This is a genomic window from Kocuria sp. ChxB, assembly GCF_044359605.1.
In the GTDB taxonomy this organism is placed as follows: domain Bacteria; phylum Actinomycetota; class Actinomycetes; order Actinomycetales; family Micrococcaceae; genus Kocuria; species Kocuria rhizophila.
Map to the genome: position 1 here is coordinate 115,344 of NZ_CP121123.1, position 56,707 is coordinate 172,050.

The 56,707-nt window shown below is 71.9% G+C and carries 52 protein-coding genes (2 of these 52 only partly in view); 36 read left to right on the forward strand and 16 right to left on the reverse strand.

Annotated elements, in window-relative coordinates:
- Nucleotides 1-1,407, forward strand: partial view of a type IIA DNA topoisomerase subunit B gene (locus tag P8S73_RS00520; protein ID WP_059281052.1) — the 3' portion only. Its footprint begins 702 nt before the window's first position; only the last 1,407 of its 2,109 coding nucleotides appear in the window; the start codon falls outside the window, past its left edge; the stop codon is at nt 1,405-1,407.
- A gap of 140 nt (nt 1,408-1,547) precedes the next feature.
- Here P8S73_RS00520 and P8S73_RS00525 read toward each other — a convergent pair whose 3' ends face one another.
- Nucleotides 1,548-4,103: a DNA topoisomerase (ATP-hydrolyzing) subunit A gene (locus P8S73_RS00525; protein WP_059281051.1), complete on the reverse strand. Its 2,556-nt coding sequence runs from the start codon at nt 4,101-4,103 to the stop codon at nt 1,548-1,550.
- 70 nt (nt 4,104-4,173) lie between these two features.
- On the opposite strand from P8S73_RS00525, the gene P8S73_RS00530 reads away from it, so the two are divergent.
- The 4 genes from P8S73_RS00530 to P8S73_RS00545 all read left to right on the forward strand — a co-directional run bounded on the left by P8S73_RS00530 (nt 4,174) and on the right by P8S73_RS00545 (nt 10,405).
- On the forward strand, nt 4,174-6,864 hold the full coding sequence (locus tag P8S73_RS00530; RefSeq protein ID WP_059281050.1) for a GNAT family N-acetyltransferase: 2,691 nt from the start codon (nt 4,174-4,176) through the stop codon (nt 6,862-6,864).
- A 13-nt stretch (nt 6,865-6,877) separates the two neighbouring features.
- Nucleotides 6,878-8,485 carry a serine/threonine-protein kinase gene (locus P8S73_RS00535; RefSeq protein ID WP_059281049.1) on the forward strand — a complete coding sequence of 536 codons (1,608 nt, stop codon included), beginning with the start codon at nt 6,878-6,880 and terminating at the stop codon, nt 8,483-8,485.
- Nucleotides 8,486-8,573: 88 nt separating this feature from the next.
- Nucleotides 8,574-9,278 (forward strand): DUF5998 family protein, encoded by a 705-nt coding sequence (locus P8S73_RS00540; RefSeq protein WP_164481636.1) that lies wholly within the window; start codon nt 8,574-8,576, stop codon nt 9,276-9,278.
- On the forward strand, nt 9,275-10,405 hold the full coding sequence (locus P8S73_RS00545) for an alkaline phosphatase family protein (RefSeq protein ID WP_124109617.1): 1,131 nt from the start codon (nt 9,275-9,277) through the stop codon (nt 10,403-10,405). Before P8S73_RS00540 ends, P8S73_RS00545 begins: the two co-directional genes overlap by 4 nt.
- Nucleotides 10,406-10,469: 64 nt before the next feature.
- Here P8S73_RS00545 and P8S73_RS00550 read toward each other — a convergent pair whose 3' ends face one another.
- Complete coding sequence (locus P8S73_RS00550; RefSeq protein ID WP_144802876.1) at nt 10,470-11,096, reverse strand: hypothetical protein; 627 nt, start codon at nt 11,094-11,096, stop codon at nt 10,470-10,472.
- A 132-nt stretch (nt 11,097-11,228) separates the two neighbouring features.
- Nucleotides 11,229-12,602, reverse strand: coding sequence for a septation protein SepH (gene sepH / locus P8S73_RS00555; RefSeq protein ID WP_396350433.1), 1,374 nt, complete (start codon nt 12,600-12,602; stop codon nt 11,229-11,231).
- 316 nt (nt 12,603-12,918) lie between these two features.
- On the opposite strand from sepH, the gene P8S73_RS00560 reads away from it, so the two are divergent.
- Nucleotides 12,919-13,218, forward strand: coding sequence for a DUF4193 domain-containing protein (locus P8S73_RS00560; protein ID WP_019310681.1), 300 nt, complete (start codon nt 12,919-12,921; stop codon nt 13,216-13,218).
- A gap of 110 nt (nt 13,219-13,328) precedes the next feature.
- Here the strand turns inward: P8S73_RS00560 and P8S73_RS00565 are convergent, their stop codons facing one another.
- Nucleotides 13,329-13,991, reverse strand: a complete 663-nt coding sequence (locus P8S73_RS00565; protein WP_224764938.1) for a DUF3093 domain-containing protein — start codon at nt 13,989-13,991, stop codon at nt 13,329-13,331.
- 307 nt (nt 13,992-14,298) lie between these two features.
- Between P8S73_RS00565 and dut the strand changes: the two genes are divergently transcribed.
- The 4 genes from dut to P8S73_RS00585 are packed head-to-tail and all read left to right on the forward strand — an operon-like array spanning nt 14,299 to nt 16,631.
- Nucleotides 14,299-14,715, forward strand: coding sequence for a dUTP diphosphatase (gene dut, locus P8S73_RS00570; RefSeq protein WP_047978641.1), 417 nt, complete (start codon nt 14,299-14,301; stop codon nt 14,713-14,715).
- 58 nt (nt 14,716-14,773) lie between these two features.
- Nucleotides 14,774-15,547, forward strand: coding sequence for a DUF3710 domain-containing protein (locus P8S73_RS00575; RefSeq protein WP_124109739.1), 774 nt, complete (start codon nt 14,774-14,776; stop codon nt 15,545-15,547).
- Between the two features lie 2 nt (nt 15,548-15,549).
- Nucleotides 15,550-15,918, forward strand: coding sequence for a hypothetical protein (locus P8S73_RS00580; RefSeq protein ID WP_019310676.1), 369 nt, complete (start codon nt 15,550-15,552; stop codon nt 15,916-15,918).
- A complete protein-coding gene (locus tag P8S73_RS00585) occupies nt 15,915-16,631 on the forward strand; it encodes a DUF3159 domain-containing protein (RefSeq protein WP_081477468.1) in 717 nt (238 codons plus the stop codon). Before P8S73_RS00580 ends, P8S73_RS00585 begins: the two co-directional genes overlap by 4 nt.
- Here P8S73_RS00585 and P8S73_RS00590 read toward each other — a convergent pair.
- Nucleotides 16,537-17,295 carry a TrkA family potassium uptake protein gene (locus P8S73_RS00590; protein ID WP_019310674.1) on the reverse strand — a complete coding sequence of 253 codons (759 nt, stop codon included), beginning with the start codon at nt 17,293-17,295 and terminating at the stop codon, nt 16,537-16,539. The genes P8S73_RS00585 and P8S73_RS00590 overlap by 95 nt on opposite strands.
- The gene (locus tag P8S73_RS00595; RefSeq protein ID WP_035885339.1) at nt 17,295-18,014 is read right to left on the reverse strand and encodes a TrkA family potassium uptake protein; all 720 of its coding nucleotides are present in this window, start codon (nt 18,012-18,014) and stop codon (nt 17,295-17,297) included. Before P8S73_RS00595 ends, P8S73_RS00590 begins: the two co-directional genes overlap by 1 nt.
- Before the next feature lie 64 nt (nt 18,015-18,078).
- On the opposite strand from P8S73_RS00595, the gene P8S73_RS00600 reads away from it, so the two are divergent.
- From P8S73_RS00600 to dxs, 4 genes are all read left to right on the forward strand, one after another.
- Nucleotides 18,079-20,052, forward strand: a complete 1,974-nt coding sequence (locus P8S73_RS00600) for an APC family permease (protein WP_019310672.1) — start codon at nt 18,079-18,081, stop codon at nt 20,050-20,052.
- Nucleotides 20,049-21,485: a class I SAM-dependent RNA methyltransferase gene (locus P8S73_RS00605; RefSeq protein ID WP_124109737.1), complete on the forward strand. Its 1,437-nt coding sequence runs from the start codon at nt 20,049-20,051 to the stop codon at nt 21,483-21,485. Before P8S73_RS00600 ends, P8S73_RS00605 begins: the two co-directional genes overlap by 4 nt.
- Before the next feature lie 166 nt (nt 21,486-21,651).
- On the forward strand, nt 21,652-24,459 hold the full coding sequence (acnA, locus tag P8S73_RS00610; RefSeq protein WP_396350434.1) for an aconitate hydratase AcnA: 2,808 nt from the start codon (nt 21,652-21,654) through the stop codon (nt 24,457-24,459).
- A 204-nt stretch (nt 24,460-24,663) separates the two neighbouring features.
- Nucleotides 24,664-26,700 carry a 1-deoxy-D-xylulose-5-phosphate synthase gene (gene dxs, locus P8S73_RS00615; protein ID WP_039102190.1) on the forward strand — a complete coding sequence of 679 codons (2,037 nt, stop codon included), beginning with the start codon at nt 24,664-24,666 and terminating at the stop codon, nt 26,698-26,700.
- A 10-nt stretch (nt 26,701-26,710) separates the two neighbouring features.
- Here the strand turns inward: dxs and P8S73_RS00620 are convergent, their stop codons facing one another.
- On the reverse strand, nt 26,711-27,217 hold the full coding sequence (locus tag P8S73_RS00620; RefSeq protein WP_052239381.1) for a Rieske (2Fe-2S) protein: 507 nt from the start codon (nt 27,215-27,217) through the stop codon (nt 26,711-26,713).
- Between the two features lie 157 nt (nt 27,218-27,374).
- Between P8S73_RS00620 and P8S73_RS00625 the strand changes: the two genes are divergently transcribed.
- Nucleotides 27,375-27,794: a hypothetical protein gene (locus tag P8S73_RS00625; protein ID WP_039102189.1), complete on the forward strand. Its 420-nt coding sequence runs from the start codon at nt 27,375-27,377 to the stop codon at nt 27,792-27,794.
- Between the two features lie 102 nt (nt 27,795-27,896).
- Here P8S73_RS00625 and P8S73_RS00630 read toward each other — a convergent pair whose 3' ends face one another.
- The 3 genes from P8S73_RS00630 to msrB form a co-directional block, all read right to left on the reverse strand.
- Nucleotides 27,897-29,171, reverse strand: coding sequence for an HRDC domain-containing protein (locus P8S73_RS00630; RefSeq protein WP_271073981.1), 1,275 nt, complete (start codon nt 29,169-29,171; stop codon nt 27,897-27,899).
- Between the two features lie 146 nt (nt 29,172-29,317).
- On the reverse strand, nt 29,318-29,908 hold the full coding sequence (locus P8S73_RS00635; RefSeq protein WP_121566625.1) for a DUF3000 domain-containing protein: 591 nt from the start codon (nt 29,906-29,908) through the stop codon (nt 29,318-29,320).
- Between the two features lie 118 nt (nt 29,909-30,026).
- The gene (gene msrB / locus P8S73_RS00640) at nt 30,027-30,482 is read right to left on the reverse strand and encodes a peptide-methionine (R)-S-oxide reductase MsrB (RefSeq protein ID WP_019310664.1); all 456 of its coding nucleotides are present in this window, start codon (nt 30,480-30,482) and stop codon (nt 30,027-30,029) included.
- Nucleotides 30,483-30,598: 116 nt separating this feature from the next.
- On the opposite strand from msrB, the gene P8S73_RS00645 reads away from it, so the two are divergent.
- On the forward strand, nt 30,599-31,837 hold the full coding sequence (locus P8S73_RS00645; protein WP_019310663.1) for a S9 family peptidase: 1,239 nt from the start codon (nt 30,599-30,601) through the stop codon (nt 31,835-31,837).
- A gap of 99 nt (nt 31,838-31,936) precedes the next feature.
- Here the strand turns inward: P8S73_RS00645 and P8S73_RS00650 are convergent, their stop codons facing one another.
- Nucleotides 31,937-32,386 carry a SufE family protein gene (locus tag P8S73_RS00650; RefSeq protein ID WP_019310662.1) on the reverse strand — a complete coding sequence of 150 codons (450 nt, stop codon included), beginning with the start codon at nt 32,384-32,386 and terminating at the stop codon, nt 31,937-31,939.
- Complete coding sequence (locus tag P8S73_RS00655; protein ID WP_019310661.1) at nt 32,383-33,291, reverse strand: sulfurtransferase; 909 nt, start codon at nt 33,289-33,291, stop codon at nt 32,383-32,385. The genes P8S73_RS00650 and P8S73_RS00655 overlap by 4 nt, the downstream gene beginning before the upstream one ends.
- Nucleotides 33,292-33,568: 277 nt before the next feature.
- Between P8S73_RS00655 and zapE the strand changes: the two genes are divergently transcribed.
- Nucleotides 33,569-34,618 (forward strand): cell division protein ZapE, encoded by a 1,050-nt coding sequence (zapE, locus tag P8S73_RS00660; protein WP_029603432.1) that lies wholly within the window; start codon nt 33,569-33,571, stop codon nt 34,616-34,618.
- Between the two features lie 78 nt (nt 34,619-34,696).
- Here the strand turns inward: zapE and P8S73_RS00665 are convergent, their stop codons facing one another.
- A complete protein-coding gene (locus tag P8S73_RS00665; protein ID WP_019310659.1) occupies nt 34,697-34,879 on the reverse strand; it encodes an antitoxin in 183 nt (60 codons plus the stop codon).
- A 284-nt stretch (nt 34,880-35,163) separates the two neighbouring features.
- Between P8S73_RS00665 and nrdF the strand changes: the two genes are divergently transcribed.
- From nrdF to P8S73_RS00690, 5 genes are all read left to right on the forward strand, one after another.
- Nucleotides 35,164-36,144, forward strand: a complete 981-nt coding sequence (gene nrdF, locus P8S73_RS00670) for a class 1b ribonucleoside-diphosphate reductase subunit beta (protein ID WP_019310658.1) — start codon at nt 35,164-35,166, stop codon at nt 36,142-36,144.
- A gap of 424 nt (nt 36,145-36,568) precedes the next feature.
- Entirely contained in the window at nt 36,569-37,003 is a 435-nt protein-coding gene (locus P8S73_RS00675; RefSeq protein ID WP_019310657.1) for a hypothetical protein, read from the forward strand.
- Nucleotides 37,004-37,060: 57 nt separating this feature from the next.
- Complete coding sequence (locus tag P8S73_RS00680; RefSeq protein ID WP_019310656.1) at nt 37,061-37,792, forward strand: lipoyl protein ligase domain-containing protein; 732 nt, start codon at nt 37,061-37,063, stop codon at nt 37,790-37,792.
- A 22-nt stretch (nt 37,793-37,814) separates the two neighbouring features.
- The gene (locus P8S73_RS00685; RefSeq protein WP_019310655.1) at nt 37,815-38,633 is read left to right on the forward strand and encodes an SOS response-associated peptidase; all 819 of its coding nucleotides are present in this window, start codon (nt 37,815-37,817) and stop codon (nt 38,631-38,633) included.
- Nucleotides 38,634-38,875: 242 nt separating this feature from the next.
- A complete protein-coding gene (locus P8S73_RS00690; protein ID WP_019310654.1) occupies nt 38,876-39,322 on the forward strand; it encodes a pyridoxamine 5'-phosphate oxidase family protein in 447 nt (148 codons plus the stop codon).
- 226 nt (nt 39,323-39,548) lie between these two features.
- On the opposite strand, the gene P8S73_RS00695 is transcribed toward P8S73_RS00690, so the two are convergent.
- Nucleotides 39,549-40,052 (reverse strand): GNAT family N-acetyltransferase, encoded by a 504-nt coding sequence (locus P8S73_RS00695; protein ID WP_029603429.1) that lies wholly within the window; start codon nt 40,050-40,052, stop codon nt 39,549-39,551.
- Between the two features lie 184 nt (nt 40,053-40,236).
- Here P8S73_RS00695 and P8S73_RS00700 point away from each other — a divergent pair, with 184 nt between their 5' ends.
- Both P8S73_RS00700 and P8S73_RS00705 read left to right on the forward strand, forming a co-directional pair.
- Nucleotides 40,237-41,556: a M20/M25/M40 family metallo-hydrolase gene (locus tag P8S73_RS00700; RefSeq protein ID WP_019310652.1), complete on the forward strand. Its 1,320-nt coding sequence runs from the start codon at nt 40,237-40,239 to the stop codon at nt 41,554-41,556.
- A gap of 195 nt (nt 41,557-41,751) precedes the next feature.
- Nucleotides 41,752-42,978, forward strand: a complete 1,227-nt coding sequence (locus P8S73_RS00705) for an acyl-CoA dehydrogenase family protein (RefSeq protein WP_019310651.1) — start codon at nt 41,752-41,754, stop codon at nt 42,976-42,978.
- A gap of 16 nt (nt 42,979-42,994) precedes the next feature.
- On the opposite strand, the gene P8S73_RS00710 is transcribed toward P8S73_RS00705, so the two are convergent.
- The gene (locus P8S73_RS00710; RefSeq protein WP_029603427.1) at nt 42,995-43,240 is read right to left on the reverse strand and encodes a DUF5703 family protein; all 246 of its coding nucleotides are present in this window, start codon (nt 43,238-43,240) and stop codon (nt 42,995-42,997) included.
- 39 nt (nt 43,241-43,279) lie between these two features.
- Here P8S73_RS00710 and P8S73_RS00715 point away from each other — a divergent pair, with 39 nt between their 5' ends.
- From P8S73_RS00715 to mshC, 3 genes are all read left to right on the forward strand, one after another.
- Complete coding sequence (locus P8S73_RS00715; RefSeq protein ID WP_019310649.1) at nt 43,280-43,630, forward strand: hypothetical protein; 351 nt, start codon at nt 43,280-43,282, stop codon at nt 43,628-43,630.
- Nucleotides 43,631-43,750: 120 nt separating this feature from the next.
- Nucleotides 43,751-44,584 (forward strand): undecaprenyl-diphosphate phosphatase, encoded by an 834-nt coding sequence (locus P8S73_RS00720; protein WP_019310648.1) that lies wholly within the window; start codon nt 43,751-43,753, stop codon nt 44,582-44,584.
- 136 nt (nt 44,585-44,720) lie between these two features.
- Complete coding sequence (gene mshC, locus P8S73_RS00725; RefSeq protein ID WP_019310647.1) at nt 44,721-46,037, forward strand: cysteine--1-D-myo-inosityl 2-amino-2-deoxy-alpha-D-glucopyranoside ligase; 1,317 nt, start codon at nt 44,721-44,723, stop codon at nt 46,035-46,037.
- A 19-nt stretch (nt 46,038-46,056) separates the two neighbouring features.
- Here the strand turns inward: mshC and P8S73_RS00730 are convergent, their stop codons facing one another.
- Nucleotides 46,057-46,953: a PAC2 family protein gene (locus tag P8S73_RS00730; RefSeq protein WP_019310646.1), complete on the reverse strand. Its 897-nt coding sequence runs from the start codon at nt 46,951-46,953 to the stop codon at nt 46,057-46,059.
- Between the two features lie 86 nt (nt 46,954-47,039).
- On the opposite strand from P8S73_RS00730, the gene P8S73_RS00735 reads away from it, so the two are divergent.
- From P8S73_RS00735 to P8S73_RS00775, 9 genes are all read left to right on the forward strand, one after another.
- Nucleotides 47,040-48,230, forward strand: a complete 1,191-nt coding sequence (locus P8S73_RS00735) for a site-2 protease family protein (protein ID WP_019310645.1) — start codon at nt 47,040-47,042, stop codon at nt 48,228-48,230.
- A gap of 165 nt (nt 48,231-48,395) precedes the next feature.
- The gene (locus P8S73_RS00740; RefSeq protein WP_019310644.1) at nt 48,396-49,607 is read left to right on the forward strand and encodes a tRNA (adenine-N1)-methyltransferase; all 1,212 of its coding nucleotides are present in this window, start codon (nt 48,396-48,398) and stop codon (nt 49,605-49,607) included.
- Nucleotides 49,600-51,306 (forward strand): proteasome ATPase, encoded by a 1,707-nt coding sequence (arc, locus tag P8S73_RS00745; protein WP_019310643.1) that lies wholly within the window; start codon nt 49,600-49,602, stop codon nt 51,304-51,306. Before P8S73_RS00740 ends, arc begins: the two co-directional genes overlap by 8 nt.
- Complete coding sequence (gene dop, locus P8S73_RS00750; protein ID WP_029603425.1) at nt 51,303-52,997, forward strand: depupylase/deamidase Dop; 1,695 nt, start codon at nt 51,303-51,305, stop codon at nt 52,995-52,997. The genes arc and dop overlap by 4 nt, the downstream gene beginning before the upstream one ends.
- 167 nt (nt 52,998-53,164) lie before the next feature.
- Complete coding sequence (locus tag P8S73_RS00755) at nt 53,165-53,371, forward strand: ubiquitin-like protein Pup (protein WP_029603423.1); 207 nt, start codon at nt 53,165-53,167, stop codon at nt 53,369-53,371.
- Between the two features lie 4 nt (nt 53,372-53,375).
- The gene (gene pafA, locus P8S73_RS00760; protein WP_019310758.1) at nt 53,376-54,785 is read left to right on the forward strand and encodes a Pup--protein ligase; all 1,410 of its coding nucleotides are present in this window, start codon (nt 53,376-53,378) and stop codon (nt 54,783-54,785) included.
- A gap of 112 nt (nt 54,786-54,897) precedes the next feature.
- A complete protein-coding gene (locus P8S73_RS00765) occupies nt 54,898-55,884 on the forward strand; it encodes an FKBP-type peptidyl-prolyl cis-trans isomerase (protein ID WP_019310642.1) in 987 nt (328 codons plus the stop codon).
- A 66-nt stretch (nt 55,885-55,950) separates the two neighbouring features.
- The gene (locus P8S73_RS00770) at nt 55,951-56,346 is read left to right on the forward strand and encodes an FKBP-type peptidyl-prolyl cis-trans isomerase (protein WP_019310641.1); all 396 of its coding nucleotides are present in this window, start codon (nt 55,951-55,953) and stop codon (nt 56,344-56,346) included.
- Nucleotides 56,347-56,707, forward strand: partial view of a WYL domain-containing protein gene (locus P8S73_RS00775; RefSeq protein ID WP_019310640.1) — the beginning only. The gene runs 1,859 nt beyond the window's last position; the window shows 361 of its 2,220 coding nt (coding positions 1-361); the start codon lies at nt 56,347-56,349; the stop codon falls past the right edge of the window. It begins immediately after the preceding gene.

Sequence of the window (56,707 nt, forward strand, 5' to 3'; positions counted from 1 at the left end):
CTGCCGGGCACCCCGGCTGCGGACGGCCCGGTGGAGGAGGTCTTCCAGTACGACGGCGGGATCTCGGAGTTCGCCGAGTTCCTCGCGCCGGACGCCCCCGTGACGGACGTGTGGCGGCTGCAGGGCCAGGGCTCGTTCACCGAGCGCGTGCCGGTGCTGGACGACTCCGGGCACGCGCAGCTGCAGGACGTGGAGCGCACGTGCGAGGTGGACGTCGCCCTGCGCTGGGGCGTGGGGTACGACACCACGGTGCGCTCGTTCGTCAACATCATCGCGACCCCCAAGGGCGGCACGCACCTGAGCGGCTTCGAGAACGCCCTGCTCAAGACGCTGCGCAAGCAGGTGGACGCGAACTCCCGCAAGCTCAAGGCCGGCAACGACAAGCTCGAGAAGGACGACGTCCTCGCCGGGCTCACCGCCGTCCTGACCGTGCGCCTGGCCGAGCCGCAGTTCGAGGGCCAGACCAAGGAGGTGCTGGGCACCCCCGCCGTGCGCCAGATCGTCGCCAAGGTCGTGGAAGCGGAGCTCACCAGGCAGCTGACGTCGAAGAAGCGCGACGACAAGGCCCAGGCGGGCCAGCTGCTCGAGAAGGTCGTGGCGGAGATGAAGTCCCGCATCTCGGCGCGGGTGCACAAGGAGACCCAGCGGCGCAAGAACGCCCTGGAGACCTCGTCCATGCCCACCAAGCTCGTGGAGTGCCGCTCCGCGGACGTGGCCCGCTCCGAGCTGTTCATCGTGGAGGGCGACTCCGCGCTGGGCACGGCCCGGCTGGCGCGCAACTCGAACCACCAGGCGCTGCTGCCCATCCGCGGCAAGATCCTCAACGTGCAGAAGGCTTCCATCACGGACATGCTGGCCAACGCCGAGTGCGCCGCGCTGATCCAGGTGATCGGCGCGGGCTCGGGGCGCAGCTTCGACCTGGACGCCGCGCGCTACGGCAAGGTCATCATGATGACGGACGCGGACGTGGACGGCGCCCACATCCGCACGCTGCTGCTCACCCTGTTCTACCGCTACATGCGCCCCCTCGTGGAGGCCGGCCGCGTCTACGCCGCAGTGCCGCCGCTGCACCGGGTGCAGATCGTGAACCCCGGCTCCAAGGCCAACGAGATGGTCTACACGTACTCGGAGCGCGAGCTGGACACCCTGCTGGGCAGCCTCGAGGAGCAGGGGCGGCGCTACAAGGAGCCCATCCAGCGCTACAAGGGTCTGGGTGAGATGGACGCGGACCAGCTCGCGGAGACCACCATGGACATCCGCCACCGCGTGCTGCGCCGGGTGCGGGTGTCGGACGCGGAGGCCGCGGAGCGCGCGTTCTCACTGCTCATGGGCTCGCAGGTGGCGCCCCGCAAGGACTTCATCGTGGCCGGCGCCTCGCACCTGAACCAGGAGCAGATCGACGCCTGACCGGCCGCTCGCCGCAGGTGGACGACCACGGGATGCGTCAGCGCGGCGGGGAGCACGACGCCGCCAGGTTGCGTCAGCGGTGACGTGACCGCCGGTCCCGCACGACAGGGCCTGCGGCCACGGACGCGGACCGCGACGTCTCAGCCCTCCGCTGACGCGGTGTCCGCATCCTCCCGGGACGCGCTCCCGGCGGTGGGAACCTCCACCGGCAGCCCCGTGAGGGCGGGACCCACGGCGGCCACGGCCCGGTCGATGCCCACCCCGGAGCCGTCCCGGCGCCCGTACTCGGTGGGCAGGCTCCGCGCGACCCCTGCGGCGGACACGGCCTTGCCCGGCCCGTGGCCCACCCACGCGAGGTTCAGCGTGTCCTCCCCGGCGAGCAGCCGTTGCGCACGCACACCCGCGGTGGCACGGCCCTTGGGCGGGAACTCGCTCAGGGGGGTGACCTTGACGGAGGCCTCTCCCATCTCCGGCAGCTGACCGTCCCCGCGGGCCTGCGTGACCACCACGGTGGACTCCTGCGGGATCACCGCCCCGCAGAAGATCACATGCTCACCGGCGGCGAGCTTCATCCCGGCCACGCCACCGGCGGTGCGGCCCTGCGGACGCACGGCGGAGGCGGGGAAGTGCAGCAGCTTGGCGTCCGAGGACACCATGACGAGCTCGGCGGCGTCCGGCGCGGCACCCACGCCCACCACGCGGTCCCCGTCCTTGAGCTTGATCGCGGACCACTGGTCCAGGTTCAGCGGGTAGTCGGGGTTCACGCGCTTGACCACGCCCGCGGCCGTGCCGATCACCACGACCTCGTTGAGGGGTGTCAGGCCCACGAGCGCCTCGTTCTTCTCTAGGCCCAGGAAGTCCGCGGCGGGCACACCGTCCGCGAGGCGGGGCACGCCGTCGAAGTCCTGCAGGACGGGAATGTCCACGCACGAGACACGCAGCATCCGGCCAGTTGACGTCACGGCGGCGATCTCGCCGCGAGCCGTCGCGGGGACCACGCTCGTGAGCGCGTCGTGCTTGAAGCGGCGCGAGCCGTCCGCCAGGGGAGTGCGCGCGGCGCTGCGGGCGATCCGCCCGGTGGTGGAGAGAAACGCCCAGCACTGGTCGTCGCTGATCTCCAGGGCCACGGAGGTGACCGCCTTCTTCCCGCCGGTCTGCGCCGCGGTCACGGCGGGCAGGTCCTCCGCCTCGAGCAGCACGGTGCGGCGCTCGTCCCCGAACTTTTGGGCGGTCTCGGACAGCTCGTCGGCGACGACGCCGCGCAGCGTGGTCTCCGAGCCCAGGATTGCCTCGAGCTCCGCGATCTCCCGCTGTAGCTGGTCACGCTCGGCCTCGAGCTCGATCCGGGAGAACTTGGTGAGCTGGCGCAGCCGCAGCTCCAGGATGTGCTCCGCCTGGGCCCGGGAGAGGTCGAAGACCGCGATCAGCCGGTCCCTGGCCTCGGCGGTCTCCTCGGAGCCTCGGATGATCTGGATGACCTCGTCGATGTCCACGATCGCGATCAGCAGACCCTCGACCAGGTGCAGCCGGTCCTGGCGCTTGGACAGGCGGAACGCGGTGCGTCGGCGCACCACGGCGATCCGGTGGTCCGTGTAGACGCGCAGCAGCTCCAGCAGGCCCATGGTCCGCGGCTGGCCGTCCACCAGGGCCACGTTGTTGATCCCGAAGGACTCCTCCAGCGGCGTGTGCTTGTAGAGCTGGGCGAGCACCGCCTGGGGGTTGAAACCGTTCTTGACCTCGATCACGAGCCGCAGCCCGTTGGTGCGGTCCGTGAGGTCCACCACGTCCGAGATGCCGGTGAGCTTCTTGGCCTGGACGGCGTCCTTGATCTTCTCGGTGACCTTCTCGGGACCCACCATGTAGGGCAGCTCGGTGACCACGATGCCCTGCTTGCGCGGGGAGACCTGCTCGATCGAGACCGTGGCGCGGGTGCGGAAGGAGCCGCGCCCGGTGCGGTACGCGTCCCGGATGCCCTCGAGCCCCACGATCCGCCCGCCCGAGGGCAGGTCAGGGCCGGGGATGAGCTTCATGAGCTCCTCCAGGGTGGCCTCGGGGTTCAGGACCAGGTGGCGGGCGCCGGCCGCGACCTCCCGCATGTTGTGCGGGGCCATGTTGGTGGCCATGCCCACCGCGATGCCCGTGGCGCCGTTGACCAGCAGGTTGGGGTACGCGGCCGGGAGCACGGCGGGCTGCTGGAACTGGTTGTCGTAGTTGGGCACGAAGTCCACGACGTCTTCGTCCAGGTCCCCGGTGAGCGTCCGGGCTGCCGGGGCCATGCGGGCCTCCGTGTAGCGCGGGGCGGCCGGACCGTCGTCGAGCGAGCCGAAGTTGCCGTGGCCGTCCACCAGGGGCACGCGCATGGCGAAGGACTGCGCCATGCGGACCATCGCGTCGTAGATCGCGGCGTCACCGTGGGGGTGCAGCTTGCCCATGACCTCGCCCACCACGCGCGCGCTCTTGACGTGGCCGCGGTCCGGGCGCAGCCCCATCTGGTCCATCATGAACAGGATCCGCCGCTGCACGGGCTTGAGGCCGTCCCGGGCGTCCGGCAGGGCGCGGGAGTAGATCACCGAGTAGGAGTACTCGAGGAAGCTGGTCTCCATCTCCTGGGTGACGTCCACGTCCACGATGTGCTCGACGAAGTCCTCGGGGAGGTCGTCCTGGGGGGAACGGGTGGCTGAGCGGCGACGAGCCATCGAGCGGCAACTCCTTGGATTCGGTGCGTGCTCCTGTGTCAGGGGCAGGCGGTTGGCTAGTCTGAAGTCTATGGGTTCCCTCGACGAGACTCCGCAGCAGCAGGCCTACCCCGAGTACTGGGAGGCGGACGTCATCCTGCGGGACGGCGCCACCGCGCACCTGCGCCCCATCAGCCCGCAGGACCAGGAGCTGCTGCAGCAGATGCACTCCTCGCAGTCCCAGGACAGCATCTACCTGCGCTTCTTCTCCTACAAGCCCAAGCTGTCCCAGCGGGAGCTGGAGCGCTTCACCACGGTGGACCACCGGGACCGCGTGTGCTTCGTGCTGATCCTGGGGGACAAGCTCATCGGCGTGGGCCGCTACGACCGCACCTCGCCGCGAGCGGCGGAGGTGGCGTTCATGATCTCGGACCACCACCAGGGCCGGGGCATCGGCTCCATCCTCCTGGAGCACCTGGCCGCGGCGGCCCGGGAGAACGGCATCAACCGCTTCACCGCCGAGGTGCTGCCCGAGAACCGCAAGATGCTGCACGTGTTCGTGGAGGCCGGCTACGACGTCTCCCGCCAGTTCGAGGACGGCGTGGTGGTCGTGGAGTTCGACATCGACCCCACCGAGAAGTCCCTGGCGGTCATGGCCGCCCGCGAGCACCGTGCCGAGGCCCGCTCCGTGCAGGACCTGCTCACACCGGCCACGGTGGCCGTGATCGGGGCCTCCGCCCACGAGGAGCACGCTGGTCACCACGCCGTCGAGAGCATCCTCGAGGGCGGGTTCACCGGAACCCTGTACGGCGTGGGCCACTCCCCGTTCGAGCGCGAGGGGCTCACCTTCGTCCCGGCCCTCTCGGAGATCCCCGACCCCGTGGACCTGGCCGTGATCGCCGTGCCCCGGGACGCCGTGGAGGAGGCGGTGACGGACTGCGGCCGAGCGGGCGTGCGCGCCGTCGTCGTGATGACGGGCGGCTACGCCGAGGACGGTGTGGAGGGTGCACTGGCCCAGCGCCGGCTCGTGCGGATCGCCCGCGCGGCGGGCATGCGCGTGGTGGGGCCTGCCAGCCTGGGGCTCATGAACACCGACCCTGCGGTCTCGCTCAACGCCTCCGTGCTGGAGCAGATGCCGCGGCGCGGTGGGCTGGGCCTGTTCTCCCAGTCCGGGGCCGTGGGCACCATGCTCTACGGCGCGGCACTGCGCCACGGGGTGGGGCTGTCCAGCTACCTGTCGGCGGGCAACCGCGCGGACGTCTCCGGCAACGACCTCATGCAGCACTGGGAGGACGATCCCGGGACCACGGTGTGCGGGCTCTACCTGCAGTCCGTGGGCAACCCGCGCAAGTTCTCGCGCATCGCGCGCCGGCTCTCGCTGTCCAAGCCCGTGATCGTGGCCAAGTCCGAGGTCACCGGGCTGCGGCTGCCCCCGGGCCACACCGGGCGCGTGACCCAGGCCCCGCCGGGCGCCCTGGACGCCATGTTCCGCCAGGCGGGGGTCATCCGGGCCACCACCGCGGAGCAGCTGCTGGACATCGCCGCGATCGCGGAGAGCCAGCCGCTGCCCGGATCCCGCCGGATCGCCGTGGTCTCCAACGCCCTCGCGCTCGCCCAGCTCACCGAGGACACGGCGCTGCGGCTGGACCTCGAGCCGGTGGTGGTCAACGGCTCCGTGGACACCACCCAGGGAGGGGAGGCCGCCCACCGCGCCGTCCTCGAGGCCGCCCGCGAGCAGCTGGCGTCCCAGGACGTGGACAGCGTGGTGCTCGTGCTCATGCCCGCGCAGGGCCTGGACCGGGACGAGCTCGCCCGGGACGTGGCGCTCGCGGCACGCGGTGCGGGACGCACCACGGTAGCCGTGTTCACCGGCCAGCACGGCCCGGACAGCCTCACGGCATCGGTGCGCACCGCGGACGACGCCGCCCTGCCGTGCTTCGACTCGCCGGGCACCGCGATGCACGCGCTCGCGCAGGTGATCGACTACACCACGTGGCGCTCGCAGGACCAGGGCGTGGTCACGGTGCCCGAGGACTTCGACGTCGAGGCCGTGGAGTCGGTGCTCGACCGGCTGCGGGAGAAGGTCACCGGGGACGAGCTCTACGAGCTGAGCACGGCCGAGCGCAACGAGCTGCTCGGGCACGCGGGCATCCGGGTGCTGGAATCCGTGCGCTTCAACGACCCGGAGGACGGCCCGGCCGCCGCCGAGCGCCTGGGGTACCCGGTGGCACTGAAGACCACGGACCCGTTCCTGCGCCACCGGCTGGACCTGGGCGGTGTGGTGCTCAACATCCAGGACTCGGACCAGCTGCGCGCGGCGATCGAGACCATGAAGCGCACCCTGGCCGGGTGGAACGTGACCGACTTCGAGGTCCAGTCCATGGCGCCCACGGGTCAGACCGTGGTGCTGCGGGCCGCCGAGGACCCTCTGATCGGACCCGTGCTGTCCTTCGGCATGACCGGCGACGCCGTGAACCTGCTGGACGACTGGGCACACCGCGTCCCGCCGCTCACGGACCGGGACATCACCCGGATGGTGCGGGCCCCCAAGGCCGCGCGAAAGCTCTTCGGGTACCAGGGGGTCCCGCCGGTGGACACCACCGGGCTCGAGCAGCTGGTGAACAGGGCGGCATTCCTCAAGGACCGCTTCCCGCAGATCGCGTTCCTGGAACTGAACCCCGTGGTGCTCTCCGGACCGGTGCTGACCGTGCTCTCGGCCGTCGTCAAGATCGGGGACCCGGGCCAGCGCACGGACAGCGCCCGCCGCGCGATGCTGGGATAAGCGCGGCACGACAGTGCGGGACACGATCGCCGGCCGTTTCGAGCTGCTGACGCCCATTGCGGAGGGCGGCAGCGGTGCCGTGTGGCGCGCCCACGACCTGCGGCTGGGCACGGAGTGCGCGGCCAAGTTGCTGCGGCAGCGGGACTCCGCGGACCTGCTGCGCTTCGTGCGCGAGCAGTCCGTGAACCTGGACCACCCGCACGTGGTCGCGCCCTACGGCTGGGCGGCGGAGGACGAGCACGTGGCGATCGCCATGGAACTCGTCTCCGGCGGAACCCTGGAGGCCGCGCTGCAGGACAACGGCGCGGTGGCGGACTGGCTGGCGGAGGAGTTCGTGTGCCAGCTGCTGGAGGCCCTGCGGTTCGTGCACACCCGCGGATGGGTGCACCGCGATGTGAAACCCGCCAACGTGCTGCTCGAACCCACGGGTTCGCGACTCCCTGTCGCCCGGCTCGCGGACTTCGGCATCGCGGTCCGTCTCGACGACGCGCGCCTGACCCACACCGGCACGGTGGTGGGAACCCCCGGGTACCTGCCCTCGGAGGCCTACGCGCCGGGCAACCCCTCGCGGAGCATGGACCTCTACGCCGCGGGTGTGACCGCGGTGCGCATGGTCCTGCCCGAGGTGGACCTCAGCGCGGACCCGCTGCGCCCCGAGGACGTGGCGGAGCTCGAGCTCTTCGAGGACTCGCCCGCGCTGCGCACCGGGGTGGCGGGGCTGCTGGACCCGGACCCCGAGCAGCGTGTCCGGGCCGCCGACCGCCTGCTGGCGCAGCTGCTGGACACGGCGTCCGCTCGCGCGGGCAGGACAGCGCAGACCGCGGAGGGCGAGCCGTTCGAGGTCTTCGACGTCCTCGAGCCCACCACGGAGCGTGAGCTGTCCCCGGTGGCCGACGCCGCCCGCCTGCCCCCGGGAGCCCGGCGCACCGCCGACGCCCCGATTGCGTGGCACGCCGTGCACCGCCAGGCGATCTCCGCTCCGGAGCGCCCCGCGATGACCGAGCGCGGGGGAGACCTGCTGCGCCCCTTCTCCCCGGTGGGGGACGGTGGCCACGACACGGAGCGTGCCACCACGGTGTCGACCACCCGGTGGCCCGTGGCCGGACCGCCCGCGGAGGACAGCACAGAGCTCATCGACACCGCCGGCACCCCGGTGCTGGAGCAGGTGTCCGAGACTGGAGGGCGTGCCACCGCGGCCCCGGGACCCGCGGCCCTGGGGCCCCAGGAGACGGCCCGACTGACCGCGACCTCCGGGGATCCTGCTCCCGCGGGGGCCGCGGGCGGGATGACGACGGCAGATCCAGTGGGCACGCGTGCCGCTGTACCGTCCGGGAGTCGTGAGCCCGGGACCCGGTCACGGGCTCCCCGCTGGCCCTGGTGGATGCTCACCGTGACCCTCGCGGTGCTCGCGCTGGTGGCGGGGTACGTGTGGCTCGGCCCGGCCCTGGCACGCTGGGGTGGAGCTGAGGGCCCGGGCACCACTCCGGAACCCACGCGGGCACCGGAGACCTCCGGGGTCCCCTCGGACGGCGTGGGCGGACCGCCCGCGGCCACCACGGACGTCACCCCGGAGTGCACGCAGCTCGAGGACGGAACGGTGTCCTGCGTGGTGACGCCCTGAGGGACCGCGGGGCACCGTGCGGCCCGCGGGGCGGCGTCGTGCGATGACACGGTGTGCCGCGGGGCCACCGGTGGAGGACAATGGCGCCATGACTTACTCAGCACCCGACGGCTCACGGCTCGTCCAGGACATCGAGAAGGCGGGGTTCTACCCGCAGCTCGTCACGGACGTGGTCATGGACTCCCTCGACGGCAGGCGGCCGGCGTCCCACCTCGTGCAGCTGGAGACCCACTTCACCAACACGGAGCTGCACCGCCACATCACGGCGCTGGTCCTGGCGGAGGACGTCCTGCACATCACCCACGTGGACGACCAGCAGCTGGACGAGAACGGCGCGGACACCGTGGCGCGCGTGTCCTCGGAGACCGTGCCCATCTCCCAGATCCGCTCCGTGACGCTGAGCTACGCGTACCACCAGCCCCAGAACTACCAGCCGGGCACACCGATCATGGAGCTGAACCTCGCGGTGAGCTGGACCGGGACGCAGCAGCTCGAGCTGTACCCGGCCATGTGCGAGGACCCGGAGTGCCAGGCCGACCACGGGTACACGGGCACCGCCGCGAGCGAGGACGTGGTGATGCGCATCAGCTCCGAGGCGGACGGACAGGACGCCGTGGAGGGTGCGCGCGAGTTCGCCCGGACCCTGCGGCGCGCGAACGTGGCACCTCTGACCGACTCCGGCGCCCAGATCGCCCAGGCCCCGCACCAGGGGGCGTCCCGTCCCGAGCCGCCCGCACCTCGCAGCCGCTTCGGGCACCGCCACAGCGGACGCGACGCGGGCCGCACCTTGTGAGCGCGCGCGAGCTGCCCCGCCCGCCGCGCTACGGGTCCCGCAGCATCGCGGACGTGCTGAGCTCGGCCGCCGCGGCCACGGGGGTGCCCGGGACGTGCAACGCGCTGAGCCTGCCGGCCGCGCACCGCTACGTGGTGGTGCTCGTGGACGGGCTCGGCTCCCGGCTGCTGCGGGAGGTCCAGGGCTACGCGCCCACGCTGCGCTCCGCGCAGCCCCTCGGGGAGCTCGACGCCGCGTTCCCCTCCACCACGTCCGTCTCCCTGTCCTGTCTGGGGACCGGAGCGGCCCCCGGGACGCACGGGATGCTCGGCTACGACGTGCTGGACCCTGCCACGGAGCGGGTGGTCAACATGCTGGGCCAGTGGCCCGCCGACGTCGATCCGCTCGCGTGGCAGCCCGTGCCCACCGTCCTGGAGCGCGCCGCGGAGCACGTGGACACCGCGACCGTGAGTGCGCCGCGCTTCGAGACCTCCGGACTCACCCGGGCGGCGCTTCGGGGCGGGCGCTTCGTCGGAGCCGACGGCGTGTACGCCCGGACGGCCCGCACCCTCGAGCAGCTGCGGGAGGGGCGCCGGGGACTGGTGTACTTCTACTGGGACGAGCTGGACAAGACCGGCCACAGGGTGGGCTGGCGCTCCGACGCGTGGCTGCGGTCTCTGGAGGAGCTGGACTCCGCCCTGAAACGTCTCGTGACACGGCTGCCCGCGAACACCCGGGTGCTGCTCACCGCGGACCACGGCATGGTGGACGTGGGCCCGGAGCACCGCCTGGACGTCAGTGGGGAGGCGGATCTGATGGACGGGGTCCGCCACACGGCGGGGGAGCCGCGGGCGGTGCAGCTGCACCTCTCCGCCCACGCAGATGCGGAGGACGTGGCGCAGCGCTGGCAGGAGCACTTCGGGGACGCGGTGTGGACTGCCACGCGGACCGAGCTCGCGCGGGCGGGCTACTTCGGTGCGGACCCGGACCCCCGGATGCTCGCCCGGGCGGGCGACGTGTGGATCCTGGGGAGGGAGGAGATCGCCCTCTACGACGTCTCCCGGCAGGGCACCCGGCCCTTGGGCATGGTGGGCCAGCACGGTTCCCTCACGGACGAGGAACGGTACGTGCCGGCCCTGCTGTGGTGAGCCGCAGAACCCCGCGCGGGGATCCCGTGGATGCCGTTCGACGAGTGGTCCTGGTGCGGGACCCTCAGCGGGCGGACCCGGCGTCGGCCCCCGAGGAGCTTTCGGCCTGACCCCCGCCCTGGGCCGCGTCGGCACCCGTGTTCGAGCCCTTGCCCGTGCCCCCACCGGTGGGCGGTGCCGTGGGGTTCACCGGGGGCTTCGGAGGAGCAGGCGGCGTGGGCTTCGGGGCAGGGGGTGCCGTGGGCTGGGGGGCCTTGGTGGTCGGCGCCTGGGTGGGCTGCTTCGGGGGCGCGGGCTTGGCCGTGGTGGGCGCCGGCTGCGGAGCCACGGGCGGCTGGGAAGCCGGATAGACCGGCTGCACGGGTGCCACGGGCTGCGGGGGCACGTAGTACTGCTCCGGCGGCACCGTGGGCTCCGGCGTGGTGGGAGTCGGGGTGGGGGTCTTCGTGCGCGTCGGGGGAGCGCTCGGTGTGGCGGTCTCCGTGGCGAAGTCCGCGGGAGCGGGTTCGTCCGAACCTCCCGTGAACCCCGTGAAGGCCACGGCACCGACACCGGCCAGGACGAGCAGCGCGGCCCCTCCCAGGGCCACGGGTGCCAGGTAGCGGCGAGCCCCCGAGCGGGGCGCGGAGCCCGTGCCCTCGCCCGACGGTGAGTCGTCGCCGAATAGATCGTCCTGAATGGAGTTGCTCATGCCCGATTTCCCTACGAGTTGCCCGTGTTCGCGTGCGGCCGGAGCACATTCTCCCCGTGGAACCCGACCTGCCCCCGCGACTGTACCGTGCGGCGCGGGGATGTTGCACCACGGCCGGTGGCCGTGGAGTGGTCAGGACCTGTTGGCTCCGAACACGATGTCGTCCCAGCTGGGCACGGAGGACCGTTTCGCCTTGGGAGTGCGTCCGCGCGGTCCGGGGGCCGTGGACTCGGAGTCCGCGCCGGCGTCGTGCTCGGCGGAAGCCGCCCGAGTCTCCCGAGGGTCCTCGTCCCGGCTGCTCTCCTCCGGGTCTTGCGCACCGTGACCGGCCGCATCCCGACCGGCACCTGCGGTGCGCGGGGTCAGGGTGGCCACCGCAGCGGCGTCGGCGTGGTTCTCGGGGCCCTGGGGGTCGGTGCGCCCCCGGGAGGCGTCCTGCTCCTGGGTGACCTCCACCCAGGTCTCGTCCCCGTCCAGGTGGGTGTCCTCCTCGGGCCCGGGAGCCGGCTCGGGGGAGGTGTCCGCACCGGTGGCACGGGGATCCTCGCGGTCGGGTGTGGAGTCGTCCACGATCTGGATCCCCTCACCCCGCAGTGCCCGCTCCTCGGCCACCTGCGAGGCGGCGGGCTGGATGGGGCGGTCGAACACGGGGGAGTCCTCGGGCGCGTCGATCGGCCGGGGGCGCTGCTCCACCTGGCCCATCCCGCGGCCGAGCATCTCCGCGAGCCGGTCGTCGCCGGGCTCGTCGGTGCCCAGATGGCGGCCGCGGCGGGCCTGCAGCACGTCCAGGAGGTCGTCCGCCGGGCCGGCCTCGTACTGCAGCCGGTGCACGGCGGGGCCGGGGGCCTGCACGGGCGCGGCCGGTGCCGCGGGGCCGAGCGGACCCGTCTCGCGGGGCTCTTCTCCCAGGGCCCGGGCCCAGTCGTTGTCCGGGCGCACGCTGCGCGTGGCGGGGTTGTAGCTCCACCGTGCCGGCTCGGGCGCGGGCAGGGAGTCACGCTCGGCAGGGGGGTCGAAGCTCAGCTGCACCGTCCACAGCTGGTCCTCCCGGAGCCACGCGTCCCAGTCGAAGCTGGAACGGTCCACGCCGAGTCGCGCCGCTTGGGCCTCGACCGTCTCCTGCAGGGACTTGGGCTCTCCCTCGAACACGGAGCGGTAGCCGTCGTGCGAGGGGTTGGTGCCGGAGACCTTGACCCGGCAGGCCTCGGTGACCATGTGGGAGCGCTCGGCGAGGATGGGCCACTCGTAGCGGCGCACGCGCTCCGGCTCCCACCCGGACTCGGCCACGATGTCGTCCACGCTGGCGCCCGCCCGGAACCTCGCCTGGATGTCGCGCGGACCGTAGGACGCGCCGCCGCGCCCCCGGGCCGGTGGCTTGCGCCGGGCGTACTGGATCGCCTGCCGCAACTGCTGGTCGATCTTCAGGCGGTACCGCGTGGAGTCGGGGGTCTCCACGATCAGGTGCTCGCCGTCGTCGTGCACTCCTGCCAGGCGCAACTGCTCCATGCTGTCCTTCCGTCGGGGGAGCGCTCCCCACGTCCTCCGTGGTGCGCCCCGCGCCATCTGTGCGCCAGTCTACTGGCAGGCCCGCGGGGCGCCGGGGCGGGTGCCGCACGGCCGCGTGGCGGCGATGTCGGGGCTGGTCCGGGCGCGGATCTGCCCGCCGCTGCGGCGGATCATGCCCTGTGAGAAATCTGTGTCCGGGGTGCTGGCTTTTTCAGCCCCCATGGTGCACACTCTACGCGACACGGCCCCGGGGGAGATCGTCCGGACGCCGTTGCATACAGCGATCTCGCGAAGACCGGTTGGAGCGGATAGACACATGGCCACAGACTACGACGCACCGCGCAAGCAGGACGAGGACCTCAAGGAAGACTCCATCGAGGAGCTGCAGTCCCGGCGGTCGGACCACCAGTCCGGAAGCGTTGACGAGGACGAGGCCACGGCGGCCGAGAGCTTCGAGCTGCCCGGAGCGGACCTCTCCAACGAGGAGCTCTCCGTGGTGGTCCTGCCGGCCCAGGACGACGAGTTCACGTGCGGTTCCTGCTTCCTGGTGCGCCACCGCTCGCAGCTCGCCGAGGAGCGCGGCGGCGTGAAGTACTGCTACGAGTGCCTGGGCTGAGTTCCCCGCTCGCACGATTGCCTCGGGCGGTCACCCTGTCAGGGTGACCGCCCGCCGTCGTTCCCGGAGTGTCCGCCTCCGCGCGGGAGGGCCGGGGCTCAGCGCGTCCGTCAGTGGCCGGACCCCGGTCGCTCGTTGACGGCGCGGGCGAGTTCCTCCGGGTGGCGGGTCGCGGTGAGCCAGTAGGGCGTGGGGTCCACGGGGTCGGTGATCTCGATCCGGCACAGGTCCGGGACCGACACCCGGAAGTTCATGAAGGCGCGGCCGTCCAGCTGCGGGCCGCGTGCCTCACGGGCCGCGGTACCGCGCAGGGCCTCCGCGCGGCCCACGTAGCGCCGCTCGATGTACGCCCGTCCCACGCGCAGGTCCTCGTCCGTGAGCACGATGCTCGGCGCGCCGAGGTGCACCGCGAGACCCACGGCGACCACCAGCACCACGGCCACGACGACTCCCACGGCGATGCTGATGGGGGCCACGGCCACGAAGCCCGTGCCGCCCACGAAGGCCACGATCAGCCACATCCACCAGGACACGGTGAGCTTCTCGGAGTAGCGCACCGCGCCGTCGTGCGCGCCCCTGGCGGACGACGCCGCCCGCGCGCCGTCCGCGTCCCCGGCACGGGAAGCGGGGGGCACCGCCCGGTCCCGCGGGTCGCGCGGACCGGTGGTCGCGGTGCGGCCCGGGGTGCTCCCCGGTGCGGTGCTCCGGGTCTCGCGGGGGGGCGTGGCGTCCAGAGGGGTGTCCTCGCCGGGGACGGGGTGCTGAGAGCTCATGCCCCCACCTTGGCACACTCGTGCGCCCGGTGCCCCGCCGGGAGCCCGCGGATGGGGTGGTCGTGGCCACACGGCCGCGGGACGGCCGGGACCGTTGCGGCGCCGTCGAGGACCCCGCGGGGCCGGGGCGGGGCGCACCACTCGTGACCGTGGCCCGCGGCGGTGGGCCCGGGGACGGGCGCGGTGGTCCCGCCCCGCTGCTCCTGGGCGGGCGCTGAACGTGCTCCGTGGGCGCCGGGGCGGCGCGTTAGAGTGGAGGACTGTGACTGACGTGAACACCCCCGAGGACCTCCCCGTTCCGCTGCGGATGCTGGACCCGGACCTGCTCCCGCCGTCCTACGCGCGCGCGGGCGACGCCGGGGCGGACCTGCGGGCGCGCCACGACGTGGTGCTGGCGCCGGGTGAACGGGCACTCGTGGACACGGGTGTCGCCGTGGCCGTCCCGCAGGGCCACGTGGGCCTGGTGCACCCCCGGTCCGGACTGGCCGTGAAGCACGGGATCACCGTGGTCAACGCCCCGGGCACCGTGGACAGCGGCTACCGGGGGGAGCTGAAGGTGTGCCTGCTCAACACGGACGCCCGCGAGAGCTACACGGTCCGCCGGGGCGAGCGGATCGCCCAGCTGGTGATCCAGCCGGTGGTCACGGCGCGCTTCGTGCCGAGCGACGAGCTCGACGACAGTGAGCGCGGGGAACGGGGCTTCGGCTCCTCCGGAACCCACTGACCCGCACCCGTGGCGGGGCACCACCGATTTTCTGCCCGACGACTTCCTGGAGTGATCGATGTTCGGACGTAAGAAGCGCAACAGCACCGACGCGGCGGAGACGGCCGCCGAAGAGAACGGCGCCCCCCAGGGCGAGGAGGCGGGCGAGCCGGATCAGGACGTGACGGACCCGCGGGCGAACGGCCCGTGGGACGAGGCCGAGTTCTCGGGTGAACGTGGCGACTACCTGGACATGGGTGCGCTGCTGGTCAAGCCCATCAGCGGGGTGACCGTGCGCATGGAGGTGGACCAGCACACCAAGGTGCCGCGTGCGGTGAACCTGGACTTCCGCGACGGCTCGGTGCAGCTGCAGGCGTTCACCGCCCCGAAGACCGCGCAGCTGTGGGACGAGGTGCGGGCCGAGCTCGTGGCCGGGCTGCGCCGCGACGGCGGAAACCCGACCGTGTCCCAGGGCCCGCTCGGGCTGCAGGTCGACGCAAAGTTCCCGGGGACCACCCCGGACGGCCAGAAGGGCTACCGTCTCGCGCGCTTCGTGGGCATCGACGGCCCGCGCTGGTTCCTGCGCGCGGTGTTCACGGGCGGCGCCGCCATGCCCGGCACCACTGCAGAGGTGCTCGACGACGCCGTGCGGGCCCTCGTGGTGGTCCGCGGCCAGGATCCGCACCCGCCGCGCGACATGCTGGCCCTGACCATGCCCGAGAACGCCACGATCACCCGCGCCGACGGCCCGGGGGACACGCCACCGCAGGGCGGCGGTGAGTCCGGGGAGACGTCGTCGCGCCCGGACGTGCAGCCGCCGCGCCGCGGTCCCGAGATCACCGAGATCGGCTGACCGTGCCCGTCAACAACCCCCTCACCGGCGCGATCGACGTGCGCTCCGAGCCCGAGGCCGGGGAGCACGAGCTCACGCCCGGCACCGGGGAGCGCTGCCGGCGCCGGGCGGTGGTGGAGGGCGTGGTGGTGGAGGTCACCGTGGCGCCCGCCACCGCGCCCCCGCACTTCCGCGCCCTGCTGAAGGTGCCGCGTCCCGGCAGCGCCGTGCCGTGCGGTGTGGAGCTGCTGTGGCACGGTCAGCGCACCGTTCCGGGAGTTGCCGCCGGCACCAGGCTGCGCTGCCTCGCGGTCGTGTGCTTCCCGGACGGGGTTCCCACCATGTACAACCCTCGCTACGAGATCGTCACGCCCAAGCGGGCCGCCCGGTGACGCGGGAGCCGGGCGCAGAGCCCACTCGGGGCGACGCCGCCGGGGACCCCGACGCCTCGATGCGCCGCGCCGCACAGGAGTTCGCCGAACGCTCGGGCCTGCGCCGCGACGAGAGCGGGCAGCTGGACGTGCTCTCGGCGATGGGCGGCTGGCGCGGCGTCGTCGAGTCGATCCTGCCGGGGCTCGTGTACCTCACGTGCGTGATCCTCGTGGGGGAGCTGTCCGTGGCCCTGACCGCGTCCCTCGCGACCGCCGCCGTGTTCACCCTCGCGCGGCTCGCGCAGCGCCAGACGGTCACCCAGGCGCTCGCCGGCCTCGTGGGCGTGGGTGTGTGCGCGCTGTTCGCACGGGTGGGCGGCCAGGCACTGGACTACTACGTCCCGGGATTCTTCATCAACGCCGCGTGGCTGCTGGGGCTCGCGCTGTCGGCGGCGGTGAAGTGGCCCCTGCTCGGGGTGCTGTACGGCTACGTGCGGGGCGAGGGCACCGCCTGGCAGTCCGATCCGGCGCGGCGGGCCGTCTACCAGCGGGCCAACGGGCTGCTCATGGCCATGTTCGCGGCCCGTCTGGTGGTCCAGCTGCCGCTGTACTTCGCCGAGAACGTGACCGCGCTCGGTGTCACGCGTCTGGTGATGGGGACCCCGCTGTACGCCGCCGCGCTGTGGCTGGCATGGCTGTCGAGCCGCCCTCGTCCAGCGCAGCCTGCAGATTGACGTCCCGGGCCGTGGTGAACATGGCCCGCAGCTGCTCCTCTCCCTCCGCGGTGGTGATGAAGAAGAGCTCGTCCCCGCCCTCCAGCAGGTCGTCCCCGGACGGGGCGATCGGCACGCCGTCGCGCAGGATGGCCACGAGGGCCACGTCCGGGGGCCACGGCACCTGGGACACGGTGCTCGCGACCACGGGGTGCTCGCGGGGGACCGTGTAGGCGGACAGCGTGGCGGCCCCGGTCTGGAAGCTCAGCAGCCGCACCACGTCCCCGATCTCCACGGCCTCCTCCACGAGGGCCGTCATGAGGCGGGGGGTGGACACGGCCACGTCCACGCCCCAGGCGTCGTCGAAGAGCCACTCGTTCTTGGGGTTGTTCACCCGGCCCACGGTGCGGGGCACCCCGAACTCGCTGCGGGCGAGCAGGGACACCACGAGGTTCGCCTTGTCGTCCCCCGTGGCGGCCACCATGACGTCCGCCTCCTCGGCCCGGGCACGCTGCAGGACGTCGAGGTCGCACGCGTCCCCCACGACCCACTGCGCACCGCGCAGGTTGGAGCGCCCGATCACCTCAGCGGTGGCGTCCACCACCACGACGTCGTGACCGTGCGAGAGCAGCTCCCGGGCGATCGAGGAACCCACGGAGCCCCCGCCCACGATGACCACGTGCATCAGTGCCGCCCCTTCCCGTCCGGGGTGGCCGCGAGCGCCACGGCCTCCATGACCTCGTCCGACGGCGGACGGGAGAGGACGCGGGCAACGCGCTCCACGTCCTCGACGCGCATCATCGCGTGCACGATGTCCCCTTGCTGGTAGCTGGTGTCGCTGGCGGGGAGGATGCCCTCCCCGAAACGGGTCACGAAGGCGATCCGCACCCCGGCGGCCTCCTCGATCCGGTCCAGGTGCAGCCCGGACCAGGAGTCGTCCAGGGGAAGCTCGCCGAGCTGCAGGCGCCCCGAGGCCTCCCGGAAGTCGCCCGTGATCGCGTGCTCGGGCAGGATCCGGCGCAGCACCTGGTCCGCGCTCCAGCGCACGCTGGCCACGGTGGGGATCCCCATGCGCTGGTAGAACTCGGCGCGGGTGGGGTCGTAGATCCGGGCCACCACGTGCTTGACCTTGAACGTCTCGCGCGCCACACGGGCCGCGATGATGTTGGAGTTGTCCCCGCTGGAGACCGCCGCGAACGCGTACGCGTCCGCTATCCCCGCGCGCTGCAGCACGTCCCTGTCGAAGCCGTGGCCGGTGACCTTCTTGCCCGAGAAGTCGGGACGCAGCTTGCGGAACGCGCGGTCGTCCTGGTCGATCACCGCCACGGTGTGCCCGGAGTCCTCGAGGGCGTGCGCCAGGCTGATGCCCACCCTGCCCACGCCCATGATCACGAAATGCGCCATGGGGCACAGCATAGGTGCCACCACCGCGGGACAAGGACCCGCTCAGCGACTAGCGTGTTCCCACGTGTATGCGTCCCAGCTCCTCCGCCGCGCTCTCGTGGGCAAGCCCCTCCACAACGAGCGCGCCGCGGGCACGGTGCTCTCCAAGGGCACGGCCCTGCCCGTCTTCGCGTCCGACGCCCTCTCCTCGGTGGCCTACGCGCCCGACGAGATCGTCCTGACGCTCGCGCTCGCGGGCTCCTCCGCGATCGTGGTGTCCCCCTGGGTGGGGCTCGCGGTGCTGGTGGTCCTCGCCGTGGTCATCACCGCCTACCGGCAGAACGTGCGGGCCTACCCCTCGGGCGGTGCGGACTTCGAGATCGCCTCCAAGAACCTGGGGCGTCCCGCCGGGGCCGCCGTGGGTGCGGCCCTGATGGTCGACTACACGCTGGTGGTCGCGGTGTCCATGGCCGCCGCCGCGCAGTACCTCGCGGCGGTCTTCCCCGTGCTGGTGGAGCACCGCACCGCGGTCGCGGTGGTGGGGATCGCCCTGGTGGGGCTGCTGAACCTGCGCGGGCTGAAGTTCATGGGCCGGGCGTCCTCCGTGCCCACGTACGCTTTCGTGGCCGTGGTGCTGCTGCTCATCGTGGTCGGTGTGGTGCAGGACCTGGCCGGGGCACTGGACCCTGCGCCGTCGGCGGCCTACGAGGTGCTGCCCGCCGAGGGCATGGACGCGGGTCTGGTGGGTCTGGCGGGCGCCATGCTCGTGCTGCGGGCCTTCTCCTCGGGCGCGGTGGCCGTGACCGGGGTGGAGACGATCACCCACTCCGTGCCCTACTTCCGCAAGCCCAAGGCGCTCAACGCCGCGCGGACCCTCGCCGTCCTCGGTGCCCTCTCCGCCGTGCTGCTGCTGGGGGTCCTGTACCTGACCCGGCGCACGGGCGTGGTGGTGGTCATGGACCCCGACCGGCAGCTGCTGATCGACGGGCACGCTCCCGCCGCGGACTTCTACCAGGTCCCCGTGCTCGCCCAGATCGCCCAGGCGGTCACCGGCGCGGACTCCGTGTGGGTCGTGGTGCTCGCGCTCGTGACCGTGGGCGTGCTGTTCATGGCGGCCAACACCGCCTACTCGGGGTTCCCTGTGCTCGCCTCCCGGCTGGCCTCCGCGGCCCTGCTGCCCCGGCAGCTGCAGAGCCGGGGGGACCGCTTCGCCTTCACCAACGGGATCGTGCTGCTGTCCGTGGTGGCGGCCGCGTTCACCCTGGTGTTCGGCGCGAACGTCAACGCGCTGATCCAGCTCTACGTGGTGGGCGCGTTCTTCGCCTTCACCCTCACCCAGGCCGGGATGGTGCGGCACTGGAACCGGCTCCGCCGCACGCGGACCTCCCGGGCCACCAACCGGCAGATCGCCGTGCGCCTCACGGTGGCCGCGGTCGCCCTGGTGGCCTGCGCCGCCGTGTTCGTGGTGATCCTCGTGACCAAGTTCGCGCAGGGGGCGTGGCTCACGATCGTGGCCATCGCTCTGACCACCCTCTTCATGCGGGCCATCGCCCACCACTACCGCGCCGTGGACGCGGAGCTGGAGGTGCACCCCGACTCCATGGTGCGCGCCCTGCCTTCCCGTGTGCACTCGATCATCGTGGTCACGTCCGTCCGCAAGCCCGTGGTGCGCGCACTGACCTACGCGCGGGCGTCCCGCCCCTCCAGCCTGGAGGCCGTGGTGGTGGACACGGACCGCACGCGCACGGAGGACATCGTGCGCAGCTGGCAGTCGCTGGAGATCCCGGTGCCCATCACCGTGCTCGCCTCGCCCTACCGGGACTCGGTGGGCCCGGTGATCGCCCACATCCGCGGGATCCGGCGCAAGTCCCCCCGGGACCTCGTGATCGTCTACCTCCCCGAGTACGTGGTGGGGCGCGGCTGGGAACGTTTCCTGCACAACCAGGCCATCCGCCCCCTGCGGACCCGGCTGCACTACGAACGCGGAGTCATGATCGCCTCCGTGCCCTGGCACCTCGAATCGGTGCGCGAACTGCAACTCACGGAGAACAGCCGATGACCGACACCCCGCACACCCTCGAGCTGCGCCTGGGCGAGGTGGCCCACGGCGGCCACGTGGTGGCCCGAACTGCCGAGGGCAGGGTGGTGTTCGTGCGGCACGGGCTGCCCGGGGAGCTGGCACGGGTGGCCCTCACGGACCGGCGGCCCGACGCGTCCTTCTGGCGCGGGGACGTGGTCGAGGTCGTCGACCCCGCGCCCGGACGCCGCGAGCACCACGTGTGGTCCCGGGCCGACGCCCTGCTGGCCGCGGCCGAGGGGCGCAAGCCGGTGGGGGGAGCGGAGTTCGGCCACGCCGACCTCGCCACCCAGCGCGAGCTCAAGCGGCGCGTTCTCGCGGAGCAGCTCTCGCACCTGGCCGGCCACGAGTGGCAGGGCCGGGTGCACCCCACCAACGGGGAGACGCCCGACGGCACGGGGTGGCGGACCCGGCTGCACCTGGACGTGGCCACGGACGGCACCCCCGGCATGCACCCGCACCGCTCCAACGAGCTGGTGACCCTCCAGGACATGCCCCTGGCCTCCGCCCCGATCCAGGCCCTGGCCCCGTGGGCCCTGCGTGTCGAGGGAGCCGAGCGCCTGGACGTCTCCGCCCCGTCGAACGGCCGGACCCCGCTGCTGCACGTGAGCCTGCGGGCGGACGCGCACGAGCGGCAGCTGGACGCGCTGCGGGCCCAGCTCGGCGAGTGGGGCTCCGCCCACGGCGTCTCCGTCACGGCGCGTTCGGCGGACCACCGCAGGGTCGCCACCTGGGCCGGAACCGGCGAGGTGCTCGAGACCCTCGAGTGGCCCGCGTCCACGGACGCCTCCGGGGAAGCCCCGCAGCCGCTGCAGTGGCGCGTGAGCCCCACGGGCTTCTGGCAGATCCACCGCGAGGCCCCGGCCGCGCTCGCCGGGACCGTGCTGGCCGGGGCCGACCTGCGGCCGGGTGACACCGTGTGGGACCTCTACAGCGGCGCCGGGCTGTTCACGGCCGTCGCGGCGCGCGCCGTGGGGGAGAGCGGCGCGGTGTTCGCGGTGGAGGGCTCGCCCGTCACCTCCGCCGACGCCGCCCACAACCTCGCCCACGCCGAGCACGTGCGCAGCGTGCGCGGGGACGTGGCCCGTGTCCTGACCGGACGCGGGGGCCACCGCCAGGGCGACCGACGACGCCGTGGCCACCGAGCGGCGTCGTCCGCCGGGACCCGGGTGCCGCGGCCCGACGTGGTCATCATGGACCCGCCGCGCGCCGGTGCCGCCAAGGAGGTGCTCGCCGCCGTGGACCAGGCCGGTCCCCGCACCATCGTGTACGTGGCGTGCGATCCGGCGGCCCTCGGGCGGGACCTGGGCAGGCTCCGGAGGCGCGGGTGGAAGGTCGAGGACGTGACGGCCCTGGACCTGTACCCCAACACGCACCACGTGGAGGCCGTGGCCGTGCTGCGCCGCGACGCCTGAGCCGGTCCACGTGGACCGGACCGCCCGGGCGGGTTCCCCGGGGTGGTCATGACGGGCGCGGGACGTGGCACGGGATACACTGGCAGGGACCGTTCCCCGTGCGCGGGACACTCCGGTGCCCCGGTGCGTGGAACGCAACCGACGGTGGCGAGAGGAGTTCCACACCATGACTGTGGACAGCTTTGGAGCCAAGGGCGTTCTCAACGTCAAGGGCACCGACTACGAAATTTTCCGACTGAACGCCGTGGCGGGAGCCGAGAAGCTCCCCTACAGCCTGAAGGTCCTGCTCGAGAACCTGCTGCGCACCGAGGACGGTGCCAACGTCACGAGCAAGCACATCGAGGCCCTGGGGTCCTGGGACCCCAGTGCCCTGCCCGACACGGAGATCCAGTTCACCCCTGGCCGCGTGATCATGCAGGACTTCACCGGCGTGCCCTGCATCGTGGACCTCGCCACCATGCGCGAGGCCGTGGCGGACCTCGGGGGAGACCCTTCCCGCGTGAACCCGCTGGCACCCGCCGAGCTGGTCATCGACCACTCCGTGCAGATCGACGAGTTCGGCTCCGCCGACGCGATCGAGCGCAACATGGACATCGAGTACCAGCGCAACGGTGAGCGCTACCAGTTCCTGCGCTGGGGCCAGACCGCGTTCGACGACTTCAAGGTCGTCCCGCCCGGAATGGGCATCGTGCACCAGGTCAACATCGAGAACCTGGCGCGCGTGGTCATGACCCGTGAGGTGGACGACACCGTGCGTGCCTACCCGGACACCTGCGTGGGCACCGACTCCCACACCACCATGGAGAACGGCATCGGCGTGCTGGGCTGGGGCGTGGGCGGCATCGAGGCCGAGGCGGCCATGCTGGGCCAGCCCATCTCCATGCTGATCCCGCGCGTGGTGGGCTTCAAGCTCACGGGCGAGATCCCCGCGGGCGCCACCGCCACGGACGTGGTGCTGACGATCACCGAGATGCTGCGCGAGCACGGCGTGGTGGGCAAGTTCGTGGAGTTCTACGGCGAGGGCGTGGCGGCCGTGCCGCTGGCCAACCGCGCCACGATCGGCAACATGTCCCCGGAGTTCGGCTCCACCGCCGCGATCTTCCCGATCGACCAGGTGACCCTGGACTACCTCAAGCTCACGGGCCGCTCCGAGGAGCAGATCGCCCTGATCGAGGCATACACCAAGGAACAGGGCATGTGGCACGACCCCGCCAAGGAGGTCAGCTACTCCGAGTACCTGGAGCTGGACCTCTCCACGGTGGTCCCCTCCATCTCCGGACCCAAGCGCCCCCAGGACCGCATCGAGCTGTCCCGCTCCAAGGAGCAGTTCCGCGAGGACCTCGTGAACTACGTGGCGCAGGACGAGAACGTGGAGGTGGACGCCAACGTGGTCGGGTCCTTCCCGGCCTCGGACGCCCCGTCCCACGACGCCGCCGAGGAGCAGGACCCGGAGCACGAGCCGCGGGAGGCCTCCGCGGCCCAGCTGCGTGATCGTGCCGAGAAGACCGTGCCCGTCACCATGCCCGACGGCCGCGAGTTCGAGCTGGACCACGGTGCGGTGTCCATCGCCTCGATCACCTCGTGCACCAACACCTCCAACCCCTCCGTGATGATGGCGGCGGCCGTGCTGGCGCGCAACGCCACGGAGAAGGGTCTGAAGGCCAAGCCGTGGGTCAAGACCTCGATCGCCCCCGGCTCCCGCGTGGTCACCGAGTACTACGAGAAGTCCGGTCTGGTTCCCGCACTGGAGGAGCTGGGCTTCTACATCGTGGGCTACGGCTGCACCACGTGCATCGGCAACTCGGGTCCGCTCGAGTCCGAGATCTCCCAGGCCATCCAGGACAACGACCTCTCGGTCACGTCCGTGCTCTCCGGCAACCGCAACTTCGAGGGTCGCATCAACCCGGACGTGAAGATGAACTACCTGGCGTCCCCGCCGCTGGTCATCGCCTACGCCCTGGCCGGGACCATGGACTTCGACTTCGAGACGGAGCCCCTGGGCCAGGACTCGGACGGCAAGGACGTGTTCCTCAAGGACATCTGGCCGGACCCCACCGAGGTGCAGAAGATCATCGACGCGTCGATCGACACGGAGATGTTCGACCGCGAGTACGGCACGATCTTCGACGGCGACCAGCGCTGGCAGAACCTCGACACCCCCACGGGTGACGTGTTCGAGTGGGACCCCGAGTCCACCTACGTGCGCAAGCCACCGTACTTCGAGGGCATGTCCATGGAGACCACCCCGGTGGAGGACATCGAGGGCGCCCGCGTGCTGCTCAAGCTGGGCGACTCGGTCACCACGGACCACATCTCCCCGGCCGGTTCCTTCAAGTCGGACACCCCGGCGGGCAAGTACCTCACCGAGCACGGTGTGGCGCGCAAGGACTTCAACTCCTACGGCTCCCGCCGTGGCAACCACGAGGTGATGATCCGCGGCACGTTCGCGAACATCCGCATCAAGAACCAGCTCCTGGACGGGGTCGAGGGTGGCTTCACCCGCGACTTCACCCAGGACGGCGGCCCCCAGGCCGCGGTGTACGACGCCGCCATGAACTACCAGGAGGCCGGCGTGCCCCTGGTGGTGCTGGGCGGCAAGGAGTACGGCTCCGGTTCCTCGCGCGACTGGGCGGCCAAGGGCACGTCCCTGCTGGGTGTGCGCGCGGTGATCGCGCAGTCCTACGAGCGCATCCACCGCTCCAACCTGATCGGCATGGGTGTGCTGCCCCTGCAGTTCCCCGAGGGAGAGTCCGCAGACTCCCTGGGCCTGGACGGCACCGAGACCTTCTCGATCGAAGGGGTGACCGCTCTCAACGAGGGCACCACTCCCAAGACCCTGAAGGTCACCGCCGCCAAGGAGGACGGCTCCACCGTGGAGTTCGACGCCGTGCTGCGCATCGACACCCCGGGTGAGGCCGACTACTACCGCAACGGCGGCATCCTGCAGTACGTGCTGCGCCAGATCGCCAAGTAGCGCGTTCCGCACGGCACGCCCGAGCAACGGCCGGTGATCCCCTGTCCGGGGGTCCCGGCCGTTGCCGTGTGCGCTGCGCGCCACGGGGTGCGAGTAGGATCGGACGGAGCATTCGGGCGCCGCGCCCCCAACGCGACACCTCCCACCGGGCCACCGCCTGGCGGGTGCGGGGCACCGGCGCCGAGACACCACGGAGAGCAGGCAATGACCCTTCTGGAGAGCATCGCGGGACCTGAGGACCTGAAGCGGCTGGACGCCGGGCAGATGGAGCAGCTGGCGGGGGAGATCCGCGCGTTCCTGATCAGCAACGTCTCGGCCACCGGGGGGCACCTGGGGCCCAACCTGGGCGTTGTGGAACTCACGATGGCGGTGCACCGCGTCTTCTCCTCGCCCACGGACTCCGTGGTCTTCGACACCGGCCACCAGTCCTACGTGCACAAGCTGCTCACCGGGCGACAGGACTTCAGCACGCTGCGGCAGGAGGGCGGTCTGGCCGGGTACCCCTCCCGGGCGGAGTCCGAGCACGACATCGTGGAGTCCTCCCACGCGTCCTCGTCCCTGTCCTGGGCGGACGGGATCTCCCGGGGCTACGCGCTCACGGGTCAGAACGACCGGCATACGGTGGCCGTGATCGGGGACGGCGCGCTCACCGGGGGCATGGCCTGGGAGGCCGTGAACAACATCGCCTCGGACCGGGACCGCAAGGTCGTGATCGTGGTCAACGACAACGGCCGCTCCTACGCCCCCACGGTGGGCGGGTTCGCCAACCACCTCAAGGACCTGCAGGCCAGCGTGCAGCAGGGCGTGGACGCGGTGCGCACGGACCGCCGTTACGAGCAGACGCTCGAGAAGGCCAAGCACCTGCTCACGAGCTCGGGCCAGCTGGGTCAGGCGGTCTACCGGGGCCTGCACGGGATGAAGCAGGGCATCAAGGACGTGGTGGTCCAGCAGGGCATCTTCGAGGACCTCGGGATGAAGTACGTGGGTCCGGTGGACGGCCACGACCTCGCGGCCATGGAGCAGGCTCTGACCAACGCCCGCAACTTCGGCGGGCCGGTGATCGTGCACGCCATCACCGAGAAGGGTCACGGCTACCTCCCGGCGCGGCTGGACGAGAACGACCAGTTCCACTCCGTTCCGGTGATCGACCCCGAGACGGGCAAACCCACCGGCACGGCCTCCGCCCGCACGTGGACCCACGTGTTCCGGGACGAGATCGCGGCGATCGCCGACGACCGGGAGGACGTGGTGGGGATCACGGGCGCCATGCTGATCCCCATGGGGCTGCAGAAGATGCAGCTCGCGCACCCGGACCGCGTGGTGGACGTGGGGATCGCGGAGCAGCACGCCCTGACCATGGCCGCCGGCATGGCCTTCAGCGGCCTGCACCCCGTGGTGGGGCTCTACGCCACGTTCCTCAACCGCGGTTTCGACCAGCTGCTCATGGACGTGGCCCTGCACAGGGCGGGTGTCACGGTGGTCCTGGACCGCGCGGGCGTCACGGGCCCGGACGGCCCCAGCCACCACGGCATGTGGGACCTTGCGCTGCTGCAGATCGTGCCGGGGCTGCACCTCGCGGCACCGCGTGACGAGGCCACGATGGTCGAGGAGCTGCGCGAGGCGGTGGCCGTGTCCGACGCACCCACCGTGGTGCGCTACCCCAAGGGCCCCGTGGGCGCCCCCCTGCCCGCGCTGGAGCGCCTGGCGGACGGTGTGGACGTGCTCGCCCGCAGCGGCGAGGGCACCGGTCCGGAGCAGGAGCACCGCGACGTGCTGATCGTGGGTGTGGGTGCCATGTGCGTCATGGCGCTGGACGTCTCCGAGCGGCTCGCCGCCCACGGCGTGTCCTCCACCGTGGTCGATCCTCGATGGGTGCTGCCCGTGGCGGACTCCGTGGTGGAGACTGCTGCGCGCCACCGGATCGTGGTGGTCATCGAGGACGGGGTGCGCGCCGGGGGCATCGGTTCTCTCATCCGCCAGCAGATGCGGGCGCACGGCGTGGACACCGCGCTGAACGAGGTGGGCCTTCCCACGGAGTTCCTGGAGCACGCGAGCCGGGACCAGATCCTGCGGCACACGGGCCTCACCGCGCAGCGCATCGCGCAGGACACCCTGGCGTCCGTGCTGGGAACCAAGGTCCCGTACGCCCGCCCCGCCCACGACGACGCCGCGCAGCCCCTGCCCGCGTCCCGCACCCCGGGTGCCGGGCACCCGGCGCGGGGAGCCGGCAACGAGCAGTGAGGCCCGGGTCTCAGCCCACGATGATGCGGCCGTTCTCGACCTTCACGGGGTAGGGGCTCAGTCCGGACTCGGCGGGTCCGCCGGTCACGTCACCGGTGGCCATGTCGAACACCGAGCTGTGGCACGGGCACACGAACTGCTTCTTGGCCGGGTTGACCATGCAGCCCTGGTGGGGGCACACGGGGGAGTATGCGGTGAAGGTGCCCTCCTGGGGATGGCCGACCACCGCCTGGAGGCCGTCCTGGTCCACCTTCATCCCGGAGCCCACGGGGATCTCGGAGGCGGCGCCCACGTCCGTGGGGGAGCTCGGACCGGTGGGTGAGGGAGTGGACTCGGCCTGGTCCTGGCCGCCGCACGCACTCAGGGCCAGCGCACCGGCGGCGGCCACACCCGCCATGCCCACGGCGCGACGTCGCGTGGGAACCTCACCCGAGGCCTCCCGGGTGGCACCCTGCCGGTCGTCCGTGCGGTCACCGTGGGCGGTGGGGAAATCGTGGTGCGGGGACTGCGGTGTCATGGAGCATCCTCTCTGAGCGGTTGCCACTCATCCTAGGACGGCGCAGTGTCCGGGGTCCGTGCGGCGTGGGCGGAGCATTCCACCAGATTCTGTCAGTACCATGATCACCAGCAGCGGTCCGGTCCGATCCGGTCCGCGGGAACGAGAGGGAGACACGATGATCAAGCGTCTTGCATTTGTGGCCGGTTTCGGGATCGGGTTCGTGGTCGGATCCGCGTCCGGGCGGAAGAGCTACGAGTCCCTGCGCGAGAGCGCCATCAACACCTGGAACGACCCCAAGGTCCAGGCCAAGGTGTCCGAGGGCACCGACTGGGTCAAGTCCGAGGTGCCCGTGGTGGGCGAGAAAATCGCCGAGGGCGCGCAGAAGGCCACCGGGACCGTGACCACCAAGGCGTCCGAGGGCGCCGCGGCCGTCAAGGACAAGGCCCAGGACGGCGCCGCCTCCGTCAAGGAGAAGGCCCAGAGCTCGTCCTCCAAGGGCACGAACGCGAAGCTCCCGAAGCCCGCGACTACCGAGAAAGACGTGGACATGGAGCCGGCGCACCCCGCACCGGACGCCAAGGACATGAAGAACTGACGTCCTGACGGACGGGCGACGCCTCGGCGTCACCCCGCGACGACGGCCGCGCACCGAGGTGCGCGGCCGTCGTCGTGTCCGGCCCGGGATGGGGCGACGCGCTCAGTCCTGGGGCTCGGCGCCCTGAGGATCGGCACGCTCCGCGCGGCGTCGTGAGCGCAGGTCCCGCCAGTGGGCGCCGATGACCGGAGCCACGCGCTCCACCTGCCACGAGCGGGCGCCGAGCTCACGCAGCCGCTCGGCCACGGCGTCGTCGGACGTGGAGCGCGGCGGCTGCCAGCAGAAGCGCCGCAGGTGCTCGGGGGTGAGCAGGTTCTCCGAGGGCAGGTCGAGCTGCGCGGCGAGCTCGGCAACCGCGGGCTTGAGCACCTTCAGACGCTCGGAGGCCTCGGGCCGCTTGGTCTCCCACCCCTTGACGGGCGGCAGCGCGGTGGAGGGCACGGTCGCGGGCACGGGCTCCTCGGTGAGTCGCGCCTCCTGCACGGCCGAGAGCCAGCGCGTGGCCTCGCGGGAGGCCAGACGGCCGTGGAAACCGGGGGTGGACATCAGCTGGGGGACGGTGCGCGGCATCGCGTTGGCGGCGGCGACGATCGCGGAGTCCGGCAGCAGCCGGGTGGGCGCGATGTCCTTGTGCTGTGCGAGGGACTCCCGTGCCTGCCAGAGGTTGCGCACGGCGGTGAGCTTGCGCCGCCCGCGCACGTTGCCCAGCCCGTGGGTGCGCCGCCAGGGGTCCTGCCGCGGAGGGGGCGGGGGTGTGGTGCGCACGTGCTCGAACTCCTCGAGCGCCCAGTCCAGCTTCCCCGCCTCGGCCAGCCGGTCCTCGGTGGCCCAGCGCAGCTGGACGAGCACCTCCACGTCCAGGGCGGCGTAGTTGAGCCAGTCCACCGGCAGGGGACGCTGGGACCAGTCCACGGCCGAGTGCTCCTTGGAGAGCGTGAAGCCCAGCAGCTCCTCGGTCATCGAGGCGAGCCCCACCTTCCGCAGCCCCAGCAGCCGTCCGCCCAGCTCGGTGTCGAAGAGCCGGTCCGGTCGCATGTCCAGCTCCGCGAGGCACGGCATGTCCTGGGTGGCCGCGTGCAGCACCCACTCGACGCCGCGCAGCGCTTCGTCCACCTGCGCGAGGGAACCCACGGCCTCGGGGTCGATCAGGATGGTGCCCGCCCCTTCGCGGCGCAGCTGCACGAGGAACGCGCGCTGGCCGTAGCGGAAGCCGGAGGCGCGCTCGGTGTCCACGGCCACGGGTCCCGTGGCCTCGGCGAGCTGCTCGGCGGCGCGCGTCAGACCCCGCGCGGTGTCCACCACGCGGGGCAGACCCTCCGCGGGGCCGTTGAGGTGCACGGTCGCGGGGACGGCGAGGTGCTCGAATCCCGGGACCACGATCTCGGCGGGACCGGGCTCACGGGCGGGAGTGGGATCGTCGGCGTGTCTGTTGATGAGAAGTTCCTCGTACGGTGGTGCGACGGCGGCGGAACCGGCTCCGCGCCGTCGGGCAGACTGGGATCAGTGTCGGGCCCCGGTGGTGCTCACACGAACGCCACGTCGTCGTGGCGCGGGGGCAGCCCTGCAGCAGTACAGAGTACCTGGGCCCACGCGTGCAGGTGCGACTGGGCCCAGTGGGGAATTCCGGTGCGGGGGACGGGTGTCCACGAGGCGCGGACCTCGACCTGGGCCACGTCGGCCCGGTCCGTGAGGCTTCCGTAGTGGCGTTCCACGATCCGGGAGGCGGTGCCGCCCTCGGCGGTGAACTGCGCTCCGTGCTCGGAGAGGGTGTCCGTGAGCCAGGACCAGCTGACGTCCGTGAGCAGCTCGTCGCGGCCCATCTCGGTGTCCATCCGGGACCGGAACCAGCTCACGATCCGGAAGGGCCCCTGCCAGGGCTCCGGGCAGGACTCGTCGTACAGCACCACGAAGCGCCCGGAGGCCGGGGCCTCGCGCGGCGCGACGTCGAGCTCGGCTCCGTGCGCGGCGGGTGGGTGCCCCACCTCGGCGGCGAAGGAGATGGCGTGCGGGGCCAGACCCCTGGGCGGCGCGATCCTGCTGAGGGTGATCTCCGGGCGGAACCGGGCAGTCTCCAGGGCCCGCACGACTGCGCGGAACACATCCGGAGTGCTCATCAGCTCGGTCACCGCTCCCACAAGGTCACAGTAACCACACCGCCGGATGTGACAGCGCGTTTGGTGTCGTGTCGTGGGCACGCGTCACGGCGGGTCCGGGCGCGGTGGCGCGGGTGCCTCAGCGCCCGGGGGCCAGGCGCAGCGACACCGAGTTCATGCAGTACCGCAGATCGGTGGGCGTGCCGTAGCCCTCGCCCTCGAACACGTGGCCCAGGTGGGAGTCGCACGTGGCGCAGCGGACCTCCACGCGCTTCATGCCCATCGAGGTGTCCTCGATGTAGCGCACCCTGTCCTCGGCCAGCGGCGCGAAGAACGAGGGCCAGCCGCAGTGGGAGGCGAACTTGGTCTCGGAGCGGAACAGCTCCGCCCCGCAGGCGCGGCACTCGTAGACGCCCTCGGTGGTGGTGTCCACGTACTCACCGGAGTTCGGCGGCTCGGTGCCGGCCTCGCGCAGCACGTGGTACTCGGCGGGGCTCAGCAGCTCCCGCCACTGCGCATCGGTGCGGGCCGCGGCCGCCTCCGGCGTCAGTGCCGCCCCGGTCTTCTCGCGCTGGGTGTCGTGGTTCGTGTCCACGGTGTGCCTCCCTGTCCTGGGTGTGGTGGTCCGCTCGTTCCAACGACGACGCCGCGTCCGTTATGCCCGTTGCGCGCCGGGGCGGGCCGGGAGAGCGGGCGTGCCAGAATGGCGCCATGGCACTGCGGAGCTCCCACGACACCGAGTCCTCACGATCCTGGCGCCACGGCGCCCTGGTGGGAGCGGGTGTCAGCATCGGTGCGGCGTCGGCCACGTTCGCCCTGTCCGGGGGCGCCGCGGCCCTCGTGGCCCGCCACGTGGTCACCCCGTCCACACGGCCGGGGAACGTCACGGTGCTCAAGCTCGAGCGCGACCCGAACTCGGAGCAGCAGCTCGTGACACTGCCCGCCACCTCCGACACGCGCGTGGCGGGCACCTATGCGCTGCGCTTCGACGACGGCGCGGGACTGACCCGGATCGGTTTCGTGGTCCGGCAGACCGGTGGCACGGTCACGCGCATCGTGGAGCGCGTGTACCGCGGCGAGCTCGCGGAGGGCAAGCGCGGGTTCTGGACGGGCACCGTGTACGCGCGCCCGTCGGATGCAGGCCTGGCCTACAGCAAGGTGCGGATCCCCACGGAGCTCGGCCCCGCCCCGGCGTGGGTGATACCCGCGGACGGGGACACCGCCCGGGCCGATCACGGTGGGACGTGGGCGGTCATGGTGCACGGCCGTGGCGCCCAGCGTCCCGAGTGCATCCGCGGTGCGCGGGTGGCCCACCAGCTGGGCCTGCACTCCCTGATCCTCGCCTACCGCAACGACCAGGAGGCCCCCACCACCGAGGACAACCGGTACGGTCTCGGGTTCACGGAGTGGGAGGACATCCAGGCGGGCATCGAGTACGCCCTGGGGCACGGCGCCTCGGACGTCGTGCTCTTCGGCTGGTCCATGGGCGGGGCGATCGTGCTGCGCACCACCGAGCTGACCCGGTACCGGGACCGGATCCGGGCGCTGGTGCTCACGGGGCCCGTGGTGGACTGGTACGAGCTGCTGGCCCACCAGACCCGCATCCACCGGATCCCGCGCCGGGTGGGTCGCCTGGCCGCGGACATGATCTCCCACCGCATGGGCCCGCGCATCACGGGTCTGGCCGCGCCCCTGGACCTGCACGCCCTGGACTGGCTCTCCCGCTGGGAGGACATCACCACGCCCACGCTGATCCTGCACTCCACGGACGACGAGGTGGTGCCCGTGGCGGGCTCGGTCAAGCTTGCCAACCTGAGCCCGCACGTGGACTTCGTGGGTTTCTCCGGTGCCCGGCACACCAAGGAGTGGAACATCGACCGCAAGCGCTACGAACGTGCCATTGGTGACTGGCTGGGCGCGGTCCTCAGGCAGGACTCCGGGGGCGTCTGAGCGCACGACGGGGTGAGCGACCCCACGGGACCGCACTCGGACACGGCGCGAGCCGCCCCTGGAACGGGACGGCTCGCGCGGCTGGGAGCGGCAGTCGGTTCAGGCGCCCTGCAGTGCCGTGATCTGGCGTTTGATCCGCCCGAGCATCGCGGACATCCCCCGCATGCGCAGGGGGGAGACCAACGACGTCAGTCCGAAACGCTCCGGGAGGTCGTCGGGGACGGCCAGCACCTGCTCGGCCGGCAGCCCGTTGAGACCCTCGTGCAGGATCGAGGCGAAACCGCGCGTGGTCGGTGCCTCGGCCGGCGCGGAGAAGAACAGCTGCACCGGGGCCTGCGGCCCGGTGCCCTCCAGCTCCACCGTGAGGAACAGCGGGGACTGGCACTCCGTCACCTGCTCGAGCTCCTCGGGGTGCTCACCAAGCCGGGCGGGCAGCTCGGGCAGGGAGCGGGAGAACTCCAGCAGCAGCTGCAGCTTGTCGGGCTCGGGGACCTCGTGGAACTCGGTGACGAGCTCCGCGAGCTGGGAGGGAAGGTCCTGGGTGCTCATCGGGTGGCCTCCGGGGCCTCGCCACGCTCCTCGCCCCGGGCCACGGGAACGCGCACCGCGTTGCCCCACTCGGTCCACGAGCCGTCGTAGTTGCGCACGTTCTCGAAGCCCAGCAGGTGCGTGAGCACGAACCAGGTGTGGGAGGAGCGCTCGCCGATGCGGCAGTACGCGATCACGTCCTCGCCGGGGGTCAGCCCCACCTCGTCCAGGTAGATGGCCTCGAGGTCGTCGCGGGACCTGAACGTCCCGTCCTCGGCGGCGGCCCGGGCCCACGGGACGGACGCCGCGGTGGGGATGTGCCCGCCGCGCAGCGTGCCCTCCTGGGGGTAGTCCGGCATGTGGGTGCGCTCACCCGTGTACTCCTGCGGGGAGCGCACGTCGATCAGCGGGGTGGTGCCCAGCGCGGCCAGCACGTCCTCGCGGTACGCGCGGATCGGTGCGTCCTCCCGCTCGACCACGGGGTAGTCCGCGGGCGTCACCTCGGGGCGCTCGGTGCTCAGCTCGCGGCCCTCGGCGATCCACTTGTCCCGGCCGCCGTCCATGAGACGGACGTCCTGGTGGCCGAACAGCGTGAACACCCACAGGGCGTAGGCCGCCCACCAGTTGGACTTGTCCCCGTAGACCACCACGGTGTCCTCCCGCCCGATGCCCTTGGCGGACATCAGCTGCGCGAAGCGCTCGCCGTCCACGTAGTCGCGGGTGACGGGGTCGTTGAGCTCGGTGTGCCAGTCCACCTTCACCGCGCCGGGAACGTGACCGGTCTCGTACAGCAGGACGTCCTCGTCGGACTCGACGACGATGACGCCCGGCTCGCCCGCGTGCTCGGCCACCCACTGGGTGGAGACCAGTCGCTCGGGGTGCGCGTACTGTGCGAAGGCCTCGTTGTGCTCTGCATCTGCAGCCATGGGGAGGGTTCTCCTTGTCCTCGTGCTGTCGTGCGCGTGACGCCCGGAGTCCCGGGCGCTTCTCAGTCCCCAGCGTAGTGCTGGGCTCCCACCGCTCGCATACCGGGCGTGCCGGGGAGGTCACGCGCGGTCACGGTGTTCACCACGGGCTGAGCGGTAGCATCGGGGGTGAAACGGGGTGCTCGGGCACCTCACCGTCGTCCGTCCGCAACAGGACCGGCTCCGGACGCGCCGCGGTGGTCGGCGCACCCGGTCCCGGTCGGGAGGCCCTGCACACGTGAGCACTCAGATCGAACACCTCATCGACCGCAATCCGCGCGTCTCGGCCGATGAACTGCTGGACGGCTTCCGGCCCTCGGAGCGTTTCGGGGAGGTGTCCTTCGACACCTACCGCCCGGATCCGTCCCAGCCCTCGCAGGCGGAGGCCGTGGAGAAGCTCAGGGCCTTCGCGGCGGGAGTCTCCGGGCGTGGCGCCGGGGGCGGCGGCGGGTTCTTCTCCAAGATCTTCGGGGGCCAGAAGGCGCCCGCCGCCGCACAGGGCATCTACCTGGACGGCGGCTTCGGCGTGGGCAAGACCCACCTGCTGGCGTCCCTGTGGCACGCGGTGCCCGGCCCCAAGGCGTTCGGCACGTTCGTGGAGTACACCAACCTGGTGGGCGCTCTCACGTTCCGGCGCACGGTGGACGCCCTCAAGGAGTACTCGCTCGTGTGCATCGACGAGTTCGAGCTGGACGATCCCGGGGACACCGTGCTGATGTCCCGGCTCATGCGCGAGCTCGCGGACGCCGGGGTCAAGCTCGCGGCCACGTCCAACACGCTTCCGGGCTCGCTGGGGGAGGGCCGCTTCGCGGCGCAGGACTTCCAGCGCGAGATCCAGGTGCTCTCCAGCCAGTTCGAGGTGGTGCGCATCGACGGCGAGGACTACCGCCACCGCGGGCTGCCCGAGGCACCGTCCCCGCTGGCCGACGACGCCGCCCTCGACGCCGCCGTGGAGCAGCACTTCGCGGGTCGGCGGGTCGCCGTGGACGACTTCGACGCGCTCGTGGACCAGCTCTCCCGCGTGCACCCCTCCCGCTATCGGGCCCTCATCCAGGACCTGGACGCGATCGCGTGGCGCGGTGTGCGCACGATCGACCAGCAGGCCGTGGCGCTGCGCTTCGTGGTGCTCGCGGACCGGCTCTACGACCGTGACCTGCCGATCCTCTCCACGGGTGTGCCGTTCGACCGGGTCTTCACCGAGGAGATGATGGCCGGCGGGTACCAGAAGAAGTACTACCGCGCGGTCTCACGCCTCACGGCCCTGGCACGGGAGGCCGGCGAGGCCTGATCCGGGCTGCCGGGCCGGCACGCAGAACGGGCTCCCTTCCGATCGGAAGGGAGCCCGTTCTGCGTGGGTGGGCGGGAACTACTCGTTGCCGCCGAGGTGGCCGCGCACGGCGTCCTGGCCCTGGTCGACCTGGCCCTCGAACTTGCCGCCGGTCTTCTCGTCCACGGTGTCACCGGCCTTGTCGATGCCCTGGTTGACCTTGTCCTCGTGGCCACCGGCCATGTCCTTGGCCTTGTCTGCGAGTCCTCCGAAATCAGGCATGATCAGAAACCTTTCGTTCGAGTCACCAGCCCGGTTGCGGGTCGGCATGTGGGCCATCCTGCATGCCGCGACCACATCGGGGGAAGAGGTCCGCGGGGGAGTTCGCCCTCAGAAAACAGCGTCGGCACCGACCCCGGAAACGCGTCACGGTCCCGGGTGCGGGTGGAGTACGCTGGGAGGTCCCCTTGCACGGCCCCCGCCAGCCCCTTGTGGTACGAGACCGCGGGACGGTCTTCCCACGTGCGCACCGGGACACAGCCAGCTACGAAGGAGTCTGCGCCGCCATGACCACCGAACAGGTCGAGCTGCTCCGCCACCCGGCGGAGGCCATCAACTGGAACCGCGTCCAGGACGAGAAGGACACCGAGGTCTGGGACCGTCTGACCTCCAACTTCTGGCTGCCTGAGAAGGTGCCGCTGTCCAACGACGTGCAGTCCTGGAAGACCCTCACCGCCGAGGAGCAGGACCTCACCATGAAGGTCTTCACGGGCCTGACCCTGCTGGACACCATCCAGGGCACGGTGGGCGCGGTCTCGCTCATCCCGGACGCCAAGACCCTGCACGAGGAGGCGGTGTACACCAACATCGCCTTCATGGAGTCCGTGCACGCCAAGTCCTACTCCTCGATCTTCTCCACGCTGTCCTCCATGAAGCAGATCGACGAGGCGTTCCGCTGGTCCAAGGAGAACGAGCACCTGCAGCGCAAGGCGGACATCGTCCTGCGCTACTACAAGGGTGACGACCCGCTGAAGAAGAAGGTGGCCTCCACGCTGCTGGAGTCCTTCCTGTTCTACTCGGGGTTCTACCTGCCCATGTACTTCTCCTCGCACGCCAAGCTGACCAACACCGCGGACCTGATCCGGCTGATCATCCGTGACGAGGCCGTGCACGGCTACTACATCGGCTACAAGTACCAGAAGGGTCTGCTGCAGGAGACCCCCGAGCGCCAGCAGGAGCTGAAGGACTACACCTACGACCTGCTGGACGAGCTCTACGACAACGAGGTGGCCTACGCCGAGGCCCTCTACGACTCCGTGGGCTGGACCGAGGACGTCAAGAAGTTCCTGCACTACAACGCGAACAAGGCCCTGAACAACCTGGGCTACGAGGCGCTGTTCCCACGCGAGATGACGGACGTCTCCCCGGCGATCCTCTCCTCGCTGTCCCCGAACGCGGACGAGAACCACGACTTCTTCTCCGGCTCCGGCTCCTCCTACGTGATCGGCAAGGCCGTGAACACGGAGGACGAGGACTGGGACTTCTGAGACCCCACGGATGACCCCCCCCCGACCGGAGGCCGCGACGGATCACCGTCGCGGCCTTCGCCGTGCTCCGCCCGTGCCGGGCCCGGCCGCCCACCGCACCTGAACCCCGTGCTCACCGGTCTGCGGGATGCAGCGGTGCGGGGTGGGCACGGTGCCGCACCCCGGATGCCGGGGCCGCACGAGGACGCGCCCCACCCGCCGAGGACGGGTGCCCTCCGGGGGACAACCGTGCGGCGTCGTCCCCCAATGTGCGACTGTGAAGGCCTGCGGGGACCTGCATACACTGAGTGCGCAAGGGGAGAGACCGCTGGCCGAAGGACGATCCGGGGGGAGCGTCCGGCCAGCAGGGCTGGTTCGACAACCGTGGTGAGGGCGCCCTGGCGCGCCCTCACCACGGTCACCATCTCAGGGGGGCTGAGACGTCATGCGCACTGCAACCACCGTGAAAGCCGCGATGTCCGTGGCAGAACTGACCGCACTGAACCGTCTGATGCGGGGGACCGGAACCGTGGAGACGTTCGAGCGCGAACTGGTCACGCGCGTCTACGCGGGTGCCCGCGGGTGGCTCGACGAGCTGGAGGGCCACGAACTGACCCGGGACCAGCGCCGACGGTGGAACGCCGCCGTCCGCCACGTCAACCGGTACGTGTCCCGCGGGGGCGTGCCCATGGCGTGGCGGGTGCTCACGTCGCTCAACCAGTCCCGTGACCTGCTGGAGGACCCGCACGTGCTCAAGACCGCGGTCGTCGCGGCCGCCGCGCACGGCCCCTTGGCCCCTGCGCCCCGTGCTGCTGCGGAGACGCCGGCTCGGGCATCCAGTGCCGCTTCCGGGGCACGGCTCGTCCACACCGGGGCCTGACTCCGCCCCTAGGGACCGGGCGGCTCGCCGCGCGCCTGCACTAGAATTGGCGGCAGCATGAAACTCATACGTCAGCGCGAGTCCCTGGGCGCCGAGCAGGACTACCGCCGCGCCCTCTCCATCCTCGACGCCGCCCGAAGCGGCGGCACCGAACCCGTGCTGCGCGTGTACCAGCCGCGACCCACGGTCGCGTTCGGGCGCCGCGACGAGCTGAACCCGGGGTTCTCCCGGGCGCGCCAGTCCGCGCACGACGCCGCCTTCACCCCTCTCGTGCGCCGCGTGGGTGGTCGCGCGGCGGCCTACCACGGCGGGTGCCTGGTGATCGACCACGTGGAACCGGACCCGGATCCCAAGACGGGCATCCAGGACCGCTACCGGCTGTTCGGGGACATGATCGTGGCGGCTCTGGAGGAGCTGGAGATCCCGGCCGAGGTGGGGGAGATTCCGGGCGAGTACTGTGCCGGCGAGTACAGTGTGCACGCGCCCGGGACCGCGACGGATCCGGCGCGGCCCGTGAAGCTCGCGGGCACGGCGCAGCGCGTGGTGGCCGGGGCGTGGTACTTCTCCACGGTGCTCGTGGTCGAGGAGCCGGAGCCGCTGCGCAGCGTGCTCGAGGAGGTCTACGAGGCGTTGGACGTGCCGTGGGAGCCGGCCACGGCCGGTTGCGCGGCGGACGTGCGTCCCGGGACGACGGTGGCGGAGGTCGAGGAGGCCCTCATGGGGGTCTACGACCGCTATGCCACGTACATGGGCTACGGCCCGGTGACGCGGTCGTCGGCCTCTCGATGACCCCCAGGGAGAGGAGCGCGGCATGTGCGGGCGCTATGTGATCGCCAGGACCCCCGGCCAGCTGGCCCTGCCCTTCGACGCGCGGGTGGACGACTCGATCGGCGAAGGGGCGGAGCCGAACTGGAACGTGGCCCCCACCCACACCGTGCCCGTCCTGCTCGAGCGGCTCACCGAGGACGGTCAGCTGCTGCCGGAGACCCACGCCGCCCGGTGGGGTCTGGTGCCCTCGTGGGCCAAGGAGATCTCGGTGGGCTCCAAGATGTTCAACGCCCGCTCCGAGACCGTGATGGAGAAGCCCTCGTTCCGCGCGGCGATCACTGCCCGGCGCTGTGCGATCGCCGCGGACGGCTACTACGAGTGGCAGGCCCCCGCCTCGGGGCGGGGCCGGAAGCAGCCGTACTACGTGCACCCGCGGGACGGCTCCGTGATCTGGTTCGCCGGGATCTACGAGTGGTGGCGCATCCCCGAGGGCTCGGAGGACTCCGCCCGTCCGGGACAGTCGCGCCCCGGCAGGGCCGCCCAGGATGATGACCCGGGGCAGTGGCTGCTGTCGTGCTCGATCCTCACCCGCGAGGCACCGGACCCCAGCTCCGGAAACCCGCACCTGGCCGCGCTCGGCGCCCTGCACAACAGGCTCCCGATGGGCATGGGCGAGGACTTCGCCCGCGAGTGGATCGCCCCGGACAATGACAAGGACCACACCCGGGCCCTGCTGGAGCGCGCCGTGGCGCACAGCCTGGACGTGGCCGGCCAGTGGCGGATGCACCCCGTGAGCACGGACGTGGGTTCGGTGCGCTCACAAGGCGCGCACCTGGTGGAGCCCGTCCAGACCCTGCTCTGAGCCTCCGAGCGTGGTGCCGACACCCCGGGCGCCGTTCGGACTCCGGTCGTCATGCCCCGGTTCCGGCCGGCTGGCCGCCGTTCCGGTCGGCATCCTCGGCCCGGACCGGCACGCCCGGCGTCGGCGGTGCCTGCTCGGCCTCGGGCGACACGCGTCCATCCGGTGACCTCCCCGGGCCGCGGCCCTACAGTGGGTGGTAGACGTGCCGCACCGGCATCCGCGACGACCCACCGGGAGTAGAGATGGTCGAACTGGGCAACAACCTCACCGAGGACGCACGCTGGCTGATGGGCTTCGTGGCCGATGCCGGCTCGGCCGTGGTGGCCAGCAACAGCGGGACCGGGTACCCGGAGTCCGCCTACGTGCACGTGGCCAGCACAGAGGCCGGCCACCTCGTGCTAGGGACCAACGTGGCCTCCCGCAAGTGCTCCAACATTGCCTCGGACCCGCGGATCTCCATGGTCCTCATGCGGGACGGCACCGAGGAGGTCCAGCTGGAGGGCGAGGCCCGCATCCTGGAGGACGCCGAGGCCGCGGCGGCCGGTGAGGTCCTGGACTCCCGGCACCCCGGTGCCACCGCCACGCACGACCCGCAGAGCCTCCGGCTCGTCGAGGTGGCCGTGCGCTGGGCGCTGCACACGGACGTCACGCAGCAGCCTCCGGTGCGCAGGGAGCTCGACCTGCGCTGAGGCCGTGGCGCAGCGGCGTGACCCGGCGCGGCCGGGGGGGAACCGACGGTGGGAGCCCCGGTTCGCCGTGCCCAGCAGCACGAGAAGGTCGGCACTGCCGACCGGCACATCCGGCACCCTCGGGTGTGGCGCGGACTCGGTGCGTACTGCGGTTCCACGCCGAGCGGTAAGGCCCACGCCGAGCGGCAGGGCCCGCGCGGGCGCAACCCTGCCCGACACGGTCGGCTCAGATCTCGTCCTGCTCCGGGGACCAGCGGTTGAAGTCCAGGGTCAGGTACAGCGCGAGCGCGGCGGAGTTGTCCTCGGGAATGCGCACGCACACCTCCTCGTAGCCGTTCTCGTGCAGCGAGGCCATGACCTGGCGCACGAGCTGCTCCGCGAGTCCGCGGCGTCGGTGCGACGACGCCGTGAACAGCTCGAACAGGTAGGGGACGTCCGGGAGCCGGTCGTCCTCGCGGCGTTCCAGGACCATGGCGGCGGCCACAGGGTGGCCGTCCTCGTCCTCGATCAGCTGCGACTGCTCCGCGAGGAACGGACCGTAGGCACCGGCGAACGCGTCCCGCACGAGGGCCTCCGCCTTGTCCTGCTCGCCCTCCACCCGCGTGCCGTAGGCCTCCACCAGCAGCTGGGCCAGGGCGGCGGAGTCGCTCTCGGTCACGGACCGGCTCGGCGCGGTGACCTCCCGGCGGTTGGGCACGGTCCGGGCGATCAGCGTGATGTTTCCAGTCATCGTGTCCTCCAACGGGTCCTCATGAAACACAGGGGTTCGTGCCACTCAGGGTAACCGAGAACCCTGCCAATTCCACGGGGGACTACCGTGGGAGCAGCAGCGACGCCGCCGGTGCGGGGAGTGAGTGCGGCCCGGGAAGGCCGCGCGGCGGCGTCGTCATCGACGAGTGAGGAGAAGCCGCGCCATGGGCGAGACGACCGAGAACATCTCCACCCCCGAGGCGGAGACCGCGCGGATCTGCCGTGAGCTCATCCGCTTCGACACTTCCAACTACTCCAGCGGCGAGGCCGAGGGCGAGCGCGCCGCGGCCGAGCACGTGGCCGAGCTGATCCAGGAAGTGGGCCTGGAGACCCAGTACTTCGAGTCCGCACCGGGCCGCGCCAACGTGTTCACCCGGCTGGAGGGCTCGGATCCCACGGCGGGAGCCCTGCTGGTGCACGGCCACCTGGACGTGGTGCCAGCGATGGCCCAGGACTGGTCCGTGGACCCGTTCGCGGGCGAGCTGAAGGACGGCATGATCTGGGGTCGCGGTGCGGTGGACATGAAGGACATGGACGCCATGATGCTGTCCGTCCTGCGGCACATGCGCCGCACCGGGGCCGTGCCGAAGCGGGACATCGTCTTCGGGTTCTTTGCGGACGAGGAGGCGGGCATGCGCTACGGCTCCAAGTACATGGTCCACGAGCACCCCGAGGTCTTCGAGGGCGTCACGGACGCGATCAGCGAGGTGGGCGGGTTCTCCGCGACCATCGGCGGGCGCCGGGCGTACCTGCTGCAGACCGCGGAGAAGGGGCTGCTGTGGCTCAAGCTCCACGCGCAGGGCCAGGCCGGGCACGGGTCCGGGCTGCACGAGGACAACGCCGTGACGCACCTGTCCCGGGCCATGGCGAACATCGGGCAGTACACGTGGCCGGTGGAGCTCACCAAGACTACGCGGGCGTTCCTGGACCAGGTCACGGAGCTCACCGGCGTGGAGTTCGACCCGCAGAACCCCCAGAAGCTGCTGCGGGAGCTGGGCGCCGTGTCCCGCTTCGTGGGGGCCACGCTGCAGAACACCTCGAACCCCACGGTGCTCGAGGGCGGGTACAAGACCAACGTGATCCCCGGCTCCGCCCAGGGTGCGGTGGACGTGCGCTTCCTGCCCGAGCAGAAGGAGCACGTGCTCGCCACGCTGCAGGAGCTCGCCGGGGAGAAGGTGCGCATCGAGGCGGAGTTCGAGGACATCGCCCTGGAGGTCCCGTTCTCCGGCACCGTGGTGGATGCCATGGTCGACGCCCTGGAGGCCGAGGACCCCGACGCCGTGGTGCTGCCCTACATGCTGGGCGCCGGCACCGACAACAAGTCCCTGTCCACCCTGGGGATCACCGGCTACGGCTTCGTGCCCCTGCAGCTTCCGGACGAGCTCGACTTCACGGGCATGTTCCACGGCGTGGACGAGCGCGTTCCCGTGGCCTCGCTGGAGTTCGGTTCCCGCGTGCTGGACCGGCTCCTGCGCACCTACTGACCACCGCACGGACCGGCGACGCCGCACGGTCGCGTGCGCGCCCAACGCACCCGTGCGGCGTCGCCCCCCGACGTGCTCGCGCGGCGTCGTTCCCCGGCTCACCGCCCGGCCAGCACACCGGGCGCAGTCGGCCGCGCGAGCACCCGGCCGCACGAGCACGCGAACCCGCGAACCCCCGATCCGAAGGACCCTGAGATGGACCCCGTGATGGACCCCGTGACCGACCTGCTCCCCGAGGACCTGCTGGCCCGGATCCGCGCCCGCGCCGCGGACGTGGACCGCGAGAACCGCTTCTTCGACGAGGACTTCGAGGCGCTGCGGAAGATCGGCTACCTGCGCATGCTCGTGCCGCGGGAGTTCGGCGGCCTGGGCTTCACGCTGGAGCAGGCGGCCCGCGCCCAGCGACGGCTCGCGACGGCCGCACCGGCCACGGCGCTGGGAATCAACATGCACCACGTGATCGTGGGCATCGGCTACACGCTCCACCTGCGCGGGGACGAGCGGGCGCGCCGGATCTTCGAGGACGCCGTGGCGGGGGAGGTCTTCGCGTTCGGCATCTCGGAGGCCGGCAACGACTCCGTGCTCTTCGACGCGACTACCCGCGCCGAGCCCACCACCGGGGGCTGGACGCTGCACGGGACCAAGATCTTCACGTCGCTCTCGCCGCGCTGGACGCGGCTGCTCGTGCACGCCCGCGCCGAGGGCGCGGACGCCCCCGGCGGCGCACCCACGGAGGACGACGACGCCGCGCGGCTCCTCGTGGGATTCCTCACCCGGGAGGACCACCGCAGCCCTGCCCCCGGGGTCACCACCCGTGCGGACTGGGACGCGCTGGGCATGCGCGCCTCGCAGTCCTGCACCACCGTGCTGGACGGTGCCCTGCTGCGGGAGGCGGACCTCCTGACCACCACGGCGGTGGGCCCGAACCCCGATCCCGTGGTGTGGGGGATCTTCGGGTGCTTCGAGCTGCTGCTCGCGGCGGTCTACACCGGGATCGCGGACCGTGCGATCGACGTGGCCGTGGAGATCACGAGCACCCGGCGTTCACTCGCGAAGGACGCCGTGTACGCGCAGGATCCGGACATCCGCCGCCACATCGCCCGGGCAGGCGTGCTGCGGGACGGCATCGAGCTGCAGCTGCGGCAGCTGTGCGCGGACGTGGACGCCCTGGGCTCGGACCGGGAGCTCGCCCACGGGCCGCGCTGGTTCATCCTGTTCTCCGGGGTCAAGCACCGCGCCACCGAGGCCGCCCGCGAGATCGTGGACCTGGCGCTTCGCGCCTCGGGCGGGTCCCAGTACCGGCGGGGCTCCGAACTGGAGCGGCTCTACCGCGACGTGCTGGCCGGGATGTACCACCCTTCGGACGAGGAGTCCGTGCACACGGCCACCGCCACCTCCCTGCTGGGTCCGGTGACCGGCTGACGCAGGGGCCGTCCGTTCAGAACGTGCGGTCCACCCGGATGATCCGGCGCCTCAGGACGAATCGGCGGACCCCGCCGTAGAGCACCGCGGAGCGCATGAGCTCCCACTTGCCGTACTCGGCGTGCTCCGCCACGCGGGTGCGGGCGTCGGCGGGCTTCTCGCGGGGGTCCACCGTGAGGGACAGGTATTCGTAGCGCTCGTCGCGGCCCGTCATGGTGGGGTGCCCGGCGAGGGTCGTGCGCTTGAGTCGTTGTTCTCTCATCGCTCCCATTCTGCTCGGATAACGGCTAACGTCTACTCCATGAGCACCGATCCTCGCGCCGCCCTGCAATCGCTCGTCAACGCCCTCGAGGAGCACCTCGCCGCCGCCGCCAACCGGCGCTCGGACGAGGACCCCTCGGTGGACAAGGCCTACGTGGCCATCGCCAACGCCTTCGAGGCCTACGAGGAGGCGCTGTACGACGCGCACGACGAGGTCACCCCCCTCACCGTCTTCGCCGACGACGATGACGACGACCTCGACTACGACGAGGATGAGGACGACGAGGACGACCTCCTCGAGGACAACGAGATGATGGACGAGGACCTCATCGACGAGGACGACTTCGACGACGAGGACGACACCGCGGAAGATCGCCCCGGCACCCGCTGAGCCACCCCCGCACCACGTGACGCAGGGCCCCCGTCCACGGACGGGGGCCCTGCGTGCGTCCAGCCCCCTCCCAGTTGCTGCACCGGCCGGGGCGGAGTTCACGTGCCGTACAGTTGTCGCGTGAACTGGATCGAAGCGATAATTCTCGGCCTCGTGCAGGGCCTGACCGAATTCCTCCCGGTGTCCTCCTCCGCGCACCTGCGCATCGTGGGGGAGTTCCTGCCCGGCGGCGGCGACCCCGGAGCGGCGTTCACCGCCATCACGCAGCTGGGCACGGAGACCGCCGTGATCATCTTCTTCTGGCGGGACATCGTGCGCATCATCAAGCACTGGGCGCTCTCACTGACCGGGCGCATGGACCGCAGGGACCCCGATGCCCGGATGGGCTGGTTCATCATCCTGGGCTCGCTGCCGATCGGCATCCTGGGCCTGCTGCTGCAGGACTTCATCGAGACCCAGTTCCGGTCCCTCTGGATCACCGCCACCATGCTGGTGCTCTTCGGCATCTTCCTGGCGGTCGCGGACCACGTGGGCAAGCAGGAGCGCCACCTGGAGGACCTCACCATGAAGCACGCGGTGGGCTTCGGCTTCGCCCAGGCGCTCTCCCTGATCCCCGGGGTCTCCCGCTCCGGTGGCACGATCACCGCGGGACTGCTCATGGGCTACACCCGTGCGGCCGCCGCACGCTACGCGTTCCTGCTGGCCATCCCGGCGGTCTTCTCCTCGGGTCTGTACGAGCTGTACAAGGTCCTGGCGGGCAAGGTCCCCGCGGGGATGTACACCATGGGGCAGACCGCGGTGGCCACGCTGATCGCCTTCGCAGTGGGCTACCTGATCATCGGCTGGTTCATGCACTACATCTCGGAGCGCAGCTACAGCCTGTTCGTCTGGTACCGCATCGCCCTGGGTGCCCTGGTCTTCGTGCTGCTCGGTCTGGGCGTCCTCACCCCCTGAGCACGGCCACGAGCGCCCCGCACGTCTCCCACGCCGCCGACCCCGGGGCGGGGGAGCCGGAACCGGGGCGGAACAGCCGCCCCGACCCACCGGCCGCGGCACCCGAGAACTCTTGCCCGTCGACACGAAGGTGACCATGAAGTCCTGGACCTCCCGCCCGGTGCCCGCCCTGCCCGGTACATCCGGAACTCCCCGGGTGCACGACACCAGAACCGGTGCCGCAGAGCCCCTCGCGGCCCGTGACGGCCGGGCCAGTCTCTACGTGTGCGGGATCACCCCGTACGACGCGACCCACATGGGCCACGCCGCCACGTACGTGAACTTCGACCTGCTCCACCGCGTGTGGCGCGACGCCGGCCACGAGGTGGACTACGTCCAGAACGTCACGGACGTCGACGACCCCCTCCTGGAGCGTGCGAACGCCACCGGGGTGGACTGGCGAGAGCTGGCCGCGTCCCAGACCGAGCTCTTCCGCACGGACATGACGGCGCTCAACGTGCTTCCCCCGGACCACTACGTGGGTGCCACCGAGGCCGTCGACTGGATCGTCACGGCGGTCGAAAGCCTCGTCGAACGGGGTCTGGCCTACCGTGTCCCCGCCGGCACGGGACAGGACGGTGAGCCGGCACCCGCGGGGGACGTGTACTTCGACGTCGTGGCGGCGGAGGGGCTGCGCGCCGAGGACCCGGACGCGTGGGTCGTGGGCGGCACGTGCCAGCTGGAGGGCGACCGGGAACGCATGCTCCCGCTGTTCACGGGCCACGGGGGCGACCCTGATCGCACGGGCAAACGCGACCCGCTGGACCCGCTGCTGTGGCGCGTGGAGCGTCCCGGCGAGCCGGCGTGGGACGGCGGCTCGTTGGGTGCGGGACGCCCCGGCTGGCACATCGAGTGCAGCGTGATCGCCCTGCGGCACCTGCCCCGCCCGTTCACGGTCCAGGGCGGAGGCTCGGACCTCGCGTTCCCGCACCACGACATGGGAGCGGGGCACTCCTACGCCCTGTCCGGAGAGCCCATGGCGGAGCACTTCGTGCACACGGCCATGGTGGGTCTGGACGGCGAGAAGATGTCCAAGTCCAAGGGGAACCTGGTCCTCGTGTCCGCGTTGCGGCAGCAGGGGGTGGACCCCGCGGCCATCCGCGTGGCGATCCTCTCCCACCACTACCGCACGGACTGGTTCTGGACCGAGGACCTGCTGGAGCAGTCGCGGCGACGGCTCGCCACGTGGCGCGAGGCGGCTGCGAAGCCGGAGACGGCGGGTGCGGACGCCATGCTCGAGGCCGTGCGTGCGGCTCTGGGCGAGGACCTCAACGCGCCGGCCGCGCTGATTGCGGTGGATGCGTGGGCGGCCCGGAACCTGGGCGGGGCGGCGGCACGCGGCCGTGCGGCGTCGTCGGAGGACACGCGTCTGGCGCGGGACACCGTCGAGGCGCTGCTGGGGATCGTGCTCTGAGGCGGCCGGCGGGCTGGTCTCAGTCCCGCCCGTCGCGGCGGCGCAGGTACCGCTCGAACTCGCGCGCGATGGCGTCCCCCGTGGCCTCCGGGAGGTCCACGGTGTCCTTGGCCTCCTCGAGCTGCTGGACGTAGTCCGCCACCTCGGGATCCTCGGACGCCAGTTCGTCCACCCCGCGCTCCCACGCCTCGGCGTCCTCGATCAGTGGATCCAGGGGCAGCGACAGACCGAGCAGGTCCTCGAGGCGGCGCAGCAGCGCCAGCTGCGCCTTGGGCGAGGGGGAGTGGGCCACGTAGTGGGGGACGGCCGCCCACATGCTGAGCGTGGGAAGACCCGCGAGCGCGGCCATGTGGGAGAGCACCCCCACGATGCCCGTGGGGCCCTCGTACTGGGGTGCCTCCGCGTCCAGCTCGGCGCGCAGCTCCTCGGTGTCCGAGGTCAGGGTCACGGGGATGGGCCGGGTGTGCGGCACGTCCGCGAGCAGGGAGCCCAGCATGATCACGAAGTCCACCTCCAGGGCGGCGGCCTGCTCCAGCAGCTCCGCGGTGAAGGTGCGCCAGCGGTAGGAGGGTTCCCAGCCGTGCAGCAGCACGAGGTCCAGGTTGGTGCCGGGAACGGAGGCCCGGGACAGCCGCGTGGAGGGCCAGTGCAGCTTCTGCTCCCCGGTCAGGGACCGGCGGATCACCGGGCGGGAGTACTGGTAGTCGTAGTAGTCGTCGGAGGCGACCTCGAAGACCTCGCGCGCGTCCAGGTGCTCGCGGATGAGCTTGAGGGAGTCGGTGGCCGCGTCCCCGGCGTCGTTCCAGCCCTCGAACGCCGCGATCAGGACCGTGACGGTCTCCTGGCCCTGGCCGTCGCGCACCACGCCGAACGGGCCGGTGCCGGGTCGCTGCGAATTGCTGTCCAACGTGCTCACCCGTCTTACTGTACGGTGCCCGTCCCGGCGGGCTCCACGTGTCCGCGCCCAGCGCGCACCGGGGCCCGCGCCCTACCATGAGCACCATGTCCTCTTCCCCGCGCCCCGAGCCCTCCGGCGAGCCCGCTCCCGTTCCCGGCGGCGCCGCACGGCCGCGCACCCGCGGGGTGCGGCTGGGCCGCGTCGCGGGGGTGGAGCTGGTTCTGGACCGTTCGTGGTTCGTGATCGCGGCGCTGACCGTGGCCATGTACGGGCCCGTGCTGTGGCGGCTGTACCCCGGGCTGGGGTGGTTGAACCTGGTGCTCGCTCTCGGGTTCGCGGTGGGGCTGGCGCTGAGCGTGCTCGTGCACGAGCTCGCCCACGCGGTGGCCGGCCGGGCGGCGGGATGGCCCGTGTCCCGGATCGTGCTCACGCTCATGGGCGGGCACACGGCGTTCGGCGCCGTGCACACCCGCGCCCTGCCCACGGCGCTCGTGTCCCTGGTGGGACCGCTCTCCAACGTGGCGGTGGCGCTGCTGGGGGAGGTCGCGCTGTCCTTCGCGCCGGCCACCGCTGCGGGCCCCGGGTGGGCGCTGCTGCAGCTGCTCGTGCTGGCCAACTGGGTGCTCGGACTGTTCAACCTGCTCCCCGGTCTGCCGCTGGACGGCGGGCGCGTGGTCGAGTCCCTCGTGTGGGCCGTCACGGGCTCGGAGACCCGGGGCACCGTGGTGGCCGCGTGGTGCGGTCGCGTCATCTCCGTGCTCGTGGTGCTGTGGGCGCTGTGGACCGGGCAGTGGCGCGATCCCCTGGTGCTCGCGGTCATCCTGCTCGTGGCGGGGTTCATTGTCCTGGGTGCGGGGCAGGCCCTGAAGCAGGCTCGTCTCCTGGGGGTTCTCGACGCCGTGCGGGCCGGTGGTATCGCCCGTCCCGCCCTCGAGTTCGCCCCCACCACACCGCTCTCGCTCGTGGACGCCACGGTGCACGCGGCCACCTCGGACGGCTACCGCGGCTGGACCCCGGACGTGGTGGTGCGCGACTCCGCCCGCGGGGCCGTGGGCGTGCTCAGCCCCGCCCGTTCGGCGGACGTGCAGGGTCCGGACCGCACCCGGGTGGCCGTGGGGGACGTGGCCGACTGGTTCCCGGAGACCGCGCGCGCCGCGCCGCACGAGGCCGGGGGACATCTGGTGCGGCTCATGGAGTCCCGCCACTTCCCCTGGCTGGTGGTGCTGGACGGCGAGGGACACGTGACCGGGGTGGTCCACCACGAGGACATCGCGCGCTACGCCCTGCGCTCCTGAGACGACCCTGCGGCGGCGGTGCCCACCCGGAGGTGGGGCTGGGCCGTGGAGGTGGCGTGCGGCGTCGGGCTACGGTGGGAGAATGGCAGCAGAGGCGGCCCCCACGCGGGGGACCGCGCCACAGACCGGACAGCATCCCTGTCGACCCCGCGCGAAAGCGAGCAGATGACCGAGCAGCGACCCCACGAAACCGCCACCCCCTCCACCGCAGCGCCCGTGCGCGGCGCGGCCAACCGGCGCGGGCCGTTCCGCTCGGGGGAGCGCGTCCAGCTCACGGACGAGAGCGGGAAGATGACCACCATCACCCTGGTGGACGGCGGGGAGCACCACACGCACCGCGGGGTGCTCACGCACGACCAGCTGATCGGGCAGCCCGAGGGGACCGTGGTGAGCAACACCGCCGGCATCCAGTACCAGGCGCTGCGCCCCCTGCTCAAGGACTTCGTGCTCTCCATGCCCCGCGGCGCGGCGGTGATCTACCCCAAGGACTCGGGTCAGATCGTGACCATGGCGGACATCTTCCCGGGCGCCCGGGTGGTCGAGGCCGGGGTCGGCTCGGGTGCGTTGAGCATCTCCCTGCTGCGCGCGGTTGGGGACGAGGGTCGCGTGCACTCGTTCGAGCGCCGCGAGGAGTTCGCGGAGATCGCACGCGGCAACATCGAGACCATGTTCGGCGGCCCGCACCCCGCGTGGGAGCTGAGCCTCGGTGACCTCGCGGAGGAGCTCGGTGCCACCGAGGAGCCCGGCTCCGTGGACCGCGTGATCCTGGACATGCTCGCCCCCTGGGAGTGCCTGGACGCCGTGGCCACCGCACTCGCCCCCGGCGGTGTGGTGATCTGCTACGTGGCCACCGTGCCGCAGCTCTCCCGCGTGGCCGAGGCCATGCGGGCCGACGGCCGCTTCACCGAGCCGGAGGCGTCCGAGACCATGGTGCGCGGCTGGCACGTGGAGGGCCTCGCGGTGCGCCCCGACCACCGCATGGTGGCCCACACCGGCTTCCTCATCCAGTCCCGCCGTCTCGCGGACGGCTCGCCCCGCCTGGCCCCCAAGCGCCGCGCGTCCAAGAGCGAGTACACCGAGGAGGACCTGCAGGCCTGGACCCCGGTGGCCCTCGGCGAGCGCATCGTCTCGGACCGCAAGCTGCGCCGCGCGGGTCGGGACGCGGCGTCGTTGGCCCAGCACGCCGCACGCGCGCACCAGCAGATCGACGCCGCGGACGACGCCGCCCGGCCCGCGCCGGAGGCCGCGCCCGCGACCGACTCCGCAACGACGGCGGGCACGGGAACCCCGTCCGCCGTGGACGCGCAGGTCCTCAGGAGTGACCGGGACCTGACGGACGGACGGGAGTCCGACGGCGAACGGGGCCGCGATGACTGAGCCCCGGGACACGGGCGGAGCAGCGGTTCCGCGGCAGAGCGCAGACGTCACCCAGCGCCAGGTGAACCTGCTGCGGGACCAGAAGCGGAACCTGGACAAGCAGGCGGCCGAGCTGAGCTCGCAGAACCAGAAGCTCGTGCGGCTGCTCAACGCCTCCCGGCAGGAGATCGTGAGCCTCAAGAAGACGTTGGCCGCGGAGGCGGAGCCGCCCGCCACGTACGCCGTGGTCCTGCAGGTCAACCACGGCCGCCGGCCCGTGGGAGAGGCCACCGGGGACGGACCCGTGGTCACGGGCCCCACGGTGGACGTGCTGGCCGCCGGGCGCCGGATGCGCGTGGCCGTGAGCCCGCTCGTCTCGTTCGGCGCGTGCGAGCCCGGTCTCGGGGTGCTGCTCAACGAGAACTACGTGGTGGTGGCACTGCTCGACTACGAGCGCACCGGCGAGGTGGCCACCGTCAAGGAGGTCGTGGACCACGACCGCGTGCTGACCGTGGGCCGCTCGGACGAGGAGCGCGTGCTGCTGCTCTCCGGCCGGCTGCGGCGCGAGCGGCCGAAGCCCGGGGACGCCGTGACCGTGGACCACCGCACCGGATTCGCGCTGGAACCCGTGGCCCGCACGGATGTCGAGCAGCTCGTCCTCGAGGAGGTTCCCGAGGTCCGCTACACGGACATCGGCGGTCTCGGCCCCCAGATCGAGGCAATCCGCGACGCCGTGGAGCTGCCCTACGTGCACCCCGAGATCTTCCGCGAGCACGGCCTGCGCCCGCCCAAGGGCATCCTGCTCTACGGCCCCCCGGGCAACGGCAAGACCCTGATCGCCAAGGCCGTCGCCCGCTCCCTTGCGGAGCGCTCCGCGGCGAAGGCCGGGCGCTCGCGGGCCGAGGGGTACTTCCTCAACATCAAGGGTCCCGAGCTGCTGGACAAGTACGTGGGGGAGACCGAGCGCCAGATCCGCTCGATCTTCGCGAACGCCCGTGAGCAGGCCGCTCGCGGGGTGCCCGTGGTGGTGTTCTTCGACGAGATGGACTCGCTGTTCCGCGTGCGCGGCTCGGGGCTGTCCTCGGACGTGGAGACCACGATCGTGCCGCAGCTGCTCACGGAGATCGACGGCGTGGAGCAGCTGGACAACGTGATGGTGGTGGGTGCCACCAACCGCGAGGACATGATCGACCCCGCCGTGCTGCGCCCCGGCCGCCTGGACGTGAAGATCCGCATCGACCGCCCCGACAGGGAGGGCGCGCGGGAGATCTTCTCCCTCTACCTCACCGAGGACCTGCCGCTGCGGGACGAGGACGTGGCCCGGGCCGGTTCGCGCGCCCGGGCCGCCCAGGAGCTGGTGAGTGCCGCGGTGGAGCGCATGTACGCGCGGGAGCCGGGCACGGAGTTCCTGAGCATCGCCTACCGGGACGGCACCCACGAGACCCTCTACTTCTCCGACTACGCCTCCGGAGCGGTGATCCGCAACGTGGTGGACCGCGCCAAGAAGCAGGCCGTCAAGACGCTGCTGACCACCGGTCGGCGGGGGATCACCGCACAGCACCTGGTGGTGGCCGTGGACGAGGAGTTCCACGAGCAGCAGGACCTGCCCAACACCGAGGACCCCGAGGACCGGGCCCGGCTCACCGGGCGCCGTGCGGACTCGATCGAGAGCGTGCGGATGGTCACCCACCGTGCGGACGCGGCGGGGGAGCAGGCATGACGGTCCGGCGGATCATGGGCAGCGAGACCGAGTTCGGGGTGCTCGCGCAGGGCCAGCCGGACGCGAACGCCACGGTGCTCTCCACGCGCGTGGTCACGGGCTACGCCTCGTGGGTCGCACGACGCCGCTCGGAGACCGTGCGCGCCGGTGCGGCAACGCACGGGGCCGGGCCGGGTGGCGTCGTGGGAACGGGATGGGACTACGGCTCCGAGACCCCGCTCGCGGACGCCCGGGGCTTCACGGTGGCCCGCGAGGACGCCCACCCCTCGCAGCTCACGGACGAGGCACCCGAGCTGACCGCGGAGCAGATCGCGGCGGAGGCCATCAGCGAGTCCGCGCTCTACACCGAGGACATGGACTGGCGCCGGGTGGTCATGAACACCGTGATCCCCAACGGCGCGCGGGTCTACGTGGACCACTCCCACCCCGAGTACTCGTCCCCGGAGGTCACCAGCCCGCTGGACGCGCTCACGTGGGACGCCGCTGGGGACGTGGTGGCGCACCGCGCCGTGCAGGCGCTCGCGGAGCAGGCTGCGGGCTCGGGGTCAGCGCCCGTGAACCTCTACAAGAACAACACCGACAACAAGTCCGTGTCCTACGGCGCGCACGAGAACTACACGGTGGACCGCGCCGTGCCCTTCGAGCGCATCACGGCGGCGCTGCTGCCGTTCTTCGCGTCCCGCCAGGTGCTCTGCGGCGCCGGGCGCGTGGGCCTCGGCGTGGACGGCTCCCGCCCGGGCTTCCAGCTGAGCCAGCGCGCGGACTTCTTCGAGCGCACGGTGGGCCTGGAGACCACGATCCACCGCCCCATGGTCAACACCCGGGACGAGCCCCACGCGGACGACTCCCGCTACCGCCGGCTGCACGTGATCATCGGGGACGCCACCCTCTCCCACACGGCCACGCTGCTGAAGTTCGGGACCACGTCCCTGGTGCTGAACCTGGTGGAGCACGACCGCGTCCCGGACCTCGAGCTCGTGGACCCCGTGGCCGCGCTGCAGGCCATCAGCCACGACCCCACCCTGGCCACCACGGTGGCCCTGCGGGACGGCCGGCAGCTCACGGGGGTGTCGCTGCAGCGCGCGTACCTGGACGCCTGCGCGGAGCTGGAGCACGAGCTCGCCCCCGAGGGTCTGGACGAGGACACCGCGCAGGTGCTCGCCCTGTGGGACGAGGTGCTCACCGACCTCGCCGCGGACCCGGCCCGCCTGGCCGACCGGCTGGACTGGGCCGCCAAGTACGCCCTACTCAGCGCGTACCGCACGCGGGACGGGCTGGCGTGGGACGATCCGCGCCTCGTGGCCATCGACCTCCAGTACGCGGACGTGCGCCCGGACAAGGGGCTCCACCACCGGCTGGTCGCCTCCGGGAGGATGCGCACCCTCGTGTCCGCCGAGCGGATCGAGGCGGCGGCGGACACCCCACCCGCGGACACCCGCGCGTACTTCCGCGGCACCGCGGTTGAGCGGTACCCGGAGGCCATGGCGGGCGTGGGCTGGGACACCGTCAACGTCACCTTCCCCGGCATCCGGCGCGGCGCGCGGATCGCGATGCCCGAACCCCGGGACCTCACCCGCGAGGTCAGCGAGCAGTGGTTCGCCGCACCGGACGCCGAGCAGTGGGCGCGCACGGTGGCACGCCACCGGCCCGCGCTCGTCACGGGCAGCGACATCGGCCCGCCCGGCGGATAGCCCGCGGGCCGCCCGTCGCACGGCCGGCCCGCCGCACCGGGGGACGCCACGCGGCAGGAACCGCGGCTCCCCACGGGGCGCGGCGGAACGGAGCTCGGGAACCCCGGGCCCGGGACGTCCGCACGAACCCCGCCCCACCCACGACCACCAGCAACCCAGGAGGACACATGGCACAGGAACGCATCTTCGGCACCGGCTCGCGCCGCGAGGAGGAGCCCGAGACCCCGGGTCCGGTGGACCCGCCCGTCTCCGGCGCCGCGCAGGCGCAGCGGGACACCCAGGGCACGGACGACCTGCTCGCCGAGATCGACGGCGTGCTGGAGACCAACGCGGAGGCCTTCGTCAAGGGCTTCGTGCAGAAGGGCGGTCAGTGACGCCGTGGACCGCAGGATCTACGGCATCGAGACCGAGTTCGGCCTGACCCACAGCGCCCCCGAGGGCCCAGCACTGAGCGCCGACGACGCCGCCCGGCGCCTGTTCGCGCCCGTGCTCGCGTGGGGGAGGGCCTCCAACGTCTTCCTGCCCAACGGCGGGCGGCTCTACCTGGACGTGGGCTCCCACCCCGAGTACGCGACCGCCGAGGCCGCCACGCTGCACGACGTCGTGGCCCAGGACGCCGCGGGGGAGCGCATCGTGGACGACCTGCGCGCCCAGCTCCAGGAGTCCCTGGACGGCGAGGGCGTGGCCGGGACCGTGCACCTGTTCAAGAACAACGTGGACTCCGCGGGCAACGCCTTCGGCTCGCACGAGAACTACATGATCGGGCGCAGCACCGAGTTCTCCCGCCTGCTGCAGCACCTGCTGCCGTTCCTGGTGACCCGCCAGATCCTGGTGGGGGCCGGAAAGGTGCACCCGGCCGGCCCGCCGGCCTTCGGCGCATTCGCACCGGGGGACGGTTCCGCGAGCTACTCCTTCTCGCAGCGCGCGGACCACATCTGGGAGGGGTCCTCCTCCGCCACCACGCGCTCGCGGCCCATGATCAACACCCGGGACGAGCCCCACGCGGACGCCCAGCACTACCGCCGGCTGCACGTGATCACGGGCGACTCGAACATGTCCCAGACCACCACGGCGCTGAAGGTCGGGGCCACGGACGCGCTGCTGCGCATGATCGAGGCGGGGCAGATCCTCCCGGACCGGACGCTCGCGGATCCGGCCTCGGCGCTGCGCCAGGTCTCGCACGACCTCACGGGCACCGCCCGGCTGGAGCTCGCGGACGGCTCGACCCGCTCGGCACTCGAGCTGCAGCACGAGTACCTGGAGGCCGTGACCCGGTTCACGGACCGGCACGGGGCGCACCACGACCGTCTGGGCTGGGTGCTGGAGCTCTGGGAGCGCGGGCTGCGGGCCGTGTCCGAGCAGAATCCCGGCCTCGTGGACCGGGAGCTGGACTGGGCCGTGAAGAAGAAGCTGCTGGACTCCTACGCGGCCTCTCACGGCATGGATCTGTCCCACCCGCGCATCGCGCAGCTGGACCTGGCCTACCACGACACCTCCGCAACGCACGGGCTCTTCCACATGCTCGAGCGCCGGGGTGCCGTGGAGTCCTTCGTGACCCCGCAGGACGTCTCGCGCGCCGTCGAGGAGGCACCGCAGACCCGGGCCCGGCTCCGTGGGCGCTTCGTGGCCGCGGCCCACGCCGCGGACGTGAACCACACGGTGGACTGGGTGCACCTCAAGCTCAACGGCCCGAACTCGCAGCGCACCAGCACGTGCAAGGACCCGTTCGCCACCACGCAGCCGGACGTCGAGGAGATGATCCGGGACCTCGGGACCGGGGCCGTCTGAGCACTCCGCGCCACGCGCACGGACGCGTTCCGTGCGCGTTCCCAGCCACGCACCACACGAGTCCTCTACATTGGACCGCAGCCACACCCCGTTGACGAAAGGTCACCCCGTCTTGCGAAAGATCATCCCCGTCGGCGCCACCGCCGTCGCCATGTCACTGCTGCTCACCGGTTGCGGCTCCTCCGGCTGGGACTCCGTGGAGATGACCGAGGAGCCCGCCCCGGGCAAGGCCCCCGCCGTGACCTTCGAGACGCCCATGAAGGTCGAGGAGACGCAGACCAAGGTGCTCAAGGAGGGCGGCGGGTCCGAGATCGACGCCGGGGACAACATCATGCTCCAGGCCGCCCTCTACAAGGGCTCGGACGGCTCCTCCCTGGGGGACACCTACAGCAAGGGCTCCGGTCAGGTGCTCACGGTCAACGACCAGCTCAAGGAGTCCCTGCCGCAGATGTACGACGCGCTGTCCAACGCGCAGGAGGGCGAGGTCATCGCCTACAGCTCGCCCGAGACGAGCGGCAAGGCGGAGGACGGCGACGACTCCACCTCGGTCGAGGTCTACGAGGTGACCAAGAAGCTGCTGCCGCCCCTCAACGAGGAGATGAAGACCCCGGCCAAGGGCATGCCCAAGGTCACGCAGGACGACAAGGGCACCCCCACCATCCAGAAGCCCTCCGGCCCCGAGCCCACGAAGCTTAAGACGGACGTGCTGATCGAGGGCGACGGCGAGACCGTCTCCGCGTCCGACACCGTGGTGGCCAACTACGTGGGGGTGCGCTGGGAGGACGGCAAGCCCTTCGACTCCTCCTACGAGAAGGGCACCCCCGTGTCCTTCCCGCTGGACAACGTGATCGTGGGCTGGAAGGAGGGGCTCGCCGGCCAGAAGGTGGGCTCCCGCGTGGAGATCGTGATCCCCACGTCCAAGGCCTACGGCACGGAGAAGGAGCTCGGGAAGGACGCGCAGTACCCCGCCGGCTCCCTCGTGTTCGTGGTGGACATCCTCGGACGCACGGACACCCCGGATCCCGCGAAGCAGTCGCCGAGCGCGGCCCCGTCCGCGAGCTCGGCACCCAGCGCGGGGGCGTCCTCCTCCGGCAGGTGAGGGCCGCTACACTAGGCCCTCGGCAACGCCCCGCACCGCCGGGGTCCTCGACGAAAGGTAGAGCCCGTGTCATTCGGACAGCGCAAGCTTGATCGTTCCAAGCCCGAGGTCGACTTCCCCCAGGACCCCGTGCCCACCGAGCTGCGGATCGTGGACGAGATCCAGGGCGCGGGCAAGGAGGCCACCCCCGGCGCCACCGTGTCCTGCCACTACGTGGGTGTCACCTACTCGGGCGGCGAGGAGTTCGACGCCTCCTGGAACCGCGGCGAGCCCCTGGACTTCACGGTGGGCATCGGCCAGGTCATCCAGGGCTGGGACCAGGGTCTGCTGGGCATGAAGGTGGGCGGGCGGCGTCGTCTGGAGATCCCCTCCGAGATGGCGTACGGCAAGCGCGGCGCGGGGGCGCAGATCGGCCCCGACGAGGCCCTGATCTTCGTGGTGGACCTGCTCGACGTCCGCTGAATGCCGCGCCACACCGGCGAGGCGGCACGCCGTTCGACCACGGCGTCCGCCGAGCGTCTGCTGAACCTGCTGATTGCGCTGCTGGACCGTGAGTCCGGCTACACGCGCGAGCAGCTGCGCGCCATCGTGCCCGGGTACGACCGTGCGGGCAACCAGGACGCGTTCGAGCGCATGTTCGAGCGCGACAAGGCCCACCTGCGGTCCCTGGGGTACCCGGTCGAGGAGATCCCCGACGACGACCCCTGGGCCTCCGACGCCCAGCTCACCCCGCGCTACCGCGTGCCCCGCGGCTCCTACAACCTCCCCGAGGTGCGCTTCAGCGCGGAGGAGTCGGCGGTGCTCGCGGTCGCCGCAGATGCTT

Bases quoted from the DNA above. Each gene is read 5' to 3' on its own strand.
- dxs (WP_039102190.1), top strand. From the start codon at position 24,664: ATGACCCTTCTGGAGAGCATCGCGGGACCTGAGGACCTGAAGCGGCTG.
- dop (WP_029603425.1), top strand. From the start codon at position 51,303: ATGACGGTCCGGCGGATCATGGGCAGCGAGACCGAGTTCGGGGTGCTC.
- P8S73_RS00710 (WP_029603427.1), bottom strand. From the start codon at position 43,240: ATGAGAGAACAACGACTCAAGCGCACGACCCTCGCCGGGCACCCCACC.
- P8S73_RS00625 (WP_039102189.1), top strand. From the start codon at position 27,375: ATGATCAAGCGTCTTGCATTTGTGGCCGGTTTCGGGATCGGGTTCGTG.
- P8S73_RS00705 (WP_019310651.1), top strand. From the start codon at position 41,752: ATGGACCCCGTGATGGACCCCGTGACCGACCTGCTCCCCGAGGACCTG.
- P8S73_RS00755 (WP_029603423.1), top strand. From the start codon at position 53,165: ATGGCACAGGAACGCATCTTCGGCACCGGCTCGCGCCGCGAGGAGGAG.
- P8S73_RS00590 (WP_019310674.1), bottom strand. From the start codon at position 17,295: ATGCACGTGGTCATCGTGGGCGGGGGCTCCGTGGGTTCCTCGATCGCC.
- P8S73_RS00690 (WP_019310654.1), top strand. From the start codon at position 38,876: ATGGTCGAACTGGGCAACAACCTCACCGAGGACGCACGCTGGCTGATG.
- P8S73_RS00695 (WP_029603429.1), bottom strand. From the start codon at position 40,052: ATGACTGGAAACATCACGCTGATCGCCCGGACCGTGCCCAACCGCCGG.
- P8S73_RS00735 (WP_019310645.1), top strand. From the start codon at position 47,040: ATGTCCTCTTCCCCGCGCCCCGAGCCCTCCGGCGAGCCCGCTCCCGTT.
- P8S73_RS00655 (WP_019310661.1), bottom strand. From the start codon at position 33,291: ATGGCTGCAGATGCAGAGCACAACGAGGCCTTCGCACAGTACGCGCAC.
- nrdF (WP_019310658.1), top strand. From the start codon at position 35,164: ATGACCACCGAACAGGTCGAGCTGCTCCGCCACCCGGCGGAGGCCATC.
- P8S73_RS00565 (WP_224764938.1), bottom strand. From the start codon at position 13,991: ATGAGCTCTCAGCACCCCGTCCCCGGCGAGGACACCCCTCTGGACGCC.
- P8S73_RS00680 (WP_019310656.1), top strand. From the start codon at position 37,061: ATGAAACTCATACGTCAGCGCGAGTCCCTGGGCGCCGAGCAGGACTAC.
- mshC (WP_019310647.1), top strand. From the start codon at position 44,721: ATGAAGTCCTGGACCTCCCGCCCGGTGCCCGCCCTGCCCGGTACATCC.
- P8S73_RS00575 (WP_124109739.1), top strand. From the start codon at position 14,774: ATGTTCGGACGTAAGAAGCGCAACAGCACCGACGCGGCGGAGACGGCC.
- P8S73_RS00605 (WP_124109737.1), top strand. From the start codon at position 20,049: ATGACCGACACCCCGCACACCCTCGAGCTGCGCCTGGGCGAGGTGGCC.
- P8S73_RS00740 (WP_019310644.1), top strand. From the start codon at position 48,396: ATGACCGAGCAGCGACCCCACGAAACCGCCACCCCCTCCACCGCAGCG.
- P8S73_RS00665 (WP_019310659.1), bottom strand. From the start codon at position 34,879: ATGCCTGATTTCGGAGGACTCGCAGACAAGGCCAAGGACATGGCCGGT.
- P8S73_RS00715 (WP_019310649.1), top strand. From the start codon at position 43,280: ATGAGCACCGATCCTCGCGCCGCCCTGCAATCGCTCGTCAACGCCCTC.
- P8S73_RS00700 (WP_019310652.1), top strand. From the start codon at position 40,237: ATGGGCGAGACGACCGAGAACATCTCCACCCCCGAGGCGGAGACCGCG.
- P8S73_RS00685 (WP_019310655.1), top strand. From the start codon at position 37,815: ATGTGCGGGCGCTATGTGATCGCCAGGACCCCCGGCCAGCTGGCCCTG.
- arc (WP_019310643.1), top strand. From the start codon at position 49,600: ATGACTGAGCCCCGGGACACGGGCGGAGCAGCGGTTCCGCGGCAGAGC.
- P8S73_RS00650 (WP_019310662.1), bottom strand. From the start codon at position 32,386: ATGAGCACCCAGGACCTTCCCTCCCAGCTCGCGGAGCTCGTCACCGAG.
- P8S73_RS00595 (WP_035885339.1), bottom strand. From the start codon at position 18,014: ATGGCGCATTTCGTGATCATGGGCGTGGGCAGGGTGGGCATCAGCCTG.
- P8S73_RS00560 (WP_019310681.1), top strand. From the start codon at position 12,919: ATGGCCACAGACTACGACGCACCGCGCAAGCAGGACGAGGACCTCAAG.
- acnA (WP_396350434.1), top strand. From the start codon at position 21,652: ATGACTGTGGACAGCTTTGGAGCCAAGGGCGTTCTCAACGTCAAGGGC.
- dut (WP_047978641.1), top strand. From the start codon at position 14,299: ATGCTGGACCCGGACCTGCTCCCGCCGTCCTACGCGCGCGCGGGCGAC.
- P8S73_RS00645 (WP_019310663.1), top strand. From the start codon at position 30,599: ATGGCACTGCGGAGCTCCCACGACACCGAGTCCTCACGATCCTGGCGC.
- P8S73_RS00635 (WP_121566625.1), bottom strand. From the start codon at position 29,908: ATGAGCACTCCGGATGTGTTCCGCGCAGTCGTGCGGGCCCTGGAGACT.
- P8S73_RS00530 (WP_059281050.1), top strand. From the start codon at position 4,174: ATGGGTTCCCTCGACGAGACTCCGCAGCAGCAGGCCTACCCCGAGTAC.
- sepH (WP_396350433.1), bottom strand. From the start codon at position 12,602: ATGGAGCAGTTGCGCCTGGCAGGAGTGCACGACGACGGCGAGCACCTG.
- P8S73_RS00675 (WP_019310657.1), top strand. From the start codon at position 36,569: ATGCGCACTGCAACCACCGTGAAAGCCGCGATGTCCGTGGCAGAACTG.
- P8S73_RS00540 (WP_164481636.1), top strand. From the start codon at position 8,574: ATGACTTACTCAGCACCCGACGGCTCACGGCTCGTCCAGGACATCGAG.
- P8S73_RS00525 (WP_059281051.1), bottom strand. From the start codon at position 4,103: ATGGCTCGTCGCCGCTCAGCCACCCGTTCCCCCCAGGACGACCTCCCC.
- P8S73_RS00550 (WP_144802876.1), bottom strand. From the start codon at position 11,096: ATGAGCAACTCCATTCAGGACGATCTATTCGGCGACGACTCACCGTCG.
- P8S73_RS00620 (WP_052239381.1), bottom strand. From the start codon at position 27,217: ATGACACCGCAGTCCCCGCACCACGATTTCCCCACCGCCCACGGTGAC.